Origin of the sequence: Streptomyces sp. NPDC023723 (assembly GCF_040639815.1) — a bacterium.
In the GTDB taxonomy this organism is placed as follows: domain Bacteria; phylum Actinomycetota; class Actinomycetes; order Streptomycetales; family Streptomycetaceae; genus Streptomyces.
Genome location: NZ_JBFAAP010000029.1, coordinates 56549 through 97789, shown reverse-complemented (window position 1 = coordinate 97789; position 41241 = coordinate 56549). Strand labels below are relative to the sequence as shown.

34 protein-coding genes (1 of these 34 running past the window's edge) are annotated in these 41241 nt (G+C 70.3%); 11 read left to right on the top strand and 23 right to left on the bottom strand.

The window, feature by feature from the left end; all coding sequences use genetic code 11:
- Positions 1-344 precede the first annotated feature (344 nt).
- Positions 345-2231, bottom strand: coding sequence for an NAD(P)/FAD-dependent oxidoreductase (locus AB0G32_RS26430; RefSeq protein WP_361168143.1), 1887 nt, complete (start codon positions 2229-2231; stop codon positions 345-347).
- Between the two features lie 290 nt (positions 2232-2521).
- Here AB0G32_RS26430 and AB0G32_RS26425 point away from each other — a divergent pair, with 290 nt between their 5' ends.
- Complete coding sequence (locus AB0G32_RS26425) at positions 2522-3541, top strand: LLM class flavin-dependent oxidoreductase (RefSeq protein WP_361168140.1); 1020 nt, start codon at positions 2522-2524, stop codon at positions 3539-3541.
- A 46-nt stretch (positions 3542-3587) separates the two neighbouring features.
- Positions 3588-3851 carry a hypothetical protein gene (locus AB0G32_RS26420; protein ID WP_361168137.1) on the top strand — a complete coding sequence of 88 codons (264 nt, stop codon included), beginning with the start codon at positions 3588-3590 and terminating at the stop codon, positions 3849-3851.
- 223 nt (positions 3852-4074) lie between these two features.
- Here AB0G32_RS26420 and trxA read toward each other — a convergent pair whose 3' ends face one another.
- The 6 genes from trxA to AB0G32_RS26390 form a co-directional block, all read right to left on the bottom strand.
- A complete protein-coding gene (gene trxA / locus AB0G32_RS26415; RefSeq protein ID WP_361168134.1) occupies positions 4075-4398 on the bottom strand; it encodes a thioredoxin in 324 nt (107 codons plus the stop codon).
- A 55-nt stretch (positions 4399-4453) separates the two neighbouring features.
- The gene (locus AB0G32_RS26410) at positions 4454-6166 is read right to left on the bottom strand and encodes a hypothetical protein (RefSeq protein ID WP_361168131.1); all 1713 of its coding nucleotides are present in this window, start codon (positions 6164-6166) and stop codon (positions 4454-4456) included.
- 87 nt (positions 6167-6253) lie between these two features.
- Entirely contained in the window at positions 6254-7654 is a 1401-nt protein-coding gene (locus tag AB0G32_RS26405; protein WP_361168128.1) for an MFS transporter, read from the bottom strand.
- Positions 7655-7719: 65 nt separating this feature from the next.
- Positions 7720-9657: an NAD(P)/FAD-dependent oxidoreductase gene (locus tag AB0G32_RS26400; RefSeq protein ID WP_361168125.1), complete on the bottom strand. Its 1938-nt coding sequence runs from the start codon at positions 9655-9657 to the stop codon at positions 7720-7722.
- Between the two features lie 205 nt (positions 9658-9862).
- The gene (locus AB0G32_RS26395) at positions 9863-10633 is read right to left on the bottom strand and encodes a crotonase/enoyl-CoA hydratase family protein (protein WP_361168122.1); all 771 of its coding nucleotides are present in this window, start codon (positions 10631-10633) and stop codon (positions 9863-9865) included.
- Complete coding sequence (locus AB0G32_RS26390; protein ID WP_361168119.1) at positions 10630-11397, bottom strand: SDR family NAD(P)-dependent oxidoreductase; 768 nt, start codon at positions 11395-11397, stop codon at positions 10630-10632. Before AB0G32_RS26390 ends, AB0G32_RS26395 begins: the two co-directional genes overlap by 4 nt.
- Before the next feature lie 164 nt (positions 11398-11561).
- Between AB0G32_RS26390 and AB0G32_RS26385 the strand changes: the two genes are divergently transcribed.
- Together AB0G32_RS26385 and AB0G32_RS26380 are read left to right on the top strand one after the other, a co-directional pair.
- On the top strand, positions 11562-13199 hold the full coding sequence (locus AB0G32_RS26385) for a class I adenylate-forming enzyme family protein (protein WP_361168116.1): 1638 nt from the start codon (positions 11562-11564) through the stop codon (positions 13197-13199).
- A complete protein-coding gene (locus AB0G32_RS26380; RefSeq protein ID WP_361168113.1) occupies positions 13196-14437 on the top strand; it encodes a MaoC family dehydratase N-terminal domain-containing protein in 1242 nt (413 codons plus the stop codon). The genes AB0G32_RS26385 and AB0G32_RS26380 overlap by 4 nt, the downstream gene beginning before the upstream one ends.
- Before the next feature lie 85 nt (positions 14438-14522).
- Here AB0G32_RS26380 and AB0G32_RS26375 read toward each other — a convergent pair whose 3' ends face one another.
- From AB0G32_RS26375 to AB0G32_RS26360, 4 genes are all read right to left on the bottom strand, one after another.
- Positions 14523-15317 carry a FadR/GntR family transcriptional regulator gene (locus AB0G32_RS26375; protein ID WP_361168110.1) on the bottom strand — a complete coding sequence of 265 codons (795 nt, stop codon included), beginning with the start codon at positions 15315-15317 and terminating at the stop codon, positions 14523-14525.
- Between the two features lie 66 nt (positions 15318-15383).
- Positions 15384-16595, bottom strand: coding sequence for a hypothetical protein (locus tag AB0G32_RS26370; RefSeq protein ID WP_361168107.1), 1212 nt, complete (start codon positions 16593-16595; stop codon positions 15384-15386).
- A gap of 262 nt (positions 16596-16857) precedes the next feature.
- Entirely contained in the window at positions 16858-18321 is a 1464-nt protein-coding gene (locus AB0G32_RS26365) for a HAMP domain-containing sensor histidine kinase (protein ID WP_361168104.1), read from the bottom strand.
- Positions 18318-19085, bottom strand: a complete 768-nt coding sequence (locus AB0G32_RS26360) for a response regulator transcription factor (RefSeq protein ID WP_361168101.1) — start codon at positions 19083-19085, stop codon at positions 18318-18320. The genes AB0G32_RS26365 and AB0G32_RS26360 overlap by 4 nt, the downstream gene beginning before the upstream one ends.
- Before the next feature lie 199 nt (positions 19086-19284).
- Between AB0G32_RS26360 and AB0G32_RS26355 the strand changes: the two genes are divergently transcribed.
- Together AB0G32_RS26355 and AB0G32_RS26350 are read left to right on the top strand one after the other, a co-directional pair.
- Positions 19285-20463: a DUF3500 domain-containing protein gene (locus AB0G32_RS26355; protein ID WP_361168098.1), complete on the top strand. Its 1179-nt coding sequence runs from the start codon at positions 19285-19287 to the stop codon at positions 20461-20463.
- A 13-nt stretch (positions 20464-20476) separates the two neighbouring features.
- Positions 20477-21844, top strand: coding sequence for a HupE/UreJ family protein (locus AB0G32_RS26350; RefSeq protein ID WP_361168095.1), 1368 nt, complete (start codon positions 20477-20479; stop codon positions 21842-21844).
- 57 nt (positions 21845-21901) lie between these two features.
- Here AB0G32_RS26350 and AB0G32_RS26345 read toward each other — a convergent pair whose 3' ends face one another.
- A complete protein-coding gene (locus AB0G32_RS26345; RefSeq protein ID WP_361168092.1) occupies positions 21902-22831 on the bottom strand; it encodes an NADP-dependent oxidoreductase in 930 nt (309 codons plus the stop codon).
- A 77-nt stretch (positions 22832-22908) separates the two neighbouring features.
- Between AB0G32_RS26345 and AB0G32_RS26340 the strand changes: the two genes are divergently transcribed.
- Positions 22909-23289, top strand: a complete 381-nt coding sequence (locus tag AB0G32_RS26340; RefSeq protein ID WP_361168089.1) for a helix-turn-helix domain-containing protein — start codon at positions 22909-22911, stop codon at positions 23287-23289.
- Between the two features lie 127 nt (positions 23290-23416).
- Here AB0G32_RS26340 and AB0G32_RS26335 read toward each other — a convergent pair whose 3' ends face one another.
- A complete protein-coding gene (locus tag AB0G32_RS26335; protein WP_361168086.1) occupies positions 23417-25135 on the bottom strand; it encodes a carboxylesterase family protein in 1719 nt (572 codons plus the stop codon).
- 689 nt (positions 25136-25824) lie between these two features.
- On the opposite strand from AB0G32_RS26335, the gene AB0G32_RS26330 reads away from it, so the two are divergent.
- The gene (locus tag AB0G32_RS26330; protein WP_361168083.1) at positions 25825-27267 is read left to right on the top strand and encodes an alpha/beta hydrolase-fold protein; all 1443 of its coding nucleotides are present in this window, start codon (positions 25825-25827) and stop codon (positions 27265-27267) included.
- 60 nt (positions 27268-27327) lie between these two features.
- Here the strand turns inward: AB0G32_RS26330 and AB0G32_RS26325 are convergent, their stop codons facing one another.
- Complete coding sequence (locus AB0G32_RS26325; protein WP_361168080.1) at positions 27328-27954, bottom strand: TetR family transcriptional regulator; 627 nt, start codon at positions 27952-27954, stop codon at positions 27328-27330.
- Positions 27955-28063: 109 nt separating this feature from the next.
- On the opposite strand from AB0G32_RS26325, the gene AB0G32_RS26320 reads away from it, so the two are divergent.
- The gene (locus AB0G32_RS26320; RefSeq protein WP_361168077.1) at positions 28064-28633 is read left to right on the top strand and encodes an isochorismatase family cysteine hydrolase; all 570 of its coding nucleotides are present in this window, start codon (positions 28064-28066) and stop codon (positions 28631-28633) included.
- Here the strand turns inward: AB0G32_RS26320 and AB0G32_RS26315 are convergent.
- The 4 genes from AB0G32_RS26315 to AB0G32_RS26300 form a co-directional block, all read right to left on the bottom strand.
- The gene (locus tag AB0G32_RS26315; RefSeq protein WP_361168074.1) at positions 28624-29634 is read right to left on the bottom strand and encodes an alcohol dehydrogenase catalytic domain-containing protein; all 1011 of its coding nucleotides are present in this window, start codon (positions 29632-29634) and stop codon (positions 28624-28626) included. The two genes, AB0G32_RS26320 and AB0G32_RS26315, sit on opposite strands and share 10 nt — an antisense overlap.
- A gap of 290 nt (positions 29635-29924) precedes the next feature.
- The gene (locus tag AB0G32_RS26310) at positions 29925-31382 is read right to left on the bottom strand and encodes an aldehyde dehydrogenase family protein (RefSeq protein ID WP_361168071.1); all 1458 of its coding nucleotides are present in this window, start codon (positions 31380-31382) and stop codon (positions 29925-29927) included.
- Positions 31383-31519: 137 nt separating this feature from the next.
- Positions 31520-32716, bottom strand: coding sequence for a CoA transferase (locus AB0G32_RS26305; RefSeq protein WP_361168068.1), 1197 nt, complete (start codon positions 32714-32716; stop codon positions 31520-31522).
- A gap of 97 nt (positions 32717-32813) precedes the next feature.
- On the bottom strand, positions 32814-33533 hold the full coding sequence (locus tag AB0G32_RS26300; protein ID WP_361168065.1) for a GntR family transcriptional regulator: 720 nt from the start codon (positions 33531-33533) through the stop codon (positions 32814-32816).
- A 136-nt stretch (positions 33534-33669) separates the two neighbouring features.
- Between AB0G32_RS26300 and AB0G32_RS26295 the strand changes: the two genes are divergently transcribed.
- Together AB0G32_RS26295 and AB0G32_RS26290 are read left to right on the top strand one after the other, a co-directional pair.
- The gene (locus AB0G32_RS26295; RefSeq protein WP_361168062.1) at positions 33670-35046 is read left to right on the top strand and encodes an LLM class flavin-dependent oxidoreductase; all 1377 of its coding nucleotides are present in this window, start codon (positions 33670-33672) and stop codon (positions 35044-35046) included.
- Between the two features lie 74 nt (positions 35047-35120).
- On the top strand, positions 35121-36029 hold the full coding sequence (locus tag AB0G32_RS26290; RefSeq protein WP_361168059.1) for a CoA ester lyase: 909 nt from the start codon (positions 35121-35123) through the stop codon (positions 36027-36029).
- Between the two features lie 118 nt (positions 36030-36147).
- On the opposite strand, the gene AB0G32_RS26285 is transcribed toward AB0G32_RS26290, so the two are convergent.
- The 5 genes from AB0G32_RS26285 to AB0G32_RS26265 form a co-directional block, all read right to left on the bottom strand.
- Positions 36148-37149, bottom strand: coding sequence for an ABC transporter ATP-binding protein (locus tag AB0G32_RS26285; RefSeq protein WP_361168056.1), 1002 nt, complete (start codon positions 37147-37149; stop codon positions 36148-36150).
- 34 nt (positions 37150-37183) lie between these two features.
- Positions 37184-38206 (bottom strand): ABC transporter ATP-binding protein, encoded by a 1023-nt coding sequence (locus AB0G32_RS26280; protein WP_361168053.1) that lies wholly within the window; start codon positions 38204-38206, stop codon positions 37184-37186.
- A gap of 93 nt (positions 38207-38299) precedes the next feature.
- Positions 38300-39868, bottom strand: coding sequence for an ABC transporter substrate-binding protein (locus AB0G32_RS26275; RefSeq protein ID WP_361168050.1), 1569 nt, complete (start codon positions 39866-39868; stop codon positions 38300-38302).
- A 95-nt stretch (positions 39869-39963) separates the two neighbouring features.
- Positions 39964-40869, bottom strand: coding sequence for an ABC transporter permease (locus AB0G32_RS26270; RefSeq protein WP_361168047.1), 906 nt, complete (start codon positions 40867-40869; stop codon positions 39964-39966).
- Positions 40866-41241 carry the end of an ABC transporter permease gene (locus AB0G32_RS26265; RefSeq protein WP_361168044.1) on the bottom strand. 581 nt of this gene lie beyond the right edge of the window, so only the last 376 of its 957 coding nucleotides appear in the window; its start codon lies off the right edge, out of view; it ends in the stop codon at positions 40866-40868. Before AB0G32_RS26265 ends, AB0G32_RS26270 begins: the two co-directional genes overlap by 4 nt.

Sequence of the window (41241 nt, the reverse complement as noted above, 5' to 3'; positions counted from 1 at the left end):
TCAAAACAGCGCCGGCGCGGGCGCCGCCCCGCGCCGGGGGCGCTCGGCGCCCCGGGGCCCCGCGGCGGCGGGGGCCGCCCTCCCCCCCCCCCGCCCACCGGCCGGCTCCAGCTCGCTCGCGGCCTCAGCGGTTCGTGCGGCCGAGGTCCGCCGGCAGCTGGATGCCGGTGATGTGCCGGGCCTCGTACGAGGCGATCCAGGCGACGGCCGCCGCGACGTCCAGGCGGCCCAGTTCCGCCACGCTCCGTGTCGGCGCCGTCCGTACGGCGGGGGAAGTCACGTATGTCGGCCCGGTGAGTCAGGATCCGGCGGCCCGGCCTCGCCACCGAAACGGGCCGTCTCCGTCATCGATCCGCCCTCTCGCCGTGCGAAGAGCCGCTCTCCGAGGAGCCGCCCTCCGAGGGGTCGTCGGCAGTGCTCACGGCTCGTTCCGGCCACGGCGTGAGGTTCAGCTCTCCGAGATCGCCCCGGCGGCGCCATTCGTCGAGCATGGTGAAGTACGCCGTCGACGTACCGGGGTAGTTGACGTTCTTGTCCGGACGACCGTCCGGGTCGCCCTCGTTGTTCCACCGGCCCGGCGTGCAGTCGCGCAGAAAACTGCCGCCGCCCAGCAGCGCCAGCCCGGAACCCTGGACGACGGTGTCGACGTACTCCTTCTCGGCGCTGGGCGTGACATCGCCGACCACCCCCCGCTTCTCGAACTCCGCCACCAGGTGGGCGACATGGCCTCCGGTCTCCTCCAGCGTGTGCACGAAGTTCACCGCTGCCGTGCCCTGGGTGTAGTTCGGCGGCAGGATGAAGAAGTTCGGGAAGCCGCTCGTCATCACGCCGTGGAAGGTCTCCGGACCGTCCTTCCACTTCTCGGACAGGGTCAGGCCGTCGACCCCCGTCACATCGAAACCGACGCGGTCGGTGTAGGCGGAGTCCTGGTCGAAGCCCGTCGCCAGGACGATGCAGTCCAGCGGGTATTCGACCCCGGCCACTTCCACGCCCCGGGCGGTGATCCGCTGCACGCCCCGGCCCTCGGTGTCCACCAGCCGGACATTGGGCCGGTTGAAGGCCGGCAGGTACTCGTCGTGGAAGCAGGGACGCTTGCACTGATAGCGGTAGTACGGCTTCAGCGCGGCCGCCGTCGCCGGGTCCCGCACCTCCGCGTCGATCCTGGCCCGTACGTTCTCCATGTGCTGAAGGTCGATGAGTTCGCGCTGCCGGGCGTACTCCTCGGGGCCGAGTTCGGTGAGTCCGTCACCGCTGAGCATCGCGTGGTAGAAGACCGTCCAGCCGTCGCCCACCAGATCCTCGGTGGCCTGTTCGCCGTTGGTGACCGTGGTGAAGTTCTCCCGCCGCCGCCGCTGCCAGCCCGGCTCCTGGGAACGTGCCCACTCCTGGTCCGTCTCCCGGTTGTCGCGCACCGAGACCGTGGAGGGCGTCCGCTGGAAGACGAACAGGTTCTTGGCCGACTCGGCCAGTGGCGCGACGATCTGGATGGCGGTGGCCCCGGTCCCGATCACACCGACCGACTTGTCCGCGAGGCCGGTCAGGGGCTCGTCGGGTCCTCCGCCGGTGTAGTCGTAGTCCCAGCGGGAGGTGTGGAACAGCTTGCCCCCGAAGTCGTCGATGCCCTCGATCGCGGGCAGTTTCAGGGAAGTGAACGAGCCATGCGCGACGACCACGTACCGGGCCCGGATGTCGTCGCCCCGGTCGGTGCGCACGCTCCACCGCGATTCGTCCGCCAGCCAGGTCATCCCGGTGACCGCGGTGTGGAACAGCGCCAGCTCGTACAGCCCGAAGTGGCGCGCCAGTTTGCGCGTGTACTCCAGGATCTCCGGACCGCGGGCGTAGCGGTGCCGGGGTATGTAGTCCAGTTCCTCCAGCATCGGCATGTAGACGTAGGACTCCACGTCGCACATCGCGCCCGGGTAGCGGTTCCAGTACCAGACCCCGCCCACGTCTCCGGCCTTCTCCACGATCCGGACCCGTTCGACACCCGCGCGGCGCAACTGCGCTGCCGCCAGCAGGCCGCCGAAGCCCCCGCCCACGACGACCGTGTCGACCGTGTCGTGCACGGCATCACGGTCGATGACCTCCTGGAACGGGTCCTTCACCAGCTCGTCGCGGCCGCCGAGGTCGAGGATCTCCCCGCGTCGGGGGTCGAGCCGCTTGTCCCGCTCGGTCCGGTACTTGGCACGCGCCCTGTCGAGATCGGTGGGCTCGGCCGAGGTGTACGTCATTCCTCATCTCCGTCCTTGGAGAACCAACGGAGCACGGCTCCAGGCTGTTTTGCCCTGCTCTGCTCCGGTGTTCTGCGTCGTGGCGGCCCAGCGACGGGAGCGGACCGTCGCAGCCGGGCCGCTGTCCCACGGCACCGGTCCGACCGGCCTTCGACTGACAGCTCAACTGTATGGGAACAGATAAATCATGTGAAGGTATCGATGGAGGCTCGTTCAAGTTAAACAGCTAACTCAATGCTACAATTTGGAGGCTCGGTTGAGCAGCTCCGCGCCCCGAGAGGATCGGTCCCATGACTGAGTTCGGTATGCCGTGGCCGGGCGGTGGCGACACCGCGCGAGAAGCAGAGGCCGCCGGGACGACCGCGTTCTGCACCGGCGAGTTCGCCGATCACGACGCGTACGTGACCGTCGCGGGCATGGCCGCCGCCACCGAGAACGCCCAGGTCGGCACGGCGATCGCCTACGGCTTCTCGCGCACGCCGTTCGCCCACGCGACAGCGATCCGGTCGCTCTGGAACCAGGCACCCGGCCGGGTCTTCGCGGGTCTGGGCTCCGGAGCGTTCTCCATCAACCGCGACTGGTGCGGTGTGCCCGCGGACCGTCCCGTCCTGCGCATGTCCGAACTGGTCGAGGCCGTACGGGCGTGGTTGCACGCGGAGAACGGCGAACGGGTGCGCTTCGACGGCGAGTTCTACCGTGTGGACGCGCGGGTGCAGGCTCCGGTGCTGGGCCGGATCGAGGTACCCGTCCTGCTCGCCGGATTCCAGCGGCGGATGGCGAGTGCCGCCGGCCGCACCGCGGACGGCGTCATCGGCCACGGCCTGTTCACCGACCGGTGGTGGGACGACGTCGTGCGGCCCGCGGTGGAGGCCGGCGCGAAGGAGGCCGGCCGGGACACCCGGCCGCTGGAGCACGGCTGGCTGCTGACAGCCGTCGACGACGCGGACCCCGAGCGGGCCGTCCTGGACATGCGCCGGATGATCGCCTTCTACCTGACCGTGCGGACCTACGACGCCTTCGCCGCGCACCACGGCTGGACGGCCCAGGTCGAGCGCATCCGGGAGGCCTTCGCCGACGGCCGGACCGACGACATGGCGAAGGCCGTGACCGACGACATGGTCGAGGCCATCGCCCTGTGCGGAACCACGGCCGACGCGGCCGCGGCCCTGCGCCGGCGCCGCGACTCGATCGCCCGCGACGTCGCCTACTTCGCACCGCCGTCCTTCATGGTCGGCGAGCGGCGGCGCCGCGCCTACGCGCGCTCCAGCCTCGCCCTGGTGGACGCGCTCAAGAGCGACGTGTCCCCCTGACATCCCTGTCCACTCCCGGAACGAACCGATCACGGAGGAGCCCGGCATGACCCAGGTCCAGGACGTTGTCCGCGAAGTGCTCACCCTGTTGGAGCCCATGGTGGAACCGGACGGGGGGTCGATCCGCCTCGCCGAGTTCTCCCCCGAGCAGTCCCGGCTGACCGTGGACTACTCCCGGGGCACCAACGACGCCTGCTCCACCTGCGTACTCGACGGTGACTCGCTGAAGGCGTTCATCGAGGAGGGCCTGCAGACCCGGGGCATCCAACTCACCGAGATCACGGTACGAGAGCCGCACCCCGCGGGCTGAAAGGCGCAGACGGCAGGGGCGGGTCCTGGTCGCGGTGGCCGCGCGCAGGGCCCGCGCCGGTGTCAGGCCGGCCGCCGCCAGTCGGCGAAGTCGGGGGGGCGGTCGTCACCCCGTACCGCAGGTCGCGTGCTCACCCGTGAACTTCGAGGTGGCGGCGGCTCAGAGCACACAGCTGATGCCTCGCATCCGGCGCCTGAGGCGTCGGACGCGAGGCATCAGCCGGTCACAGATACTCGCCGATGGCCTTCTCGATCATCGTGCGAGGCTTGGCCCCCACGAGTCTGGTCATCACCTCACCCCCGGAGAAGAGCAGGAGAGCGGGGATCGACGAGACTCCGTGCTCCTCGGCCGCACGCGGGCTCTCGTCCAGGTTCACCTTCACGACGTCGATGGCCTCCGCGTGCGCCTCGGCCAGCGCGTCCAGGATGGGACCCATCGCCCGGCACGGTCCGCACCAGGGCGCCCAGAAATCCACCAGCACCGGCCGCTCGCCCCGGACCACCACCTTCTCGAAGTCGGTGTCGCTGACCTCACGCACAGCTGGCATGTCCGTCACTCCCCTCGGTTCAAGACTCGGTTGCGGACTCGGCTCAGGACTCGGTTCACGACGCCGGCTGCCCGACGGCGATGATCTTCTCCGTGATCGGCAGGGTCATGGTGCCGAAGACGAACTCCTTGGGGGTTCCGTGCCCGGCGACGACGATGTTGACGGCTTCCGGGTCATTGAACGCCTGGATCGTCTGGGACCGCTGCTCCTGCGGTGTGAGCCGGAACATCCACTCCCACTCGGGCCGGACCAGTCCGCGGTCCCGGAAGTCGACGAAGGGGGCGATGATGTCGGCGACGCTCCGCCTGACGTTGTGCACCATGAACCGGCGCACCGCGTCCTTGCTCAGCCCGGCGTCGGCGAAGCGCTTCGCGGTCTCGGGCGGCAGCAGGTAGAAGAGCCCGTCCTCGTTGCCCTGGAGACCGCCGAGCGTCCTCGTCATGAAGCCCACCTGGGTGAGCGCGGGGGTGCGTGCCGCGAGGGACGCCAGCCGCCGTTCCACGGTGCCGTGGTTGGAACCGAGGTCCCACTCACCGACGGAGTGCAACACGGTCACGGTGCTGTCGTCGGGGCGGAAACCCTTGTTGACCTGGTACGGCTCCCACGGGCTCTCGTCCTCGTTCTCGCCGATCACCTGGATGTTCTTGCGCACGGTGCCGATGGTGTCCAGGTCCATACGCCCGGGGATCCACTGGCCGAGGTTGCGCAGGGTCAGGGAGACGGCCCGGCCGATCCGGTTGTTGACCCGGTTGGCGACACCCGGCCCGAGCGGGCTGCGACCGCTGTTGATGCCGAGCTTCTTCACCAGCGGACCGTTGACGACCACCACGGGCGCGAAGGCTCCGGTCGACATCAGCACCGAGAGGTTCATCGGCGGCGGGCAGGCGTGGATCGCCTTCAACGCCGCTATGACCACGGGCAGCTCCTCCGGGCGGCAGCCGGCCATGGCCGCGTTGACCGCGATCCGCTCCAAGGTGCCCTTGCTGTGCAGGGGCGGAATGGTGAGGATCACCTCGTCGCGAGGCCGGCCCTGGGCCTCGATGATCGCCTCGACCTTGGCCCGGGTCGGCGGGTGGAGCGGCTGGCCGTCACCGAAGTCGTGCTCGGTGTAGTACTCGTGGAAGGACTCGTACGCGTCCGCCACCGTGGCACCGGTGAAGGTGTACGACTCCTGCCGGTCCTGCCGGACCTGACCGGCGGCCTGCTCCGCATCGCTCGCCTCCCCCTGCACGAGCGCGCGGATCACGTCCTCCGCCAGGGGCACTGTCTGTTCGGCCGCCTGTTCCGCGGTGAGCGCGGTGAAGACACGGGGCACGACCACGTACCGCAGCTCCGGCACCCCGAACACCTTGGCGCTGGTGTCCGTGTCCCGTTCGAAGCCCCGGGCCACGATGGTGACCTGGGGCACGCCGGCCTTCTCCGCCTGCGCTCCGTCGTGGATCAGCCACGAGGTGCAGGCCCCGCAGTCCGCCGTGGCGCCGATCAGGGCGTCACTCTCCTCGATGGCCTGCCGCAGCAGCTCAGCCTCGAAACGGATCGACCCGGGGTACAGCCGGACCTTCAGGTCCGGATACGTCTCCTTGATCTTCTCGGCCACCGCACGCAGCGCGACCTCGGCGTTGGGCTTGCTGTTGGACAGCAGTCCGAGCACCTTGCCGTTCAGCGTGTCCAGTCGCGGCGCCAGCGGGCTCGCCGCGGACTCCAGCGCGTCCGGGGTCGGGTCGACCACTTCGAGAGTGGCCTGCGCGGCGTCCTGTTTCTTCGTCACGGTCTCTCCTCCACGCGTGGCGCCCGGTGGCACGGCACGCTCTCCAAGCGATGGCGATGCGGACATCTGTCTCAGTTGTGCGCTTTTTCAGTTGTGCGCTTCATCAGGTGTGTGGTTCGGCCCGCTGTGCCGGCCGAGGTCCGGTCGCACCGCGCTCGGCGCGACCCGCTCCGTCCGGCGTGCCGAGGTCAGGATCGTCATCACGGTGGTTCCGACGAGCGCGGCGGCCACCACCAGCCAGGCGGCGGCCCGCGGCCCCGCCGAGTCCGACAGCCACGCCGCGAGATAGGGCGTGACACCACCACCCGCCACGGCTCCGACGTTGTACGCGAAGGCCGCCGACGTGTACCTCACCTCGATGGGGAAGGCCTGGGTCAGCGTCACGTACATCGCCGGCGTCGCGGCATAGCTGAAGGCGAGGGCCAGTACGTACACCGCACCGGCTCCCACCAGCGGCCAGACCCCGCCGGAGGCGACGGCCTTCATGGCGTACAGCAGCGGAAAGGCCAGGCAGGCGGCGCCGCCGAAGCCGAAGAGCATCGCGGATCTGCGCCCGAACCGGTCGGTCAGCCAGCCGCCAAGCGGGAAGCCGGCGGCGCCGAGGAACAGACAGGCGGCCGACAGCCAGTACACCTTCAGCGCGGGCAGTCCGAGAACGGACAGCAGGTAGACACTCAGGTAGTTGACGAACACCCCGAGCACCATGGTCACGGTGAAGTTCAAAAGCGCCGACACCCCGATCATGCGCCAGTGGCCGAGCAGCGCGGCCCTCACCGGTGACCGCTCCACCGCCCCGGCCCGCGCGAGCGAGCGGAACTCCGGCGAATCCTCGATCCGGGTCCGGAAGACCGCCACGGCGACGGTCATGACCGCGGCCAGCAGGAGGGGCAGGCGCCAGCCCCAGTCGGCCATCCGGCCGGTGCCGAGGACGGTCACCAGCAGGGCGACCACCGCGGGGGCGACGGCGACCCCCAGCCCCGAGCCGAGCGGGATCAGCGCCTGGAGCCCGCCTCGTCTTCGGCCACCGTCGGACTCCGACACCAGGGTGGCCGCGCCGCCTATCTCACCGCCGGCGCAGAAGCCCTGGGTCAGCCGAACCAGGACCAGCAACAGCGGCGCGACCACACCGACCTGGTCATACGTGGGCAGCAGCCCCATCAAGGTCGTGGCGCTGCCCATGCCGACGACGGTGACGAGCAGGGCGTACCGTCGCCCCCGCCGGTCGCCGAGCCGGCCGAAGTACAGCGCTCCCAGGGGCCGCGCGAGGTATCCCACCCCGTAGACGCCCAGGGAGGCGAGGACACCGGCCGTGTCGTCACCGGCGGGAAAGAAGGCCGGGGCCAGGTAGACGACCAGGAAGCCGTAGCAGGTGAAGTCGTAGAACTCGACGAAGGTGCCGAGCAGACTGGCCACGCCCACTCGCCCCGAGCGCGGGCCGGCGGTCTGCAGGGTGTGCGGTTCCTGGGAGTCAGGGATCGTGTCGGACATGTGTTGCTCCGGTTGACGGTTGTCGGCGACGTGGGTCGGCTCGCGAACGCCCGGCGTCGCTGTCCTCAGCCGAAGTGGTAGTCGGACGGCTGGAACCGCTCCAGGACACGGTGGTACTCCTCCAGCCGCCAAGGCGCGTTGACCTGCTGCCGACCGAACTCGTTGACGTAGTAGTTGCGGTCCTTGGAGCCCTTGTCGTACCAGATGAGCGAGAGCATCTCCTCGTCGAGCCGGCGGTTGTAGTCGTCGAAGACGTCCTGGCGGACCGTGAGGTACTTGTGGCCCCCTTCGATCAGCGCCACCAGGCCCTCGGCCGTGTAGCGCGCCCAGGTCTCCATCCAGACGATCAGCGACCCCGACCGGTTCTGGGAGTTGGGCCCGTAGATGACGAAGAGGTTCGGGAAGTCGGGCACCGTGATGCTGAGATAGGCGCGGGGGCCGCCGCCCGCGGGATCGCTCCAGCGCTCGTCGAGGGTCCGCTCCCCCAGACCTCGGTACACGGTGGGCCAGAGGTATTTCTGGGTCTCGAATCCGGTGGCCGTGAACACCAGGTCGTAGTCACGCTCGCGGCCGTCAGCGGTCCGGATTCCGGTGGGTGTAAACCGCTCGATGTTCTCGGTGACCAGTTCGACGTTGTCCTCGAGCAGGGACGCGTACCAGCCGTTGTCGACGATGAGCCGCCGCGCCATCGGCGCGTGCTTCGGGATGAGCTTGTCCCACAGGTCGGGCCGGCCGGGCAGCTTCGACTTGACGTACTCGGTGAGGCTCGCCCGGTAGGAGTCGTTGGCCTCGTTGACCAGTCCGCCCGCCGCCTGCCACTCGGGGTCCGGCTCCTGGAGCACCTGGCCGCCGAGCCGCAGGGTGGCGATGGAGTAGCAGTACCAGTTCCAGTAGTACGGCATGGTGTCCAGCAGCCACCGGGTCTCGCGCGGGATGGGATCGCCGTACCGCTCGCGGGGGCTGATCCACTGCGGGGTGCGCTGGAAGACGCCGACCTTCGCGGCGCGGCTGCGGACGCTGGACATCATCTGCACACCGGTGGAGCCGTTGCCGATGATGGCGACGTTCCGGCCGTCGAGCCGTTCCTGCCCGGTGCACTCGGCGGTGTGCACGATCTCGCCCCGGAAGTCCTCGATCCCCGGTACGTCGAGCCGTTTGGGCGTGGCGAACAGCCCGCCGGCGCTGACCACGGCGTTGGCCGTCAGTTCGCGGGTCTCGCCGTCGACGACCACCCGCAGCGACCACCGGCCGGTCTCCGGGTCGAAGGCGGCTTCCCGCACGTCGCTGCCGAAGCTGATGTGCTCGTACACGCCGTACTTCTTGGCCACGTGCTGGAGGTATTCGCGCACCTCTCCGGCCCGCGCGAAGTACTCGGTCCACGGGTAGTTCTTCTCGAAGAAGAACTGGTAGAGGAAGTTGGTCGTGTCGACCCGGACATCGGGGTAGGCGTTGCTGCTCCAGGTGCCGCCCAGCTCCTGGCGCCGCTCGTAGACCGTGTACGGGATGCCCAGGTGCTCCAGTTGTACGGCGACGGCTATGCCACCGAAGCCGGACCCGATGACGGCCACCTCGAAGCCCTCGGGGACGTCCGGCCTGCCCGCCGTCCACTGGGCGAGCCGGGGATGGTCGTCGAAGGCCGCCAGGTCGCGCCGGTACGCCCACTCCCGGTCGGTCAGCTTCTCCTCGCGGAACGCCTCGTACAGGCGCCGCAGTTCGGCGTCGTCCGGGACGGCCTCGGTGAAGTCGGCCGGCTTGGCCAGCAGGAACTCGGTGGCCTTGGCCCGCAGGACGGGTACGGCCTCCTCCGCGAGGACCGTCTGGTTCAGCGCGCCTCCGTACATCGGGGTCGTCTTGAGCGGTAGTTCCAGCAGGCTCTCGTCTCCGGTCGCCTGGTACAGCGCCAGTCGCAGCGCGTTGAGGTCGGCGTCGTCCAACGCGCGTCCTATGAAGGCCTCGTCCACCTGCTGAGGCTCTCCCGTGGCGATCCTGCCGTGCTCGGTCATGCGGCTCCTTCCCGCTGCCGCGCCCATGGGCACGGAGCGACCAGGCTCAAAAGATTATTCAGTTAACTGAAACTACTCATCATTCGATTTACCATACATGCGTTTCCCCCCGGGGTCACCACCTCCGCCGAGGACGTCTCACGCTTCGGGGTGGGGGCCGGGCGCGCCCCCCTGCGGCACGCTCGGCCCACCCCGCCGGCAGGGGCTACCGCCCTCGCCAGACGGGCACGCGGCGCTCCACGAAGGCACGGGCGCCTTCCTGTGCGTCGTCGGAGGCGAACACGGGGTCGGACAGGACCGCCTGCCGCTGCCAGATCTCGTCCTCGGGCCAGTCACGGGCGGCGGACGCGACGCTCTTGGCGCACTGGACGGCCAGGGGGGCGTTGCGCGCCACCCGGTCCGCGAGGTCCAGTGCGGTGTCCAGGGCCTGCCCCGAGGGCACGACTCGGTTGACGAGTCCGAGACTTTCGGCCCGGAGCGCGTCGATCGGATCGCCGGTGAGCAGCAGTTCCATGGCCACCGCGTACGGGAGCCGGCGCGGCAGCCTCAGCATGCCGCCGCCGCGCGCCACCAGGCCGCGCCGCACCTCCGGCAGCCCGAACCGCGCCCCCTCGGCCGCCACCACCAGGTCGCAGGCGAGGACCAGTTCGCATCCGCCGCCGAGCGCCCAGCCCTCCACCGCTGCGATGATCGGCTTCTTGGGCGGAGCCTCGACGAGACCGCCGAAGCCCCGGCCCGGCAGGGCGGGACGCTCCCCTTCGGCGAAGCGCTTCAGGTCCATGCCGGCGCAGAAGGTGTCGCCGGCACCGGTCAGTACCGCGACGGAGAGCCCGGCCGAGGCGTCGAGCCGGTCCAGCGCCTCGGCGACGATCTTCGCAGCCGCCAGCGTCATCGCGTTCTTCTGCGCGGGCCTGTTGATCGTGATGACGAGGACGGGACCGCGCTCGGTGACCAGCGCCTCGGGTTCGGCGCTCATCGGGGCGCCATCCGCAGGGCGCCGTCGAGCCGGACGGTCTCGCCGTTGATGTAGGAGTTGCGCACCAGGGTGAGGGCCAGGTCGGCGTAGTCCGCCGCGTGGCCCAGCCGCCTGGGGTGCGGGATGGTCTCGGCGATGCTCTGCCGGATGTCCTCCCGCAGCCGCGCGAGCATGGGGGTGTCGAAGGTGCCGGGCGCGATCGTGTTGACCCGGATCGCCCAACTGGCCAGGTCCCGCGCGGCGACCAGGGTCATCGCGTGCACGCCGCCCTTGGAGGAGGCGTAGGAGGTCTGCCCGATCTGCCCCTCGAACGCGGCCGCCGAAGCGGTCAGCACGATGGCACCCCGGTCACCGTCCTCGACCGTGTTGCCGGCCATCGCGGCGGCTCCCAGACGCAGCACGTTGTAACTGCCGATCAGGTTGACCTCCAGCACCTGCCGGTAGCTCTCCAGACCGGCGGGGTTGCCCTCCTTGTCGAGGACGCGCAGCCGGTCGCCGCCGCGGCCCGCGCAGTGCACGACGGCCCGCAGGTTCCCTGACTGCGCCGCGGCTTCGAGGGGCGCCCGCAGACTGTCCTCGTCGGTGATGTCGGCCGGCACGAAGCTCACACCGGGACCGAGCTCCGCGGCGGTGTCGGCGCCGGGCGAGCCGGGCAGGTCGGTGATCACGACCTTCGCCCCCACGTCGGCGAAGGCGGCCGCCGTCGCCGCCCCCAGCCCTGAGGCACCGCCGGTGACGAGTGCCGTGATCGCGTCTAGTCGCATGCTCTCTCCCGGAGTTGAACAGACAGTTCAAATGAAAGATGTAGCTGTTTGATCAGGGGGATCCCGGGCGGCGGGGGCACCGCCCCCTGGCTCCGCCTGGACACTCACCCTAGAATCAAGTAACTAATTTACCTCAAACGACTTTCTCGCCGTAGAAGGACGCCATGACCAATCAGGTACGCCCGCTCCCCGCGGGGCACCAACTGCCCCCGCTGTCCGTCTGGCTCCGACGGGTCATGACCGTCGATCCGGACGCGACGGCACTGGTCTTCGCAGACCAGCGTTTCTCCTGGTCGTATCTGGCCGACGCCGCCCGGGACCTGGACGCGTTGCTGCGCGCGCATCCGGGCGCCCGCCGCGTCGGGATCGTGCTGCGCAACAGACCGGGACAGGTCGCCGCGCTGCTGGCCGCGATCGCGACCGGCCGTCAGGTGATCACCCTCAGCCCGCACGTGGGTGAGGCAGGGCTCGCCGAAGACATCCTCGCGCTGCGTCCCGACGTCGTCGTCGCCGACGCCGAGGACTGGGCCCGCGACGCCGTGCACGGGTCCGCGCGGCGGGTCCGCGCCGTTCCGGTCCTCGCCTCCAGCGAACTGGGGCTGGCCGAACACCTCGTCCCATGGGAGCCCGCACCGGCGTGCGAGCCCTGGGACGACGTGGCGGTCGTGATGATGACCAGCGGTACGACGGGCCGGCCCAAGCGCGTCTCCCTCCCCTACCCGCAGCTCACCGCGGCCTTCAAGGCGGCGGGGACGGCCATCGACGGCGAGCCGGAGCTCCGCTCGGGCTGCGTCATCCTGTGGGCGTCCCTGGCTCACATCAGTGGCCTCTACTTCGCCATCGCCCATGCCGCCGAGGGCCGCGCCGTCGCCCTGATGGAGCGCTTCGAGGTGGATGCCTGGGCGGCGCTGGTGCGCCTGCACCGCCCGCGCTACCTCCGGCTGCCGCCGGCGACGATCCGTATGGTGCTGCACGCCGGTCTGCCCCGCGACACGTTCAGCGGTGTCCGGGCGATCGGCTCCGGGACCGCGCCGCTGCCTCCGGAACTGGGTGAGGAGTTCGAGAAGCGGTACGGGGTCCCGGTGCTCGTCATGTACGGCGCCACCGAGTTCGCGGGGGCCGTCGCCGGCTGGTCGATCAAGGACCACCGCCAGTGGGGCCGCAGCAAACGCGGCAGCGTGGGACGCCCGCACCGGGGGATCGAGCTGCGCATCGTCGACCAGGAGACACGCGAGGTGCGGAAGACCGGCAGCACCGGCCTGCTGGAGGTGCGCGGCCCGCAACTGCCCACGTCCGACGGCCAGTGGCTGAGTACGAACGATCTGGCCTCGATCGACGAGGACGGCTTCCTGTACATCCACGGCCGGGCGGACGACGCGATCAACCGGGGCGGATTCAAGATTCCCCCGAGCGTGATCGAGGAAGCCCTGTGCCGGCATCCCGCGGTCAGCGACGCCGCGGCGGTGGGCCTGCCGGACCCGCGGCTGGGTGAGGTGCCCGTCGCCGCGGTCACGCTCAAAGGCTCCGCCACGGAACAGGAGCTGCTGGACCACCTGGCCGCGATGCTGACCCGCTACCAGCTGCCGGTGGCCCTGCGGATCCTCGACGAACTGCCACGCACCCCGTCCCTCAAGGTCAGCCGTCCCGAGGTGCGGGACCTCTTCGCCCCGGAGGAGTCGACCGGGCCGGTCCCGCCGACCCAGCCGGTCCAGGCAGTCCAACCGGTCCGGACGGTCCAACCGGCCCAGACAGTCCAAGCGGTCCAGCCACTCGGCCGAATCGACACCCAGGAGACATCGTGACCATCTCGGCCGACCGTCCTGACTACGGCGTCCTCACCGACGAGGCAGTCGAACGCTCCCGCCGCCGCATCGGCGTACCGCAGCGCCGGCTGCCACCGCACAACCTGGAGGTGACCAGCGACGGGGTACGGCACTTCGCCCTCGGCTACGGCGACGACAACCCGCTGTGGTGCGATCCCGACCACGGCCCGAAGACCCGCTGGGCGGGCACGATCGCACCCCCCAACTTCCTCTACACCATGGGCGAGAACGCGGTGGAGGCGGACGAGCGGGCCAAGGCCGTTCTCAAGGGCGACCCGTTCGCCGGACTCGGCGCCTACCAGGCCGTGATGGAGTTCGAGTACTACCGTCCACTGCGGTTGGGCGACCGCTGCTCGTGCCTGCGGGCCCAGGTCGGCGTCCAGGTCAAGTCCAGCTCCTTCGGCGGCAGCGCGGCCCATGTCACCAACGACTTCCTCTTCGCCGACGGCGAGGGGCAGGTCATCGCCCTCCAGCGGGGAACCTGGATCCACACCGAGCGGCACAGCAGCAAGAAGCGCGCCGCCGACAAGGCGGCGCCGGACTTCCCGCCGTACACCGAGGAGCAGCTGGCCGAGATCGACGCGGCCTACGACGCCGAGGAACGGCGGGGTCCTCGGACCCGCTACTTCGAGGACGTCAGGATCGGTGACGAGATCCAGCCCCGGGTCAAGGGACCGCTCACCGTGACGGACGTGGTGGTCTGGCATGTCGGATGGGGCATGCAGCTGACGCCGCCCGGCGCCTTCGCGGTCGCCCGCCGGGTACGGCGCAAGGCCCCGGGCCTGTATCCGCCGAACGCCCGGAACATCCCGGACACCGTGCAGCGACTGCACTGGGAACCCGAACGGGCCAAGGAACTCGGCATCCCCATGAGCTACGACTACGGAGGAATGCGCGAGACCTGGCTGACCCACGCCCTCACCGACTGGATGGGTGACGACGGCTGGCTGTTCAGACTCCGGTGCGAGCACCGGAAGTTCAACTACATCGGCGACACGACGTGGGTGCGGGGCACGGTGGTGGACAAGGCACAGGTCGACGGCCGCAACGAGGTGCACCTCGAGGTGTCCTGCCACAACCAGCGCGGTGAGGTCTCGACGCCGGGGCGGGCCGTGGTACTGCTGCCCACCCGCGACGCCCCCGTGCGCCTGCCGGATCCGCCGGCGGACACCCTGGGTGAACTGCTGGAGTCGGAGATCACCCGGTTCGCCGGCTGACCCGCTGCCGAGGGCCGGCGCCGGCGCGGGCCGGCCGTGGACGGGCGGGCGGCTCGGGCCGCCGGGCGCCGGCGGCCGTGCGGGGTCAGGAGAACAGGTCCACCACGGGCTTGTTGTGCAGGTCGTCCTTGAGCAGGTACGTACCGGCGACCTTCATGTGACTGCGCCAGTGGCGCTCGGCACCCTCGGCGTCGCGGGCCTCCACCAGTGTCACGAGGCGCTTGTATGCCTTGATGGCGCGTTGGAACCGCTCGGGTGACTCGGTCTGGTCGAAGTTGCGCGAGACGCGCATTTCGAGGTGCGTCGCCACGATCTCCTGGAGGACCGCCCCCTGGACCGCCATCGTCTTGTTGCCCGAGCGCTCCATGATGAGTTCGTGGAAGCGGTAGGTGAGCCGCGACCACAGCGCCGGGTCGGGCAGGTCGTCGTCCTTCGACTCGACCGCGGACTGCAACTCCGCCACGACCGCTTCCAGATCGGCGAGATCCTGCTTCGTCCGGCGCTTGGCGAGCAGCCGGGCACAGGCCGGCTCCGCGATCATCCGGGCCTCGTAGACGTCGTCGACCGTCGTGCCCTGCAACTGGAGCAGCAGGCCCACATGGCGGGCCGCCACGGACGAGTCCGGGGCCATGACCTGGGCGCCGCCCCGGCTGCCGCGCCGGACGCTGATGAGCATCTCGGTTTCGAGGATGCGGAACGCCTCGCGCAGAGTGGGGCGAGAGACACCGAACTGCTCCATGAGCTGGACCTCGGGCGGCAGCGTCTCGCCGGGCTTCAACTCGCCATGGACGATACGACGACGCAGCTGCGACGCGATCAGTTCCGCTGTCTTCGGCGCGCGGACCGTCTGACCGACCGGCTGCCCCACTGTGGCACTCATGGCAATGAGTGTACTTGATTAGACAGCTGTTGAACCGGACCCCCCGCAAGCCCGAAATCGCCGCCCCTACGAGAAGATAAGGGCCGCGTACTCGTCTTCCAAGGTCGCCGCGAGCAGACCGTAGAAATCCTCTTCGGGACCGATTCCCGCATATCGGGGCAGGCCGCCCGGACCCGCGGGTCCGCCGGGACGACCGCCCCATGAGCCGGACAGCAGGCGCGTCCCACCGCTCATGAGGTTCGTCCAGGCCTCCTCGGCCGCCAGTCCCACTTCCACGACCTCCCGCCCGCGATCACGGGCGCGCACCAGCGCGCCGGTGACGAAGTCCACCTGCTGCCCGCTGCCGCGCGGCATGTCCTGGGGGCCGTACGGCCCGCCCGGGAAGAAGAAGTTGGGGAAGCCCGCGGTCATGAGACCGCGATAGGTGCGCGGGGCGTCCGCCCAGTACCCGGCCAGCCTGAGGCCGTCCCGGCCGCGCACCCCGAGGCGCTTCAGCGCGTCGCAGGCGCGGGAGTCGACGTCATCCACCATCGAGTGGGCGCCCACCGCACCCGGTGCCCGCACGGTTCCGGCGCCGCTCCCGGCGGCACGGCGGCTCGGCGTTTTCCGGGGGATGCCGGGCAGGGCGTCCGACCGCTGATGCCGGTTCTGGTGGCGGTCCGCGTCGCGCCTCCGACCGCCGCCCGGCCTGCCGGGCTGGTTGCGGACCGGCCTGTCGCCGACCCGTCGGTCCATGTCGATGGCGCGCTCCGCGGGACACTGGAGGGCGCCCGTGGCGGCGACCAGGAAACGGGCGCGGTAGTCGGTGGCGCCGGCGGTCCTGACGGACCAGGTGGCCGGCAACTCCTCGAACACCGCCGAGTCCACCGTGACACCGAACCGGATGCCGCCACCCAAACCGTGGCGGTCGACCAGGTGCTTCAGATCCTGGTCGGCATCGCCTTGCCCGGCACCCGCCTGCGGCCACTCCCAGAGCGCGTCCGGCGCTGTCGCCGCCGCCGTAGCCGTCGCCGTCGGCATGGGGCTGCCGTGGCGGCCGTCCTCCGCATCCTCGGGTCCGGCGAGCGGATGGCGACGCCCGACCCCGCCGACCCCCGGGCCGGCTTCGAGCAGTACCGCGGAGAAGCCCTCCCGCCGGGCGCGGTGAAGCTGGTAGAGGCCCATGACATCGGCACCGATCACCAGGACGTCGACCTCGACGGCCGGAGGTGCGGCGCGGTTCCCGCGAGCAGCGGCATGCGCGACCTCTCGGCCCGAAACGTTCGCCCGTTCACTCACGAACCCTCCACTCGCTGAGCGGTCCCCGACCGTTGCACAGCATTAGACCGATCGGTCGGTGAATCAATCGAAATCAACGTAACGGACACCTTCAGCGGCGGGCAATGCCCGTGCCGCAGGTGCTTTGCACATGCCGTACGGGACGTGTCCGGCACCCGCGCGCACGGCTCCGATTCACAGGAATGCCTGACGGGCGGGCACGCGAGGGACGAATGCCCGAACTCCACCGAGGTGGCCCCTCGGGCGACGAACCGGCCGAACGTCAGGCCGAGGCCGCGTTTCCGTCCGTCGGGCCCGCCGCGGTACGTGCCGTCGGCTCCTGGTTTCCACCGCGGGCGGGCAGGACGCGCGAGCGCGTCACGGCGAAACCGACCGTCGCGCCGCCTCCGGGCCGTGGCCGTGCGAACGCGGTGCCGCCGTGCGTGTCCGCGACGTCCCGGACGATGGCGAGGCCGAGCCCGGAACCGGGCAGGGCGCGGGCGGTGTCGGCCCGGTAGAAACGATCGAACACGCGTTCACGGTCGGTGTCGGCGATGCCCGGTCCGCGGTCGCTGACGAGGACCGTCCCCCGTTCCACCCGCACCTCGATCGGCGCACCGTCGTCCGGGGTGAACTTGGCGGCGTTCTCCACAAGGTTGCCCACCGCCCGTTCGAGCGCCTGCGGGCGGCCGAGGACCGGCCGGTCGTCGGCGTCGATATGGAACAGGCGGCCGGTACGCCGGTACACGCGGCGTGCGGCCCGGCCGGCCAGCGCCGCCAGGTCCACCGGCTGCTCGGTCTCGGCGCGGCTGCCGGCCAGGGCCAGTTCGACGAGTTCGTCGACCAGCCGGCCGAGCTCGCGGGTCTCGCCCTGGACGTCGTCCAGGAGGCGCTCGCGGGTGTGCGGGGCGAGTTCGGCGACGTGGCGCAGCACGGTGGCGTTGGTCAGCAGGCTGGTCAGCGGGGTCCGCAGTTCGTGGGCGGCGTCCTGCACCAGTTTCTCCTGGGCCTCCCGGGCGGCGGTGAGCCGGGTCAGCATCCGGCGGAACGAGGCGGTCAGCCGGCTCACCTCGTCGGGCCGGTCCGCCGGGCCCACGTCGTCGAGGTCGGTCCGGTCCTGGGTACCGACCTCTTCGGCGGCCTCGGTCAGGCGTACCAGACGCCGGGTGATGCGTCCCGCGATCAGCAGGCCGGTGCCCGCCGCGACGAGGGTGACGGCGAGGCTGACCCCGGTGATCTCCAGGGCCATGCCGTGCAGCACGCGGTAGGTCTGGTCGATCTCGACGGCTGTCTGCAGGGCCCCGCGTTCCCCGCCCAGCGCGGTGGTCAGCAGGCGGTAGGTGCTGCCGCCCGCGACGACCTCGGTGGTGAACGACCGCCCCGCCGTCCCGGTCGCGGCGAGGGCACGGGTGGCCTCCGGCAACGGCAGGGCGACCGGCGGACCGCCGAGGCGGGTGCTCGTGCCGTCGGGGGCCACGGTCCGTACGACCGGGCGGCGCTCCTCCTCGTCGCCAGGCCCCGGAAGGTCCGTCCCGGGAAACAGGTCGGGGCTCTGGGCCAGTGCCTCGGCGACGGCCGGGGCCTGTGTGCCCGCTCCCGCCACGGCCGTCGTCTGAGACCGCAGGCTCCGGTCGATCTCCGCGAGGACGCGGTCCCGGACGGCGTCGTAGCTCAGCAACCCGACCAGCGCCGCCACCACGGCGCCGGCCGCCGCGAAGGACAGTGCGAACTGTGCGCGCAGACTCATGGCCGCCGCATCGCGTAGCCGACGCCGCGCACCGTGTGGATCAGGCCGGGCGCCCCCGCGTCGGCGAGTTTGCGCCGCAGGTAGCCGATGTAACCCGCCAGGTTCTTGACGTCCATGGCGGTGTCGGAGCCCCAGACCCGCCGGTAGAGCACCGCGTGGTCCAGGACCAGGCCCTCGTTGCGCACGAGCAGTTCCAGCAGGTCGAACTCGATTCGGGTGAGGGGCAGTTCGGAGTCACCCCACCGGGCGAGCCGGGCGGCCGGGGCGATCCGCAGCGAGGCGATCCGCAGCACCTCCTCGGCCCACTGCGGCTCCTCGGCCTCCCGTGCGGAGCCCGGTGCCAGCGCGGCCCGGCGCAGCAACGCCCGGATCCGGGCGAGGAGTTCGGGTACCTCGAACGGCTTGGGAAGATAGTCGTCGGCGCCCGCGTCCAGACTGGCGACCCGGTCCGCGAGTCCGGAGCGGGCGGTGAGCATCAGTACCGGTGTGCGGTCACCGGAGGCGCGCAGTACGCGGCACACGGCCACGCCGTCGACATGCGGCATGGCCACGTCGATGACCAGCGCGCCGAAAGTGTGCCGCCCGGCCCGGGCCAGTGCCTGCACCCCGTCGGCGACGGTGACGGCCTCGTACCCCGCCAGTTCCAGCGCCCGGGCGAGCGCCTCACGTACCGCACGGTCGTCGTCGGCGACCAGGACACGCCGCGGCGCGTCCGTCGGGCAGCACGTCGTCTCGGACATCGTCCGGCCCGGCACCCGTGCCATCTGCGTACTCCTCACCACGAACACCTCCGGCGGCGCCATCGGCCCCGCCCCCACCGCGGTCGGCCCGTGAACCGGTTCTCATCCGGCTCCCGACCTGTTCCCGACGTTTTCTCAGTGCTCCCTCCCAGCATGGGTATCCGACCACGCTTTCCTTAGCGCCTTTCACAGGAGTGTCATGTCGTCCCACACCCGTCCAGTCATGCGCCGACCCGTGGTGCTCGCCGCGTGCCTCAGCGTCGCCCTCGGCGCAGTCGGCTACCTCGCGTTCGACCCCGGGTCCGCCTCGGCGACGGTCGCGAAGAAGGCCGTCCCGGCCGCCGCGGTCCGCAGCGGCGCCGGTGGCGCCAACACCGCGCAGGTGGTCAAGGCCGCCAACGCCTTCCTCGCGACGCTGTCCGACGAGCAGAAGGAGACCGTCCTCTACGACTTCGACGACGACGCCAAGAAGACCGGCTGGTCCAATTTCCCCACCGGCGTCGTGGACCGCAACGGACTCAAGCTCGGTGACCTCACCGACGAGCAGGAGGCCGCGGCGATGAAGGTCATGGAGGCCGCGCTCAGCGAGCACGGCTACGAGGAACTGGTGGAGATCCGCAAGGCGGACGACTACCTGGCCTCCGAGACGGACGCCTCCAGTGGCGGCACCCGGCCCAGCCCCACCGCCACGGACCTGCCGAGCGGTACGCCCAGCGGTACGCCGAGCGGTGGCGCCGGAGGCGGCGGGGGCGGTGGCGGTGGCGCCAACTTCGGCTCCGAGTGGTACTACATCTCCTTCTTCGGCCAGCCCAGCAAGACCGGCGAGTTCATGGTGCAGTACGGCGGCCATCACGCCGCGTACAACATCACCTACGCGGGCGACAACGTGAGTCTGTCCCCCACTCTGACCGGTATCGAGCCGACGGAGTTCACCGTGGACGGGGTTGAGTACGCCCCGCTGGAGGACACCCGGACCACCACCATGGCGGCCATCCAGTCCCTCACCACCGACGAGCTGGCCGCGGCCGAGATCGACGGCAGCTTCGACGACCTCTACCTCGGTCCCGGCAACGACGGGCCGTTCCCGACGGAGCCCGAGGGCGTCCTGGTCAGCAGCCTCACCAAGAAGCAGCAGGCCAAGGTCACCGCGATGCTCAAGACCTGGGTCGGCGACCTGGACGAGAAGGCCGCGGCGAAGCTCATCGCCAAGTACGTGTCCGAGTACGACGAGACGTACATCGGCTGGAGCGGCGGCACCACCATCGACAACGCGGAGACGTACGTCCGTCTCGACGGGCCGTCCGCGTGGGTCGAGTTCTCCAACCAGCCCGGTGCCTCGACCGACGCGATCCACCAGCACACCATCTTCCGCGACGAGACCGCCGACTACGGCTGGGAATGACGGAGCCCGACCTGTGCGCCGTTTCCTCACCATCTTTCTGATCTCGGCGTTCCTGCTGGTCGGCGGCCTCGCGTCGCCGGCCGGCGCGCACCCGATGAGCACCTCCGCCGTCCTCCTCGACATCCGTGACGACCGCGTCGAGGGCGAGATCGAACTGCCCATCGACCGCCTCGCCATCGCCGTGGACCGCGACCTCGCCCGTACCAGTGTCCTCGGCACCGACCGGACCTTCCTCCACCAGTACGCGGCGCGGCACATCAGCGCCGCCGGTGCGGACGGCACCGCCTGGAAGGTGACGCTGGGCACGGGCTCCGTCCGCACCATCGACGGGGTCGCGCACCTCGTCTACCCGCTGGCGATCACGCCGCCCGACGGCGGCGACGTCACCGACTTCGACCTGCGCTACGACATCATCGTGGAGGAACTGCTCACCCACGACATCGTGGTGACCGTCCGCTACGACTTCGACCGGTCCATTCTGAGCTCCGACGACGCCGAGACCCTCGGGATCATGGACCGGGACACCACGAGCCTGAAGGTGCCGGCCGGTGAGGGCTCGTGGGTACAGGGGTTCCTCGGCACCGCCGGCCTGGGCATCCAGCACGTCGGCGAAGGCGCCGACCATCTTCTCTTCCTCCTCATGCTGCTCGTCCCGGCGCCCCTGCTGGCCTCGGGTGGACGCTGGCGCACCGCCGCCGCGCCGTCCGCGCGGCGCAGCTTCGTACGTGTCGTGCACGTGGTGTCGGCGTTCGCCGTCGGTCATTCGCTCACGCTGGCCCTGGCGGCCTTCGGGGTGATCGACGCGCCGACCCGGCCGGTCGAGACGCTGATCGCCTTCTCGATCGCGGTCTCCGCGGTCCACGCGATCCGGCCGCTGGTGGCCCGGGGCGAGCCGCTGATCGCGGCCGGCTTCGGCCTCGTCCACGGGATGGCGTTCGCCTCGCTCATCGGCGAACTCGGTGTCGACCGGGGTTCGCTCGTGACGACGCTGCTCGGCTTCAACCTCGGCATCGAGGTGACCCAGTTGCTCGTCGTCGCGCTGATGATGCCGTCGCTGATCGTCTTGTCCCGTACGGCCGTCTACCCCGTCTTCCGCCTCGGGATCGCCGCCCTCGGTCTGGTGTTCTCGGTTTCCTGGATGCTGGAGCGGTCGACGCTGACGTCGGCCGACCCGTTCGAGGGCGCCCAGACCTGGCTGGTCGGGCACCCGCTGCTGGTGGCCGTGGCGGTCGCGGCCCTCGCCGCCGTGGCGCGGCAAGTGGCACCGTCGGCCGGCTCGCCGGGTCCGGTCACCGCGGCACACAGCGGGAATGCAGGGGGCGGGGGTGCCCGGGCCGACGAGGCACGGTCGGTCGTGGAGTCGGAGACGGCCCGCAGTTAGGTCCGCGACGTCGTGGACGTATGGGGGCATCGCTCACGCGAGGTCTCCACGACGGGATCAGACGGTGAGGACGAGTTTGCCCCGGAGGTGACCGGCGTCGAGCAGGCGGTGCGCGTCGGCGACGCGCTCGAAGGGGAACGTCTCCTGCACGTGGACCCGGAGCCTGCCCTGTTCGACGAGGTCGACGAGACCTCGCAGGGCGACCGGATCGGGCTCGACCGCGATGCCGCTGAAGCGCATGCCGGCCGCCTCGTACTTGGCGATGAGTTCCGTGTCCTCCTCGGCGACCGCCGTCACCAGGTGACCACCTGGGCGAAGCACTGCCAGCGAGCGCTCGACGGTGTCGCCGCCGATCGTGTCGAGCACGACGTCGACGTCGCGGACCGCCTCGGTGAAGTCGACCGCCGTGTAGTCGATCACCTCGTCGGCGCCGAACCCCTCGACGAACTCCCGCTTGCTCCCGCCGGCGGTCGCGATCACGTGCGCGCCGAACGCCTTCGCGATCTGGATCGCGACGTGGCCGACTCCGCCACCACCGCCGTGGACCAGGACACGGTCGCCCTCGGTCACGCCGCCGATGTCGACGAGGCCCTGCCATGCCGTCAGCCCGACGATCGGCAACGCCGACGCCTCGACGTGCGAGAGTGACGCGGGCTTACGGGCCAGGTGCAACGCCGGCGCCGACACCGCCTCGGCGTACGCACTCGCCGCCCGAGGGAACAACGGCATCCCGAACACCTCGTCGCCGGGCCTGAACCGCCACGTCGCCGACGCCTCCTCGACCACGCCGCTGATGTCCCAGCCGAGGATGAACGGCGGTCGGCCGAGCAGCGGGAACTCGCCGGCGCGCAGGCGCGCCTCCAGCGGGTTCAGCCCGATCGCCTTGACGCGGACGAGAACCTCGGTCGGGAAGGGCTGGGGCTCGGGCGCGTCCACGATGGTGAGCACCTCGGGACCGCCGAGCTCCTGCTGGGTGATGACTCGCATGACTCTCCTGGCTTGGGAAGGGGGGAGAAAAGCCAGGCTAGGCTTCCGACAGGAACCAGCAGGTAACCTTTGGCGCCATGAGTGGTTTCGGTCCCGGTGATCTCTTTCTCGCCGACTGTCCGGCGCGGCTGGCGGTCGAGCTGATCGCCGACAAGTGGACGGTGGTCGTGCTCTACGGCCTCAGTGAGGGCCCGGTGCGCCATGGTGAGCTGATCGAGCTGATCGGCGGCATCTCCCGCAAGGTGCTCACCCAGACGCTGCGACGGCTCGAAGCGCACGGACTCATCCGCCGCCATGCCTACGCCGAGGTGCCGCCCCGCGTCGAGTACGAGCTCACCCCGCTCGGAGCGACGCTGATCGACCCGATCCACGTGCTGACCGAGTGGGCGCGGGCGAACGGCGACGCGGTGCTCGACGCGCTCGACGCCGATCGCGAGCCGGTCGCCCACAGCGACTGAGGCCCCCGCCAGGGCACTGAGCATCCTCTCGGCCGCTGCCCGGTGGTGGGCCGAGCTGTCCCAGGGGCTCAGTGCCGTGGCCGCGCCCGGCACTCAGAGGCCGGGCCAGGAGTGGGCAGGACTCCTGCTACCAGGCCTCCTGAGTGGCGAAGTACCGTTTCCAGAAGTCGAGTTCAGGAGCGGCCGCGACTCGTGCGAGTCCGAAGTTGTCGCCCACCTCCATGACGGTCGGGGAACCCGGGTCGTGGACCGGCCAGTCGGGGAGTCCGTGACCGTTGGGGTCGCCCGTCGCGATGTAGTTCGCGAGGTAGGACGACATGGTGTCGGCCACCTTCCGGTCGGTGCGGGTCCAGCCCTGGTCGGCCGGGTAGAGGCTGCCGAAGAAGTAGGCGATCTCGGAGCCGTGGTAGGCGCCGCGCAGATCGTGGTCGGCCCCCGGCGGGCGGTGGGTCCAGAAGTAGGTACGGACGGGACGGCCGGCGCCCCGGCTCCACTCGGTGCTCCACAGGTGGGTGCTGACCCGGGAGTTGTCGCGGACGGCGTCGTTGCTCGCCAGGGCCGCCTCGTCGTCCGTGCTCGCCGGGTAGAGCGTCAGGAACTCGTCGGCGAGCGCGCCGAACTTGCGGTGCGCGGCGCTCACGTAGTCGTCGAGCGTGACGTGCACGGGCGGGGCGCCGGGCCGGTCGGGGTAGCCGGTCTCGCGCCAGTAGTCGAAAGCGGTCTCCGGTACCGCGCCGCTCTCGTCCAGGTTGTTGCCGGCCAGGTACCAGACGTCGTGCTGCGCCCGGCGCGCGTAGGCGTCGCGGTAGCCGGCCGGAAGTACCCAGCCGTCGATGACGGGCCGGAACAGCGGCGGCTTGGCGACGGTCCCGGTGTCGACCGTCTCGTCCTTGAGGGTGGCGGCGTCGGTCAGGTCCTGCCACGGCAGGGCGCGCAGTTCGGCCAGGGTGGACGCGCCGTGCGACGCGGCGTAGGCGGTGCCCTGCTGCTCCGCGGTGGCCTTCTTCCGGTACGACGTCCCGAGGTAGCGCAGTTCGGGGTCACCGGGGAAGCGCACCTGGCTCTCCGCGACGACCCTGCGGAAGAGGTTCGCGGCGAGCGGGGAGATCGAGAGCAGGTCCGTGGAGCCGGCTCCGGCGGACTGGCCGCCCACGGTGACCTGGTCCGGGTCCCCGCCGAACGCCTTGATGTTGCGCCGCACCCATTTCAGTGCCGCTATCTGGTCGAGCAGTCCGTAATTGCCCGAGGCACCATGGCCGGACTCCCGGCTCAGCTCGGGGGTGGCGAGGAACCCCAGGGCGCCGAGGCGGTAGTTGATCGTCACGACGACCACGCCCTTGCTCGCCAGCGTCGAGCCGTCGAACAGCGGGTCCGAGCCCCTGCCGCCGGAGAACCCGCCGCCGTAGAGCCACACATACACCGGACGTCGCTCCCCGGCGTTGGACGCGCCGGTCCACACATTGAGGTTCAGACAGTCCTCGCTCATGGAGAACCCACTGCCCGCCTGCGGGGGCGCGTCGCCGAACGTGTCCGCCTTGCGTACGCCTTCCCAGGCCGGTGCGGGCTTGGGCGGGCGCCAGCGGTTGTCACCCGCGGTGGAAGCCGCGTAGGGGATCCCCTTGTAAGCCGTGACTCCGCGCAGTGCGGCGGGAACTCCGGACACCAGGCCGGACTCCGTGCGCACCGGCCGGTCACCGAACGAAGACGAGGCGGAGGCCGGCTGGGCGGCCAGGGCGCCGAGCAGCGCGCCACCGGCGGCGACGCCGGCCGTCCGGCCCAGAAAGTTCCGCCGGTCCCACAGGTTGCCGCTTCTCGGGCGAGAGCTTTGATCGTCCGGCACATGCATGCGAGTCTCCGATCTTCGAAAACGATGCCGCGACCGCCGCGTCTTCGCAGTGCCCCGGTCGGAGCGCGTAGGTCGTTTCCACAAGGTGACACTGACGGGCGGTGTGACTGTCTCCTCGGTCTTGTCCCGGCACGTCGCCGGCCTCCATCGGGGCTCACGGCGACTGGTGAATTGTCTGACGAACGACGACGACGAACGTAACACCGTGACACTGCCGCTACAAGAAGAGCGCGGGAAATATGCACGCCCCCCTCACGAGGGAGGGTCAGACTGTTGAACAATGACGGGCGGCGAGGCCTACGTAGGCGGTCAGCGCCGCACCTGACGCGGACGCACTTCCATATGCCGGTGGGGGCGTTCTTGCGGCAGGTCCGCACACCTCTTGAAGGAGTGAGGCCGCGCTTGGAGCAGGTGCTTTCAAGTCATGTGGAATATCCGGCGCGACCCTTGCCCGCGCGATGGCCGCCCCGTTACCGTCTCAGTCGCGCCGGCCCGCTCGCACCACCGCTCCTCGGACCGGGCGGCGCGGTCGGTCCCGGCCCGACCACTGAGCTCGTCGCCGCCGCACCGTCCCCGGCGGTGTTCGACCCGGTCTGCGTTACCGCGACGCCCACCCTTCTTCCAGCTCCCGTCCCGCCCGCACGGCCGGACGCGCGGATCACCCGGCACCCTCAACCAGGGAGATCGACATGCATGCGTTCCCACCAGGCGTCCGACGCGCGTTCCGGCTCCGGCCCGGCACAGCGCGACGGGGCCTTCAGGGCGTCCTCGCCCTGCTCGCGGCCCTGTTCGTCACCACGGCCGGCTCCCCCGTCTCCACCGCCGGCACCTCATCCCTCCCGGCCTCGTCCACCGCTGCCGGGGGGCTGGCACCGCGAGTGGTGCACACCGGCACCGGACCGACCGGCTACGAAGTGACCTTCCGATACCGGGCCCCGGCGGCGGACCGCGTACAGATCAAGGGCGAGTGGTACTTCGCCAACCCCTACGAGCTCTCCTCCCTGACCGGCACCAGGACCACGGTCGTCGCCACCCCCGGGCTGCTGCCCGCCCAGTGGCAGCCCGGAGACATCCCGATCGGCTCGCCCAACTCGTCGCAGGCCAACTGGCCGGTGGTCGACATGACCAAGAACTCCCGTACGGGCGTGTGGTCGTACACGACCCCGCTGCCGTCGGGGACCTTCAACTACGGTTTCCTCGTCGACTGCGCGAGTGCCACCCAGTCGGGCTGCACCGAGATCTCCGACCCGGCCAACCCGCCGTGGAACCAGCACGGCGGCCGCAGCACCGGCTCGGTCCAGGCACTCAGCCAGGTCTACGTGCCCTCGGACCCGCGCTTCGGGACGGTCGACCTCGGCTGGCAGGCCCCCAGCCGCCGGCCCGGCACGCTGACCGACGTCAGCTACCCCACCACCAACCCGGTCATCCCCGCCGGCACCAACCGCCTGGCCGTCTACACACCCCCGGGGTACGACCCGCACCGGGCGACGCCGTATCCGACGGTCTACCTCTTCAGCGGCGGTGACAACGAGACGGACTGGAGCACACAGGGCGATGTGAGCAACATTCTGGACAACCTGATCACGACCGGGCAGATCCAGCCCATGGTGGTCGTGATGCCCAACAGCCTGGGGGAGACCTCGGACGCCAGCGGCTACCCGCAGTTCGACGCCAACTTCACCGACGCCGTCATCCCCTACGTCGAGTCCCACTACCACGTCTCCGCCGCCCCGTCCCAGCGGGCCGTCGCCGGGCAGGGCTTCGGCGGTTCGATCGCGATGTCGCTGCTCTTCCAGGACACCGCCCGGTTCGGCTACTACGGCATCATGAGCCCCGGCGCGGTCGCCAACTTCACCGTCCCCGACGCATCGACGATCACCGACGCCCAGGCGGCCGCCATGCGAAAGGCGGGCGTCTTCGTCGGCGGCGGCTGGCAGGAGCCCAGCGTCACCCCGAGCGGAACCGTCGGCGGCGGTCACTACTACCACGCCAAGGTCGCCGCCACCCTGGCCGGCGCGGGAGTGGGCACGACCGTGGACTTCGTCAACGGCGGCCACGAGTGGTACGTGTGGCGCCAGACCATCCGCGACTTCCTCACCCGCACGGCCTTCTTCCCGCCCGTGCTGGGCTGACCCTCCGGGTCCTTCACCGCCCGGCCCGGACGCCGCGGTCAACGTGTCCGGGTCCCGGCATCAGCGCGGATCAGGCGCCGGAGGAAGCAGCGCGTCAAGCACCCGCCCCAGTGCGGGGCCCAGGGCAGCCGCGTCCGCGTCGCTCAGCGGTTGCAGGCGTACCGACGACCGCAGGACGGCCACGCCGATGCCCAGTGCGACAAGGAGTTGGGCTTCGAGAAGCCGATCGCCTTCCGCGTCCGCGGGTCCGTCCCCCTCCCCCGCCGCACGCAGGACGCGTCGGGCCAGACCGTCCAGGGCCGTGGCGCGCAGAGCGTCCACGTGGTCGTTTCCCGAGGTGCGCAGGAGCAGCAGGGCGGGATGGTCCTCAGCCGCGGTCCCGTTCGGGGACGTCAACTGGAGCGTGAGGGCGCGCAGCAGCCCGGCGCGGTCCTCGACCGTCCCGCCTTCCCCCCGGTCCAGAAACCGGGGGGACTCGGACAGCGCCGCCTTGAACAGCCCTTCCTTGGACTCGAAGTACCTCTTGATCAGGGCCGCGTTGACTCCGGCGTCGGCGGCGACATCTCGGAGTGTGGTGCGTTCGTACCCCAGCCGCCCGAAGCGCTGCCGGGCGGCCTTCAGCAGGACCGCCCGGGTCGCCGCGGGGTTCCGACGGCGCGGCGCGCTCCCCTCGCCCTTGTCGCTCACCCGGCCGCTCCCTCACACAAGTAATCGCCAGTTGACTTATGGCTCCGATCACCCTGTACGCTACCAAGTAATCAGCCGTTGACTTATGTGTGCGCGAGGGAGTCCCATCGTGTCCAAGCAGGCCCTGCTGGTCATGGACGTCCAGAACCTCATCGTCGACCGGTACGCGGACGGTGACTACTTGCACCGCCTCCAGCGGGCGGTCGATGGCGCCCGGGCCGGACAGCTGCCGGTGATCTACGCCGCGGTCGGCTTCCGTCCGGGCTACCCCGAGGTCAATCCGCGCAACAAGATGTTCGGAGGTCTCGCCGGCCGCGCGGGGTCGTCCGCCGACGAGGAGGCCAACCGCATCCATGACGCCGTCCGGCCTCGCGAGGGCGACATCATCGTCACCAAGCGTCGCGTGAGCGCCTTCTCGGGCAGCGATCTGGATCTGGTGCTGCGCTCCTCAGGTGTCGATCACCTCGTGCTCACGGGCATCGCGACCAGCGGAGTGGTGCTGTCGACCGTCCGCCAAGCAGCCGACCTGGACTATGAGCTCACCGTTCTGTCCGACGCCTGTCAGGACATCGACAGCGAGGTGCATCGCGTGCTGATGGAGAAGATCTTTCCTCAGCAGGCCGAAGTCGTCACCGTCGCCGAGTGGACGAAGTCCTTCGAAGCGCGGTGTCAGGAGTAGGCGATCGCTACGTGCAGCGCCGACTCACGGTCGCTCGCCGTCTCGATCGCCTCGACGATACGGTCCAGCTCGAAGGTGTGCGTGACGATGGAGGCGAGGTCGAACCGTCCGCTATCCATGATCTTCATGACGTCGACCACGTCCTCGGGCCGGTAGCCGCCCGGTCCGATGAGTTCCTGCTCGCCGTAGGCCAGCCGGACGAAGTCGATGGCGACCGGCTTGGGGTGCACGGCCACCGCGCCGATGCGCGACCCGGCCTTCGCCATGGACTGGATCGTGGCGACCAACTGGTCGGGTCCCGCCGCCTCGACGAAGATGTCAACGTCGGGAAAGGTGCCCATCAGGGTCGTCACCTCGCCGAACAGCTCGCCGCTGCGCTTGCGCAGATCCTCCCGGGCGGAGTTGCAGGTCACGAATCCGAGACCGGCGGCCTTCTCCAGACGGAAGTCGGACAGGTCCACCACCATGACCTCCGAGACGCCGAAACTCTTCAGCGCCACGGCCGCGCCGATCCCGATGGTGCCGGCGCCGAAGACGATGGCCTTCTCACCCTGCTGGGGGCGGCAGCGCCGCACGGCGTGGTGGGCCACCGTGAACGGCTCGATGAGCCCGGCCACGACCGTGGGAATCCGGTCGCTGACCTTGAACACCTGCTCGTCCACCTGGCAGTTCGGCACATGGATGTACTCGGAGAACCCTCCGATGCATCCGGCGCGGCGCGGATCGCCCTTGACCTTCAGGGGGTACGGGTACACCCGGTCGCCCACGGACAGCCCGGTGACCTCACTGCCCAGCACGGCGACCTCGGACACGACCTCGTGACCGAACTCCTCGCCCGGCAGGATCTGGTGTGCCCCGGGACCATGGTGGTAGACCGAGATATCCGAGCCGCAGATGCCGGCGTGGAGATTGCGCAACAGCACGTCCCTCGGACCGCACGCGGGTGTCTCCAGCTCGGTGATAGTGATGTCGAGCGGCCCGTTGTAGATGGCGGACTTCATCGCGGGGTCCTTCCGGTCTGGGAGTGGGCGCCATGTCTCTCCTGGCGTGCGCGGCGCCGGCGTGTGCCGCGCGGGCACCGGCGGCACCGGGGAGTCATGACTGGCGAATGTTGGTTCGGTGGTTTCCGGTCCGGAGGCCGGTGTCCCGCTGGGCGGACCACTTTCTTGGCCGGGCCCCGCCCGGCCGCCCGCTGCTCGGGGAGCGTCCCGGCCAGGCGGCCTCCGTCGACCGTGGGTCAGTCGGTACAGGGGACGTACGACGCTCCGCGAACAGTCGGTCGCAGTCGTGTTCACAGCTGCACGACGACCGTCTTCGTCGCCGTGTACGCGTCCAGGGCCTCCACACCCTTCTCCCGGCCGTAGCCCGACTTGCGGAAACCGCCGAACGGAAGCTCCACTCCCCCGCCGGCGCCGTAGGTGTTCACATAGACCTGACCGGCCTCCACCGCCGCGGCGACCCGGTGTGCCCGGCTCAGGTCCCGCGTCCACACGGCGCCGAGCAGCGCGTAGTCGGTGCCGTTCGCCAGGGCCACGGCCTCCTCCTCGGTGGAGAACCGCATGGTGGTCAGGACGGGTCCGAACACCTCCTCCCGGGCGATCGGTGACGTCGGGTCGACGCCGTCGATCAGTGTCGGGGCGAAGTAGGCGCCGCCCGTGACACCGTTCGGCTCGACGACGGAGCCGCCGAAGACGAGCTCGCCGGATCCGGCCGACTCCACGTAACCGCGCACGCGTTCCTGCTGCTTGCGTGAGACGAGCGGCCCGAGGTCGGGATCGTCCGTGCCCGGTCCGATCGACACCTTCGCGAAATGTCCGGTGACCCGCTCGACCAGCTCCGCGTGCACGCTCTCATGGACGAGGACGCGCGAGCCGGCCGAACAGGTCTGCCCGGCGTTCTGCAGGATGGCGCTCGCGGCGACCCGTGCGGCCTTCTCCACATCGGCGTCGGCGAAGACGAGATGTGCGGACTTGCCACCCAGTTCGAGCGTCACCGGCGACACCCGCTCGGCCGCGGCGGCGGCGACCAGGCTGCCTATCCGGGTGGAGCCGACGAAGCCCAGGTGATCGACGCCCGGATGGGCGGTGAGCGCGGCTCCGGCCTCGGGGCCCAGCCCGGTCACGACGTTGACGACACCCGGCGGCAGACCGGCCTCGATCGCGAGCCGGGCCAGCGCGACAGCCGTGCGCGGGGTCTCGTCGGCCGGTTTCACCACCGCGCAGTTCCCGGTCGCCACGGCCGGTGCGACCTGTCGTGCCATCAGCTGCAGGGGGTAGTTCCACGCGAGAACATGACCCGTGACGCCCAGCGGTTCCCGTCGCGTGTAGACGTGCAGGTCCGGGCGCAGTGGCAGGCTCAGCCCGTAGTAGGAGTCGATGGCGTGCCCGTAGAAGCGGAAGTAGCGGGAGCAGACCCGTGCGTCGTTGCGCGCCTGCGACAGGGGCTTGCCCGAGTCCTCCGACTCCATCCGGGCGAGTGTCTCCGTCTCACCCGCGATGAGATCGGCCAGCCGGCACAGCAGTTCGGCCCGCCGCTCCGGTGCGGTCGCGCGCCAAACCGGGTGTGCCGCGCGGGCGGCCCCGACCGCCTGGTCCACCTCCTGCCGACCGCCCCTGGCCACCTGCCCCCACGTCCGTCCGGTGGAGGGGTCGATGTTCTCGTAGACCTGACGTGCCGCGACCTGACGTCCGTCGATGAACGACTCGGTCACCTCGGGCGCCGTGTACGGGGTCACACCGGGCGAAGTCATACGGTGCCGCCTCCTGCTGCCAGTGCCGGACGCCGCCGTCCGGCAGGTGTGCTGTGTCGCGTGAGTGTGGGTGCGGACGTGGGTGCGGTGCGGGTGCGAGCTCCCGCGCAGGCGTACGCGCCGGGGATGGGTCCGCGTCAGATCACGCCCTGCTCGCGGAGTGCGCCGAGCCGGTCGCCGTCCAGCCCGAGCAGATCTCCGTAGACCTCGTCGTTGTGTTCGCCGAGCGTTGGGCCCAGGTGCTCGATGCGTCCCGGTGTCGTCGAGAAGCGGGGCACGGGGGCCTGCACCCGCATCGACCCCAGCTCGGGGTCCGGGACAGCGGGGTAGACGTTCCTGGCCCGGAGTTGCGGGTCCTCAAGCTGTTGCCGGGCGTTGTAGACCGGGGCGGCGGCGACGTCGGCCTCCTCGAAGACGGTCATGGCGTCCTCCAGTGTGCGCTCACCTATCCAGTCGGCCATGATCGCGTCGATCTGGGGAGCGTTGCGCAGCCGTGACTGGGCCTCGGCGAACCTCGGGTCGGCGGTGAGTTCGGGCCGGCCGACCGCTCGCAGCGCCCGGCGGGCGATGGAGGGTGCGCTGCCGGACATCGCCAGCCAGTGGCCGTCCTTGGTGAGGTAGACGTTGCGCGGGGCACTGATGTCCCACCGGTTGCCCGTCCGGCCCGGGACGGTCCCCAGCTGGTCGTAGGTCAGTACGGGCTGTTCCAGCAATCGGGCCAGCGGTTCGATCAGGTTGATGTCGATGAGCTGTCCGTCCGCGCCGTGCACGTCGCGGTGGTACAGCGCCATCATCACGGCGTAGGTGGCGGTGAGACCCGCGACCCCGTCCGCGAGCATGAACGACGGGAGGGTGGGAGGTCCTTCCGGGCTGCCGGTGAGGTGTGCGAAGCCGCTCATCGCCTCGCCCAGTGTGCCGAAGCCGGGCCGGTCGGACTTCGGGCCGCCCGCGCCGTAGCCGGTGACGTGCACCATCACCAGACCCGGGTGGCCGGCGGCGAGACTCGGGTAGTCCAGTCCCCACTTCCGCTGCGTCGAGGGGCGCAGGTTGAGGATGACGACGTCGGCCTGCCCGCACAGGGTACGCAGCAGGCCGCGCCCCTCCTCGGTCCGCAGGTTCAGCGTGATGCTCTTCTTGTTGCGGCTCAGGCTCTTCCACATCAGCCCGACGCCGTCCTTCTGCGCGCCCCACTCGCGCATGGGGTCGCCACCGTCGGGCTGTTCGACCTTGATGACCTCGGCACCGTGTTCGCCGAGCCAGGTCGCGATCAGGGGGCCCGCGGCGAGCGTCGCCGCGTCGATGACGCGCAGCCCGGCGAGTGGTCCGTCACTCATGTTCCTGCCTCTGTCCCTGACATCGACAAAAGACCGACTGGTTACAATTAGTTAGACGATAATTGACGGTCGGCCAGGAGACAACACCTGGTGCGCGTCAGTCACCGAAGTGCCGTCGCAGCACCTGTGCGGCGCTCTCGAAGTGCCCCTCGGCCACCCGCCGGGCCGCGGTCCCGTCGCCGCGGTCCAGCGCGGCGACCAGTTCGTCGTGCTCCCCCAGGCTGCACGGGACGTGTTCGGGGAACAGCTCGAAGAACCGCCGGGGAATCATCCGGCCGATGTCACCGAGCATCGTCTGGAGCCTCGGCGCACGACAGGCCCGGTTGACCTCGCGGTGGAAAGCCCAGTTGAGGGTCGCGATGTCGCTCCCAGAGCCGGCCGCGGCCTTGATCTCCCGGTTGAGCTCACGGATGCGCAACCGCTCCGGCTCGGTGATGTCACGCGCCGCCCACTGCGCGGCGAGTCCCGACAGCGCGGCCATGAGCGCGAAGTTCTCCAGGATCTCCTCGGGCGTCGGACCGACCACGCTGATGCCGCTGCGCTGGGCGACGCGCATCAGCCCCTCCCGGCTCAGGACCAGACAAGCCTCACGCACAGGCGTCCGACTGGTCCCGAACTCGGCCGCCAGGGAGTCGAGACGGACGCGAGTGCCCACCGCGAGCACCCCGGACAGGACACGGTCCCGCAGCGTGTCGAGGATGCGTTCGCGCTCGGTGCGATAGGCCGGGGCCGTGCCCGCCGGATCGACCAGCGCCCATGGTCCCGGCCCCGGAAGCGGGTCACCGGTTCGTGCTCGCCCATGCTCTGCCGAGTCCATCCGCACCCCTCGTGATCCGCGATCCTCGCGATCAGCGACGTCTTGACATTGCATTCAGTTACATGAATATATCAATCACCAACTGATGTACCAGGTCTGTTCCCTTCTCCCTCCCCATTCCTACCGAGGGGCCCCGATGACCACATCGCGACAAGACCAGATGACCCTCGTCGCCTTCCTCCAGGCGTCCAACGTGTCGGTCTACTCAGGTTCCTGGCGCTATCCCAGCTCGGCGACCGACTACCTCGACCTGCGCTACTACCAGCGGATCGCGCGGGAGCTGGAAGACGGCATGTTCGACCTGCTGTTCTTCGACGACCGGCTGGCGATGCCGAGCATCTACGGCGGCTCACCGGCCGAAGCCGTGCGCTACGGCGCACGTCCGATCAAACTGGACCTGAGTACGGTGCTGGGTGCCGTCGCCGCCGTCACCGAGCACATCGGTCTCGGCGCGACCTACTCCACGACGTACTACCCGCCGTTTCACGTGGCGCGGACGTTCGCCACCCTGGACCACCTCAGCGGTGGCCGGGCCGCTTGGAACATCGTGACCTCGGTGAACGACGCGGAGGCCCAGAACTTCGGCGTGGACCGGCACATCGGCCACGACAAGCGCTACGACCGCGCCGAGGAGTTCGTCGAGGTCGTCGCGAAGCTCTGGGACTCGTGGGAGGACGGGGCGATCGTCGGCGACCGCGAGAGCGGTGTCTTCGCCGACCCCGACCTGGTGCACGAGATCGATCACCGGGGCGAGTACTTCACCGTGCGCGGTCCGCTGACCGTGCCGCGCACCCCGCAGGGCCGGCCCGTCATCATCCAGGCCGGCCAGTCCGGCCGGGGACGGCAGTTCGCGGCCAAGTGGGCGGACCTGATCTTCACCTCGGACCCGAGCCGGCAGATCGCCCAGGACCACTACCGGCAGCAGAAGGAACTGGTCCAGGAGACGGGCCGGGACCCGGAGTCGGTGCGCCTGCTGCCGATGGCCTACACGATCGCCGGGGAGACGGAGGCGATCGCCCGGGAGAAGGAGGCCGTCTTCCTCGACCAGCTGGTGCATCCGATGGCCTCGCTGACCCTCCTGTCGGAGGTGACCAACCACGACTTCGCGGGGCACTCGCTCGACGACGAGGTGACCGACGAACTGATCGACTCCGTCTCGGGGATCCGCGGACTCGTCCAGGGCGTCCGCAAGCACGTCGGCGACCGCAAACTCACGCTGCGCACCCTGGCCAACCATCGCGCCACCCTCCTCCAGGGACCGCGGTTCGTGGGCACCGGGCCGCAGATCGCCGAGCAGATGCAGGAGTGGTTCGAGTCGCGTTCCTGCGACGGCTTCGTCATCGCGGCCACCCATTTCCCGGGCGCCTTCGAGGAGTTCGTCCGGCTGGTGGTGCCCGAGCTGCGCAGCCGCGGGCTCGTGCGCACCGAGTACACGGGTGGAACACTGCGCGAGAACCTGTCGCTCGACCGCCCCGCGAACCAGTTCGCCGCGGAAGGGCACGCGAACCCCTGAGGGCCCGCCACCTGCAACACCTGGGAACGCGTCCCGGACAGAGCAACCCACCCCGCACGAAGCGAGGAGACAGCATGCCCACTCCCCCGCTGCGCCGTTCCGAGCTGGCCACGCCCGCGACGAGCGACCGCATGACGAAGAAGGCGGCCGCCTCGGACGCTGATCTGGTCTTCCTCGACCTGGAGGACGCGGTGGCGCCCGCCCTGCGGGAGGAGGCCCGTGGCAAGGCCGTACGGGCCCTCAACGAACACGACTGGGGCCGCACGGTCCGCGCGGTCCGGATCAACGGCATCCACACGAAGTGGGCGTACGGTGACATCGTCGAGGTGGTCGCGGGAGCCCGGGAGAACCTCGACACCCTCATCATCCCCAAGGCCACGGCCGGCCGGGACGTCTGGTGGGTGGACGTGCTGCTGACCCAGATCGAGGAGAACCTCGGTCTGCGCAAGCGCGTCCGGCTGGAGGTTCTGGTGGAGGACGTCGCCGGTGTCGCGCACGTCGAGGAGATCGCCACCGCCAGCGACCGGCTGGACGCCGTCATCTTCGGGGCGGGTGACCTCTCGGTGTCCCAGGGCGCCCGGGTGGACACCAACTTCCGGCCCCGTGACCCGTATCCCGGCGACTTCTGGTACTACGCGCGGATGCGTGTCCTGACCGCCGCGCGGGTCGCCGGTATCGCGGCCATCGACGCCCCCTACCCCGACTTCGGTGACCCGGACGGGTACGCGGCGGACGCCCGCGCGGCGGCGGCGCTGGGCTTCGACGGCAAGTGGGCGATCCATCCCTCCCAGATCACCATCGCCAACCAGGTCTTCCGGCCGACCGAGGACGAGGTGGCCCGCGCCCGGCGCAACATCGAGGCATATCGCGCCGCCGAGTCGGACGGACTCGGCGCCACCAGCGTCGACGGTCAACTCGTCGACGCCGCGCATGTGAAGCTGGCCGAGCAGGTCCTCGCACAGCACGACGCGGCGGGGCGCTGAGAGCCGGAGCAGCGATGCGGCCCGCACCCAGTCGTGCGGGCCGCGGACAGCGCCGGCCGCGACCGCGGCACCGAGTACGAGAACGGGCGCGGCCACGCGCAGGACGCCGGCGCCGGCCTCACCGATCCGGTGCCGCAGCGGGGCGGTGCGGCGGCCGGCCGGCCGAGTCCGTTCCCGGGTCCGCGTCGTCGAGCGGGAAGTGGCAGGCGACGTACTGATCCTTCCGTACCTCGCGCACCTGCGGCTCGCTGACGGCGCACTGTTCCCGGGCCCGTGGGCACCGGGTGCGGAACCGGCAGCCCGACGGCGGCGACAGGGGAGAGGGGATGTCGCCGTCGAGCGCGGGCCCGTTGAAGCCGCGCTCGGAGTCGATCAGCGGCACCGAGTCGAGGAGGCCCCGTGTGTAGGGGTGGGCGGGCCGCGCGTACACCAGGTCGGCGTCGCCGAACTCGCACATCTTGCCCAGGTACATCACCATGACGTCGTCGCTGACTGCCCGCACGACGCTGAGGTCGTGCGCGATGAACACGACGGTCAGCTCGTACGCGGCCTTGATGTCCTCGATCAGGTTGAGCGTCTGGGCCTGCACGGAGACGTCGAGGGCGGACACCGGCTCGTCGCAGATCAGCAGCTTGGGGTTCAGCGCCAGCGCCCTGGCGATCGCGACTCGCTGGGCCTGCCCGCCGGACAGCTGCCGGGGCATGACGTTGGCGAACCGCTGCTCGTCCAAGCCCACCTGGGCCAGTACCTCGGTGGCCCGCGCGGTCCGTTCGGCGGCCGGCACCCCTCCGATCAGGAGTCCCTCCGCGACGACGTCCTTCACCCGGCGACGGGGGTTGAGAGAGGCCACGGGGTCCTGGAAGACCATCTGCATGTCGCGTCTGAGCGAGCGCATGCGGCGCGGACCCGCCTGGTCGATCCGCTCGCCGTCGAACCGGATCGTGCCACCGGTCGGACGGTCGAGGCGTATGACGGCTCGCCCCGTGGTGGACTTGCCGCACCCCGACTCCCCCACGATCCCGAGGGTTTCGCCGGGCAGGACGTCGAAGCTGACCCCGGAGACCGCTTGGACGACCCCGGCGCCGGTGGCGTACCGGACGTCCAGGTCCCGTACCGTCAACAGAGCTTTCTCGCCCCGGAGATGGGCGTCCCCGCTACCGGCCATCATGGCCCCCTGCCGTAGGTGTGGTGATGGCCGTCGGGACCGGGACGCAGCACGCCACCCGGTGGTCGTGTCCCACGGAGGCCATGACGGGTCCCGGAGTGCCGCATTCGGTCCGTGCCGCCGGGCAGCGGGGTTCGAACCTGCATCCCGCGGGTGGGTCGACGGGGTCCGGCAGGGTGCCGGAGATGAGCCGCAGGGGTGTGTGCCGTTCGTGGTCGATCGTGGGCACCGCCCCCAGCAGAGCGTGTGTGTAGCGGTGGCGCGGGGCCTCGAAGACGGTCTTCGTGGTCCCGACCTCGGCCAGCCGCCCCGCGTACATCACCGCTGTGCGGTCGGTCCGCCCCGCCACCACGGCGAGGTCGTGACTGATCAGCATCAGGGCTGTCCCCCGGTCCCGCTGAATGCGGCGCAGCAGGTCGAGGATCTGGCGCTGGACGGTCACGTCCAGTGCCGTCGTCGGCTCGTCGGCGATGACCAGGTCGGGTTCGCACGCGAGCGCGGTGGCGATCATGACTCGTTGGCGCATGCCCCCGGAGAGCTCGTGCGGGTAGCTGCGCAGCCGGCGTTCGGGGTCGGGCACACCGACCTCAGCGAGGAGGCCGACGGCCCGGCTCCGTGCCTCCGCGCGTCCGACGCCCAGATGCCGGCGCATGCCCTCGGTCAGTTGCCGTTCCACCCGTACGACCGGGTTGAGCGACCGTCCGGGGTCCTGGAACACCATGGCGACCTGCGTACCCCAGATCTTCCTGCGCTCACCGCGGGACAGTGTCAGCAGGTCCCTGCCCCGGAACAGGATCTGTCCGGCGCAGCCGGAGCGTCGCGGCAGCATGCCCATGATGGCCTTGGCCGTCACCGACTTGCCGGAGCCGGACTCCCCGACGACGCCCAGCGCCTGCGCGTGGCCGATGGTCAGCGAGACGTCGTCCACCGCGCGTACCACACCGCGTGGCGTGCCGATGTGCACCCGCAGGCCGCGGACTTCGAGGATCGGATCGTTCGTCGTGTCCTGCATGGCCGTCACACCCTCTCCTGGCATCCGTACAGTCCGTGCCTGCCGTCCACCCGCGGTCCGTGTCGTTGGTGCGGGGGCCGGACGCGGGGTCGCCTAGTGGCTGATCCACAGGTCCTCGGGGAGCAGTGAGCCGAAGCCGTACTGGGTGAGGCCGCCGACGTTCTTGCCGGAGATCGCGCTCCCCGCGGTGCGCAGGATCCAGAGCATCGGGCGCAGTTCCACGAGCCGGCTCTGCACGGTGTCGTAGGCCGCCTTGCGGTCCGCCTGGTCGGTCGCCGTACGCCCCTTCAGCAGGGCCGCGTTGAGCTGTGCGTCGTCGATGCCGGACATGTTGGTCGGCGAGTCGCCCTGGAAGGCGGTCCAGAGCCTGGGCTCCGGGTCGTTGAAGGCGGCGGACGACACCACGACGTCGAAGTCGTGCGAGGTCTGCAGGGGCAGGAACTCCGCGTAGTCGACCACCTTGATCTTCATGGTGACGTTCTTGAACTTGCTGAGCTGGGACTGGATCGACTCCGCCTGCGCCTTGTTCTCCGTCGACGCGGTGGTGGTGAAGGTGAAGGACACCGGTGAGCCGTCGGCGGCGAGTTCGTCGAACAGACGCTGTGCGGTCGCGGCGTCGGGTTTGGCCACCGGGATGTCGGCGTAGTACGGCGAGGACTTGCGGAACAGCGTGTCGACGGTCTCCCCCGTCCCGTTGAACACCGAGGCGTTCAGGGCGTCCATGTCGATGGCGGCGGTCAGCGCCTCGCGGGCCCGGGCGTCGTTGAACGGCGCCCGCCGGGTGTTGAGCGCGAGGAAGGTGCCGCCGTTCAGCGGGGACGTCGTGGTCGGCAGCCCGGCGTCGGCCGCCTTCTTCAGGTTCTGCCAGTTCTGCTCGATGGCGACGTCGGCGCCGCCGCTGACCACGGTGTTGACGCGCTGGGTGGAGTCGAGGGCCACCTTCAGGGTGAGGCTGTCGAGATAGGGCTTGGGCGCGTCCCAGTACTTGGGGTTCTTCGCCAGTTCCATGGCGTCCTGGCGACGCCACTCCTTCAGTGTGTACGGTCCGGCGCCGACGGGGTGCGCGTCGAACGCCTTGGCTCCCTTGCCGAGCGCGGCCGGTGAGGCGATCCAGTTCATGGACGTGGTAACCACTGACTGGGCGAACTGTGCCATGGGTTGCGCGAGAGTGACTTTCAGCGTCGTCGCGTCGACCGTCTTCGTCGCCGTGACCAGCGAGGCGTCGGCCTGGTACGGGGAGGCGGTGGCCGGCTTGCGCATCCGGTCCCAGTTGAACTTGACGGCCTCGGCGTCGAACGGGGTGCCGTCGGAGAACGTCAGCCCGTCCCGGAGCTTCAGCTCGAAGGTCTTCCCGCCGTCGGAGGAGTCGAAGGACTTGGCCAAGGAACTCTTGATCTTCCCGGACTCGGGATCGTCCGTCAGCAGGGTGCCGTAGAGCGCGTTGCCGACGATGGCCCCGCTGACGAAGTTGTTGCCCATCTGTGCGGGGTCCAGGGTACGGAGTTCGCTGAGGGTGAGTACCCGGGCGGACCCGCCGGCGACCGGCTTGCCCGTCGCCCCGGCGGCCCCCTCCCCGTCCTTGCCGGCTCCGCCCCCGCAGGCTGCGAGCAGGAGTGCCGCGGTGGCTACCGCGATCGTGGTGGAGCACCTTCTGTGCATCATCGTGGACCCCTTGTCATGGACGATCTCGGAGTTCGGCGGGGCTGCCCGGGAAGGGCACGGGCCGGACCGCGTCAGTCATGCGGACCACGACCGCGTCAGTCGCGCAGACCACGGTCGAAGCGGTGCCGCAGGTGGTCACCGGCCTGGTTGAGGGCTAGCACGGTCAGGAAGATGAACGCGGTGGGCACGAAGACGACGTGCGGGTAGTCGCCGATGGAGTCCTTGCCGTCGGAGATCATTCCGCCCCAGCGCGGTGCGGGCGGCGGGATGCCCATGCCGAGGAAGCTCAGTGAGCCCTCCGCCACGATCAGCGCGGCCATCACGACCGGCAGATAGGCACCCAGCGACGGCAGCAGGTTGGGCAGGATCTCCCGCGCCAGGATGCGCCGCCTGCTCGCCCCCATGTTGCGGGCGGCGGTGACGAACTCGCGGGAGGCCCAGGACAGTGTGTTGGCCCTGGCCAGCCGGATGAAGGTCGGCACGACCAGCAGCGTCAGCCCGATCATGATGGTCGGCACGCTGGGAGTGAGGACCGCGGCGAGCGCGAGGAGGAGGATCAGCGGCGGGAACGCCAGCATGGAGTCCGCGATCAGCCGGATCACCGAGTCGGTCCGGCCGCGGAGGTACCCGGCGCTCATGCCGAGTACGGTCCCGATCACCGAGCCGATCAGACCCGCACCCGCTCCGACCAGCAGCGAGACCCGGGCCCCGTGGACGCAGCGGGACAGCAGCGAGCGGCCGAGCTGATCGGTGCCGAGGAGCAGGTCGAGCGAGCCGAACTGCGGCGTCTGCCGGGGCTGGGCGACGGGACGGTCGTAGGGGGCCAGTGGGAGGACATCCGCGAAGAGGGCCGCGAGGACGATCACGGCGAGCCAGGTGTAGGCGATCGCCACGAGGATCGACCGGTCGCGGTGTCCGGCCGGGACGGTCGGCTCCGCCGCGCTGTCGACGCCGGTCCCGTTGCCGGGCGCCTTCGGGGCGGTGTGCTGCGCGCTCGTCATTCCGCGGCCGCCTTTCTGACTCTCGGATCCAGCCAGTGGTAACTGAGGTCGACCAGCGTGTTGATGAGGACGTAGACCACGACGACGAAGACCACGATGCCCTGGACCGAGACGAGGTCGCGGGAGACGATCGAGGACACGACGAGCTGACCGAGGCCGGGCAGCGAGAAGAGGATCTCGACGACGACGGTCCCGCCGATCAGCCGGCCCAAGTTGATACCGGCCAGCGTGATCAGGGAGAACGACGACGGCCGCAGCGCGTGGCGGAACATGACGTAGGCCGGACTCATGCCTTTGGCGCGGGCGGCGCCGATGAAGTCCTCGCGCAGGGTGGCGATCAGGTCCGCCCGGAGCGCGCGGTGGAAGGCCGCG

Coding starts and splice junctions, on each gene's coding strand:
- AB0G32_RS26430 (WP_361168143.1), bottom strand. CDS start 2,231: ATGACGTACACCTCGGCCGAGCCCACCGATCTCGACAGGGCGCGTGCC.
- AB0G32_RS26425 (WP_361168140.1), top strand. CDS start 2,522: ATGACTGAGTTCGGTATGCCGTGGCCGGGCGGTGGCGACACCGCGCGA.
- AB0G32_RS26420 (WP_361168137.1), top strand. CDS start 3,588: ATGACCCAGGTCCAGGACGTTGTCCGCGAAGTGCTCACCCTGTTGGAG.
- trxA (WP_361168134.1), bottom strand. CDS start 4,398: ATGCCAGCTGTGCGTGAGGTCAGCGACACCGACTTCGAGAAGGTGGTG.
- AB0G32_RS26405 (WP_361168128.1), bottom strand. CDS start 7,654: ATGTCCGACACGATCCCTGACTCCCAGGAACCGCACACCCTGCAGACC.
- AB0G32_RS26400 (WP_361168125.1), bottom strand. CDS start 9,657: ATGACCGAGCACGGCAGGATCGCCACGGGAGAGCCTCAGCAGGTGGAC.
- AB0G32_RS26395 (WP_361168122.1), bottom strand. CDS start 10,633: ATGAGCGCCGAACCCGAGGCGCTGGTCACCGAGCGCGGTCCCGTCCTC.
- AB0G32_RS26390 (WP_361168119.1), bottom strand. CDS start 11,397: ATGCGACTAGACGCGATCACGGCACTCGTCACCGGCGGTGCCTCAGGG.
- AB0G32_RS26385 (WP_361168116.1), top strand. CDS start 11,562: ATGACCAATCAGGTACGCCCGCTCCCCGCGGGGCACCAACTGCCCCCG.
- AB0G32_RS26375 (WP_361168110.1), bottom strand. CDS start 15,317: ATGAGTGCCACAGTGGGGCAGCCGGTCGGTCAGACGGTCCGCGCGCCG.
- AB0G32_RS26365 (WP_361168104.1), bottom strand. CDS start 18,321: ATGAGTCTGCGCGCACAGTTCGCACTGTCCTTCGCGGCGGCCGGCGCC.
- AB0G32_RS26360 (WP_361168101.1), bottom strand. CDS start 19,085: ATGGCACGGGTGCCGGGCCGGACGATGTCCGAGACGACGTGCTGCCCG.
- AB0G32_RS26355 (WP_361168098.1), top strand. CDS start 19,285: ATGCGCCGACCCGTGGTGCTCGCCGCGTGCCTCAGCGTCGCCCTCGGC.
- AB0G32_RS26345 (WP_361168092.1), bottom strand. CDS start 22,831: ATGCGAGTCATCACCCAGCAGGAGCTCGGCGGTCCCGAGGTGCTCACC.
- AB0G32_RS26340 (WP_361168089.1), top strand. CDS start 22,909: ATGAGTGGTTTCGGTCCCGGTGATCTCTTTCTCGCCGACTGTCCGGCG.
- AB0G32_RS26335 (WP_361168086.1), bottom strand. CDS start 25,135: ATGCATGTGCCGGACGATCAAAGCTCTCGCCCGAGAAGCGGCAACCTG.
- AB0G32_RS26330 (WP_361168083.1), top strand. CDS start 25,825: ATGCATGCGTTCCCACCAGGCGTCCGACGCGCGTTCCGGCTCCGGCCC.
- AB0G32_RS26315 (WP_361168074.1), bottom strand. CDS start 29,634: ATGAAGTCCGCCATCTACAACGGGCCGCTCGACATCACTATCACCGAG.
- AB0G32_RS26310 (WP_361168071.1), bottom strand. CDS start 31,382: ATGACTTCGCCCGGTGTGACCCCGTACACGGCGCCCGAGGTGACCGAG.
- AB0G32_RS26305 (WP_361168068.1), bottom strand. CDS start 32,716: ATGAGTGACGGACCACTCGCCGGGCTGCGCGTCATCGACGCGGCGACG.
- AB0G32_RS26300 (WP_361168065.1), bottom strand. CDS start 33,533: ATGGACTCGGCAGAGCATGGGCGAGCACGAACCGGTGACCCGCTTCCG.
- AB0G32_RS26295 (WP_361168062.1), top strand. CDS start 33,670: ATGACCACATCGCGACAAGACCAGATGACCCTCGTCGCCTTCCTCCAG.
- AB0G32_RS26290 (WP_361168059.1), top strand. CDS start 35,121: ATGCCCACTCCCCCGCTGCGCCGTTCCGAGCTGGCCACGCCCGCGACG.
- AB0G32_RS26280 (WP_361168053.1), bottom strand. CDS start 38,206: ATGCAGGACACGACGAACGATCCGATCCTCGAAGTCCGCGGCCTGCGG.
- AB0G32_RS26275 (WP_361168050.1), bottom strand. CDS start 39,868: ATGATGCACAGAAGGTGCTCCACCACGATCGCGGTAGCCACCGCGGCA.
- AB0G32_RS26270 (WP_361168047.1), bottom strand. CDS start 40,869: ATGACGAGCGCGCAGCACACCGCCCCGAAGGCGCCCGGCAACGGGACC.